We start from the raw sequence: 56273 nt of genomic DNA, 5'->3' as shown, positions 1-56273 counted from the left end.
CGACTGCGATGTCCCCGGCCTGAATCGGCAGGCCCGCATCGCCACCTTCACCGATGCGAACGGGCTGGCGAGCGCGCTGGACAATCAGGCGAATCACCAGAGCGGCAACGGCACCTGCTCCGACGGCGGTTTCTACACCGGCACCTGGCGCGACGGCAACAACGTCGTGCGCGGCAACACCGTCTGCATCCGGATCGACCGCGACTTCTATATCGCGACGGGTTTCGACGCGACCCGGCGGTTCGTACTGATCGGCGATACCAGCGTGTCGGCCGTCTACGACTGGTGGGCGAAGAAGGTGCACCTGGTGTTCACCGATCAGTGAGCGCTCAGCGCAGCCAACCTTTCCGCTTCAGGTAGACCAGCGGGATCACCGCGGCGAGCAACATCAGAATGGTTGCGGAAAAGCCGTATTCCCAATGTGTTTCGGGGATGTGGGTGAAGTTCATACCGCATACGGTCGCGATGAGCGTCGGCGGCAGGAACACCGCGGTGACGATGGTGAACACCTTGAGGATCTGGTTCTGCTCGATATCCAGCCAGGTGGTCACCGTATGTTGCAGGTAGCGCAGCTTTTCGTGCGCGGCGGCCGCGAGCTGTCGCACGCCGTCGATATCGGCGACGAGTACCGCGATCGGATCGGCCAATTCCCTGGTGTGGAACGGGAGTTCGGCGGCCAGGTGCCGGGCGGCGCGGGCCAGGTGCAGTTGGGTCTGCTGGGTGTGCGCGACGGTCTGTTCGGCCGCGTTCATCCGGCCCATGATCGTCCGCAGCTCCGAACCCTTTGTCGCCGTATCGATTTCGACATCGACGGCGGCCAGTGCGGCGCCCGCGTGCTGGACGGCGCGCTCGGCGGCCGCGTTGAGCGACCAGAGCAGCGCGTACATCACCCCGTGCGGGGAATCGGTGAGCGTCCGGTTGCGCCGCATCTTCGCGACGGCCTTGTCGAACGGGGCGAAATGGTCGGTGGGTTGCAGGGTGACCAGGAATTCGCCGCCGAGCGCGAAAACGATGGTCTCGCGTTCGACGCCGTCGGCGCGCCGATAGTTCGCGACCACCGGGAAGTAGAGGAAATCGTCGGTCTCCCAGAGCCGGTTGCCCGCGGCGACGAAATCGACGCCGAGGCGTTCGCGCAGTACGGCGGCGGTCTCCTCGTCGTCGCGGGCGAGCGGAATCCAATGCCGGTGCAGCACTTCGGTATCGAAGCGTCCGTTGGTGGCGGGCAGGACGTCGGTGGTGGGGAAGATCGGCGCGGTCATCGGGCTACCGCGGCCTCGGTGCGTGGTGGACCATGGCGAAACTCCAATACATGGGTGCCGGGCGGCGGTGTACCGCCCCGTTTGTGCGCGCAGTGTGTACGGCCGGAATCTATTGGGACACCGACCATTCAGATCGGGAAATGATGGAACTAGGTGCCGTGACGGCGATCCGTAGGCGCCGATCGCCGCGTACGGATCAACAACGCACCGGCGCAACCAGTTTCGCGAGGGCGGACCGATCGTGGACGTCGATAGTGTCATCCGGCATCTGCCGCTCACCCCGCTTCGTAGTGGTTGCTGCTCGGTAGACCAGACTGCTACCGCGGCACGAAATGCGCCATCCATCATTAGAGACCGCCGGCTACCGTCGCGTCAATCGCCCGGCGCAATCGTTCGCACTCCGGTCATCCGACCGTCAAGTACGGGTCACGAAACAAACCGCCCGGGCAGTGGAAAACGGGGCGCTTCAACACTTTCGGTCGCTATTGGTCGAACACGATATGCACCCGTTGCGTCTCCGGCAGGGTCTGGCAGGCGAGGGTGAGCCCGGCGGCGATCTCCGTGTCGAGCAGTGCCTCGTGCCGGACCATTCGGGTGCGCCCGCGCCGGACCGAACAGACGCAGGTGCCGCAGGCGGACTCCCGGCAGATATACGGCGCGTCGATTCCGCTGTCCAGCAGTACATCCAGCAGGCGACGGTGTTTGGGCCAGTCCAGCGTATGCGTCGCACCGTCGATCTCGATATCCACCGTGGCGGTGGTGCCGACCGGCGCGTCGAAGCCACCGGCAGGAACAGTCGGCAGGGCAGCCGTGGCCGGAACCATCCCCTGGAAGGGGTTGCCGTCCAGCGACCGGAACTCCTCGCGGTACACCCGCCGCACCCGCAGACGCAGCGCCGCGGCATCGAGCACGCTCAGGAAACCCGTTGGGCCGCAGGCATACCAGTTGAGCGCGGTGTACGGCCGTAGCAGGTGGGCCAGACCGGACACGGTCGGCAGTCCCCGCTCGGACTCGAGCCAGTGCAGTATCCGCAGCCGCCGTGGGTGCCGGTTTTCCAGATCGGCGAGCTGCCGCGCGAAGATGACAGACGGCCGGTCCCGGTTCGCGTAGAGCAGTACGATCCGGCCGCGGCCGACGGCGAGCATGGATTTGACGATCGAGAAGACGGGTGTGATGCCGCTGCCGCCTGCGCACAGCAGCACGTCGGCCGCGAGATCGCGCGGGCCGAAGACGCCGCCCGGTTCGAGCACCGTGATGGTGTCGCCCGCGGATACGGTGTCGCACAACAGGTTCGACGCGTAGCCGCCGGGCGTTCGCTTGACCGTCACCGCGGGCCGCGGGTCCAGGTGCGGGCTGCTGCACAGCGAATAGCAGCGCGCCACCGACCCGGTCCGCGTGCTCGGCACCCGCAGCGTGAGGAATTGTCCTGGGCGGTAAGCGAAATGCTCGGTGAGGCCGCTGGGGACCGCGAAAACGAACGTCTTCGCCTCGGCTGTCTCCGCGATCACCTCGGCGACCCGCACCGCGTGTGCGCGCGGGTTCATGGCTCGATCGGAACCCGCGAATCATCCGGTGCGGCAATGCGATCGGCGAGTCGCCGATCGAGCAGCCGCAGCCCGGCCTCGGCCAGCCAGGCGAACCGCTCGACCGAGAAGGGCTGGGCGATGCGCCGGTTCACGCCCGGTGCGATCCGCCCGAGGAAGTACCCCAACCAGGCTTCGGCGCGCACCGGAACCACCGCCAGATCGAACCGCACCGCCCGCTCGACCGCCCGCGCCACCAGGTCGGCGCTGAGCGGGGCGAACGGCAGCCGCTCCGCGAACTCCTGCGCCAGGCGTGCGAATTCCTTTCCGCGCCGGACCAATTCGGGATCGACGCCGACCGTGATCGCGTGCTCGCCGATATTGGTGTTGATCACGCCGGGGCAGATGGCGCTGACGCCGATGCCCTTGGGCCCGAGTTCGAGCCGCAGGCATTCGGTGAGCATTTTCACCCCGGCCTTGGACACCGCGTACGCGGACCCGAGCGGTATCGGCGTGAAGGCGGCGGCGGACGCGATATTGACGATCTGCCCCCGCTTGCCGTAATCGACCATCTGCCTGCCGAATACGCGACAGCCGTGCACGACGCCGAGCAGGTTCACACCGAGCTGTTTATCCCAGTCGGCGGGGGAGAGATCGAGGAACGCGCCGCCGACCAGCATCCCGGCATTGTTCACCAGCACATCCGGCACGCCGAATTCGGTACGGACGCGCTGCGCGAACGTTTCCCACGCGTCCGGATCCGTCACATCCAACCATTCGGCCGTCGCGCCGTCACCGGCGATCGCCACCGTCTCCTTGGCCGCGGCCAGGTCGATATCCGCGACGATAACGTGGGAGCCGTTGCGCGCGAACCGAATAGCGATGGCCCGCCCGATCCCGCTGCCCGCGCCGGTGACGACGACGAGGCCCGGTCGTATACCGTTGAATTTCATCGGTGCCTCACCGCACTCGATCGGCGAGGGCACCTTCGGCGCCGAAAAGCTCATCCTGCCAACGCCGCAGCAGCGCGACGGTATCGACATCGTCGGGATGGAATCCGGGGCGCAGATACACCCGGATCTCGCGCATCAGCCCGCGCACGATCGGTCCGCGATACAGGTGATAGGACTCGCGGGCGACCGTGACCGGTTGCCACGCGGCGGGATCCAGCAGTATCGATGCCGCGACCGCCACCGATACGCCGGGAATGGTGAAGAGGTAGAGGAATGTCATCACCAGGATGCGCAGCCACTCCGGATTGCCGGTCGCGCGGTACACGTCGAAGGCCACCGACTTGTGCTCCAACTCCTCCAACGCGTGCCAGTTCAACAGGTTTCGCACCTCGTCGTCGCCGGCCAGCGCCTGGATCTCCGGACTGGACAGCACCCGTTGCGCCAGCACGGCCGTGTAGTGCTCGGCCGCGGCCACCGCGGCGAGATGCGCGGCGGCGGGTGCGTACCGGTCGAGCCTGGGCAGGATCCATTCGTAGCGGGCGATGAGCCGGGGCAGCCGGTATCCGAGGGCGTAGAGCTGCTCGTTGAGGCGGCCGTGCTGCTGGCCGTGCACCGCCTCCTGCCCGATGAACGACGCCATCCGCTTCTTGAGCACCGGATCGGTGACCTGGTCGGTGCAGCGGCGCACGGCTCTGATGAACGACTCCTCGCCGGGCGGGAACGCGGCCGAGAGCAGTGCGACGAAATGGCTCAGGACGATATCGTCGTCGGCGAAGTATTTCGTCATCGGTTCGGGTTCGCCGAACCGGAAACGCATCCGGCGCACGCGCGGATAGGCTGTTGCCACGCCTGTCATGTGATTCTCCGTTGATCCGAACTCATCCGAGATGGCCGACGAGCATGCCTTCGCTGCCGAAGAGCTCGGTTTGCCAGCGCCGCAACAGGTCTCGGGTGTCCACGTCGTCGGGGTGGAAACCCGGCCGCAGGTACACCACGAGTTCGCGGCCCATACCGCGGAAGATGGGTCCGCGGAAGAGCTCATAGGATTCGCGCAGCAGTGCGAACGGATGCCTGCGCGCATAACTGTCCCTGGCCAGCGAGACCGTGAGGGCGAGCACGGTGAACGGCACGGTGAGCGCGACCATCGCGGCCATGGTCGCGATGCGCATGGTCTCGGTGCCGCCGACGGACCGGTAGACATCGAAGGCCACCGACTTGTGCTCGAGCTCCTCGAAAGCGTGCCAGTTCAACAGGTTTCGCACCTCTTCGTCCCCGGCGAGCGCCTGGATCTCGGGGCTTTCGAGCGTGCGCCGGGCCAGCACCGCGGTGTAGTGCTCGGCCGCGGCGGTGGCCGCCAGGTGCAGATGGGCGGGCAGCCGCTGTTCCAGCCGCAGGGCGCGCCGCTCGGCCTCGGGCGTGTCCAGCCACGCGATGGGATAGCCCATATCGATGAGCTTGTCGTTGAGCAGCCGGTGCTGCCGACCGTGTGTGGCCTCCTGGCCGATGAATCCGGCGACCCGTTTCTTGAGCACCGGATCGGTAATGCGGTCCGCGAAGCGGCGCACGGATCTGATGAACGACTCCTCGCCGGGCGGGAATCCGGCGGACAGCCCGGCGATGAAATGGCTGAAGACCATATCCCCGCCCGCGTAGTACTTCGTCATCGGTTCGGGTTCGCCGAACCGGAAGGTGATGCGTCGCGCCTTCGGATATCCGTTCGTCGCGCGCACATGCTGTTCGGTCATGATGCACCTCATTGGGCTGGTACCGCAGGTATCGGGTACCTAGTAGTACGGTAGCGTCTCAGACGGATAATTCCTAGGCCTTCGCCGCCGATATCGGGCAGCGATTCGGATCGGCGACCGGCAATCGGAGGTGATGGAGTCCGTCGTCCAGTTATTTGTCCCAGACGCGCCATTGCGCCCACGGCGAACGAGATGGGCAAGCGGGCGCACCCGGCGCATCCTGGTGAGGTACGGATGTAATCATGTAAGCAAGGGGGCCGCCGTGGACGACGACTCGGTCCTGTCGAAAAACGATGCGGAACAGGCGGATCGCGATGCGGCCGCACTGGATGCGTACTCGCGCACCGTGATAGCGGTGGCCGCCTCGGTGACGCCGCATGTGGCCAGCGTGCGCACCCGGCGCGGCAGCGGTTCCGCCGTGGTCTTCACCGATGACGGATTCCTGCTCACCAATGCGCACGTGGTCGGCGCGGCCGGCGGCGGCGAGGTGACCTTCGCCGACGGCGTCGAATCGAGATTCGATGTGATCGGCGTCGATCCGCTCTCGGATCTGGCGGTGCTGCGGGCCCGCGGCGGCGGGCCGGGCGCGGTGCGGTTGGGGGATGCGGACCGGCTGGTGGTCGGGCAACTCGTTGTGGCCGTTGGCAGCCCGCTAGGGTTGGCCGGATCGGTGACGGCGGGCGTGGTGAGCGCGCTCGGGCGGGCGGTGCCGGTCGCCTCGAATCGTGCCGGACGGGTGATCGAGGACGTCATCCAGACCGATGCGGCGCTGAACCCGGGGAATTCCGGTGGTGCGCTGGCGGATTCGGCCGGGCGGGTGGTCGGCATCAATACCGCCGTCGCGGGAATCGGCCTGGGCCTTGCCATTCCGATGAACGCCACCACGCAGCGCATCGTGAGCACCCTGCTGCGCGACGGCCGGGTCCGCCGCGCCTACCTCGGGTTGGTCGGGGTGCCCGCGCCGTTGCCGGAAGCGCTGGCCGCGCGCACCGGTCAGGCGGCGGGGGTGCGGATCATGGAGGTGGTGCGCGGCGGCCCCGCCGATCGCGCCGGAATCCGCCGCGGCGACCTGGTACTCAGCGTCGCCCGCGCGGAAGTCCGTGACGCGCAGGGCATTCAGCGACAGCTCTTCGCCGAGGCCATCGGCAGATCACTGCCGGTCACCGTGCTGCGCAACGGCGCGATGGTCGACGTGATCGCCGTGCCGACCGAACTCACCGTCGACTGAGCGATCGGATTCCGGTACGCGCCAGCGCATATCGACGAGCAATCCGATCAGTCCGACGGCGAGGCAGGTCACGGTGACGACGACGGAGGTGGTGCTCACGTGGCCGGTGAGCCCGTCGCCGAGCAGGACGGTGCCGACGGTGCCGGGCAGGATGCCGACGACGGTGGCCACCAGATACGGCGTGAACCGGACCGCCGAAAGGGCGCTGCAGTAGTTCACCACCGAGAACGGCGCGAAGCTGATGAGCCGCAGCGAACCCACCGCGAGCCAACCCCGCGTCGCCAGCCGCCGGTTGACGGCGTGCACCGCGGGATGGGTGAGCCGCCCGCGCACGCGGTCCCGGTCGAGGGCGCGGACCAGCAGCAGCGTCAGCACCGCGCTGACCGTGGTCGCGCCGACCGCGATGAGGATGCCGAGCCACGGCCCGAAGAGCAGTCCGGCGCTGAGGGTGAATACGGTGCGCGGGAACGGTGCCATGGTGACCAGCACATGCGCGATGAAGAACAGCAGCACGAACGAGGGGCCGACCGTGTGCGCCCACTCCTGCATCCGGTGCGAGCTCGGCAGCGGAACCAGCAGCGCCACGACGAACAGCGCGACACCGCCCGCGAGCAGCGCGACGGCACGTGGGTTCCGGAACAGCCTTTGCACCCGACAAGGTTACCGGCCGTCGCCGGGCGGGCCGTGCCACGGCTGGTGAGTTCGCAGCTAGCATCGGAATTGGCGCCGACCCGCCGGCGTGCCCGGTGAGCTGGGGGAACGAACTTCCGATCGCGATGCGAACGGGTCACACAGCGCCGTGTGAATATCGTGCGAAGGCTTGGGCGCACGCCCGGGTATCCAGTAATCCTGAAGTGAGCAAGTGTTTACAAGGCCCGCCGCGCGCGGTCACCGGAGTGCGTGATCCCATCCGGAAGCGGTAGCTTGCCTACCGCCGGAGGTTCGCGCATGCCGGGCCGGGCGACGATTCGAATGGAACAGGAAGCAGCAGCGATGCCAAAAGGTTCAGCGCCGGGCATTGATCCGGTGCCCGATTACGCCGCGTGGCGTAAGGGGGTGGCCGGTGTGCTCGCCAAGGCGCGCCGGGTCGATATCGGCGAACTCCCGGACGATCCGGAACGGCTGCTCGGCGAGACCACCTACGACGGCCTGACCATCGCACCGCTGTACACCAGCCGCGACGAGCGGCCCGAACAGCCGCTGCCCGGCGTTTATCCCTTCGTCCGCGGTCGCGACGCGACCCGCGATGTGCACCGCGGCTGGTTCGTCTGCGCGCGGATAGCCGAATCCGACGCGGCGGCGGCGAATCGGGCGATCCTGTCCGGGCTGGAGAACGGCGTCGGCGCGATCTGGCTGCCGGTGGGCGCGGACGGTATCCCGGTGGCCGGGCTCGGCGCGGCGCTCTCGGGCCTGCTGTTCGAACTCGCGCCGCTGACCATCGATGCCGGGACCGCGACCGATGCGGCCGCGGCACAGATCTTCTCGATCCTCGACGGCTATTCCGCCCAGCGGCCCGCCGATATCCGGCTCACCCTCGGCGCCGCGCCGCTCACCGGCGCATTCGGCGGCGCTGCCGACATCGGCCTGGACGCGACCGTCGAATTGGCGCGACGGGCGATCGCCCGGCCGGAGACGGTGCGCACGATCGTGGTGTGCGGGAACAGCTTTCACAATGCGGGCGCGTCGGACGCGCAGGAGCTCGGCGCGGCCGTCGCCGCCGGCCTGGAATATCTGCGCGCGCTCACCGACGCCGGCGTCGATCTCGCGGACGCGCTCGGCCAGCTGACCTTCCGACTGGCCGCCACCGATGACCAATTCGCCACGATCGCGAAATTCCGTGCCGCACGCCAACTCTGGGCCCGGGTGGCGCATGTGTGCGGGGCGCCCGGCTTCGGCGACGCGCCGCAGCACGCGGTCACCTCGGCGGCCATGCTGAGCCAGCGCGATCCGTGGGTGAATATGCTGCGCACCACGCTGGCCGCCTTCGGGGCGGGCGTCGGCGGCGCGGACACCGTCACCGTGCTGCCGTTCGATTCCGCGCTGCCGCCAGGCGAATTGGGGGTTTCGCGGGCGTTCGCCGAGCGGATGGCCCGCAACATCCAGCTGCTGCTGCTGGAGGAATCGCATCTCGGTCATGTCCAGGACCCGGCCGCCGGATCCTGGTATGTCGAGGACTACACCGCCGAATTGGCCGCCAAGGCATGGGAATTCATGCAGGAGCTGGAGGCGGCGGGTGGTTACCGCGCCGCGCTGGACTCCGGCCTGCTCGCCGAGCGCATCGCGGCGACCAGGGCGCGGCGGGATGCCGATGTCGCGCACCGGAAGACGTCGGTCACCGGCGTCAACGAATTCCCGAACCTGGCCGAGCCCGCGCTGTCCGAGGCGGCGCGGCAGCCCGGTTCGGTAGCCCGCTACGGCGCGGCCTTCGAGGCGCTGCGCGACCGTTCGGATATCTACCTCGCGGCACACGGCGCGCGACCGAAAGCGCTGCTGGTGCCGCTCGGTTCGGTGGCCGAGCACAATGCGCGGGTCACCTGGATCGCGAATCTGCTGGCCTCCGGCGGTATCGAGACGATCAACCCGGGTCCGCTCACCGTCGACGGGATCGCCGCGGCGGCAAGCGAATCCGGTGCGCCGATCGCGGTGCTGTGCGGTTCGGACGCGCGCTACGGCGCGGAGGCGGGCGCGGCGGTCGAGCGGCTGCGCGCGGCCGGTGTCGGGACGGTGCTGCTCGCCGGTTCGGCGAAAGCGGTTTCGGCGCTGGATGATTCGCAGCGCCCGGACGGATATCTGGCCGCGCGGATCGACGCGGTCGCCGCACTCTCCGAGCTGTTGGAAAAGGTGGGAGCCTGATGACCACTGGGGAGATGAAACATCTCATCGGCAATTTCGCCGAGGTGCCGCTCGCCGATCGGGCGCCCGAACCCGCCGAGGTGGACGCCGCACAGGTCGACGCGTTCGTCGCGGGCGCGGCCGCCGCCAACAACTACACACCTGAGCAACTGGTGTGGGCGACGCCCGAAGGTATCGACGTGCCACCGGTTTTCACCAAGGCGGACCGGGACGCCGTCGCGGCCGAAGGGTATCCGCTCGACAGCGTGCCGGGTATCGCGCCGTTCGTACGCGGTCCCTACCCGACCATGTACGTCAACCAGCCGTGGACGATCCGCCAGTACGCGGGCTTCTCGACGGCCGCCGATTCGAACGCCTTCTACCGCCGCAATCTCGCCGCCGGGCAGAAGGGGCTTTCGGTGGCCTTCGACCTGGCCACCCATCGCGGCTACGACTCCGATCATCCGCGCGTGCAGGGCGATGTCGGAATGGCCGGTGTCGCCATCGATTCCATCCTCGACATGCGTCAGCTCTTCGACCACATCCCGCTGGATCAGGTGAGCGTGTCGATGACGATGAACGGTGCGGTGCTGCCCATCCTGGCGCTGTACGTCGTCGCGGCGGAGGAGCAGGGCGTCACGCCCGAACAGCTGGCCGGAACCATTCAGAACGACATTCTGAAGGAGTTCATGGTCCGCAACACCTACATCTATCCGCCGAAGCCATCGATGCGGATCATCTCCGATATCTTCGCCTACACCAGCGCGAAGATGCCGAAGTTCAACTCGATCTCCATCTCCGGCTATCACATCCAAGAGGCCGGCGCGACAGCCGATCTGGAGTTGGCGTACACCCTCGCCGACGGCGTCGAATATATTCGCGCGGGCATCGACGCCGGGATGGAAGTGGACAAATTCGCGCCGCGGCTGTCGTTCTTCTGGGCCATCGGCATGAACTTCTTCATGGAGGTCGCCAAACTGCGGGCCGGGCGGCTGCTGTGGAGCGAACTGGTCGCGAAATTCGACCCGAAAAGCCCGAAATCGCTGTCGCTGCGCACCCATTCGCAGACCTCCGGCTGGTCGCTCACCGCGCAGGACGCCTACAACAACGTCGCGCGCACCTGCATCGAGGCGATGGCCGCGACCCAGGGGCACACCCAGTCGCTGCACACCAACGCGCTGGACGAGGCGCTCGCGCTGCCCACCGACTTCTCGGCCCGCATCGCGCGCAACACCCAGCTGCTGATCCAGCAGGAGTCCAACACCACCCGGCCGATCGACCCGTGGGGCGGCTCGTACTACGTCGAATGGCTCACCCACCAGCTGGCGAACCGGGCCAGGGCGCATATCGCCGAGGTGGAGGCGCACGGCGGCATGGCACAGGCGATTTCGGAGGGCATCCCGAAGCTGCGGATCGAGGAGGCGGCCGCGCGCACCCAGGCGCGCATCGACACCGGCCAGCAGCCGGTGATCGGCGTCAACAAATACCAGGTCGACGAGGATCAGCAGGTGGAGGTCCTCAAGGTCGAGAACTCCAGGGTGCGCGCCGAACAGCTGGAGAAGCTGGAAAGGCTGCGCGCGCAACGGGATCCGGCGGCGGTGGAACGCGCCCTCGCCGAATTGACCAGGGCCGCGGGCTCTTCCGAGGGCGGTATGGCGAACAACCTACTGGCCCTGGCGATCGACGCGGCGCGGGCGAAGGCCACCGTCGGCGAGATCTCCGATGCGCTGGAAAAGGTGTACGGACGGCATCAGGCCGAAATTCGGACGCTCTCGGGCGTTTACCGCGACGAGGCAGGAAAGGTCACCAATATCAGCAGGGCGAGCGAGCTGGTCGAGGAATTCGCCGAGGCCGAGGGGCGCAGGCCGCGCATCCTCGTCGCCAAGATGGGCCAGGACGGACACGATCGCGGGCAGAAGGTGATCGCCACCGCCTTCGCCGACCTCGGCTTCGACGTCGACGTGGGCCCGCTGTTTCAGACACCGGAGGAGGTGGCGCAGCAGGCGGCCGACAACGACGTGCACGTCGTCGGCGTATCCTCGCTTGCCGCAGGCCATCTCACGCTGGTGCCCGCGCTGCGGCGGGCGCTGGCCGAGGTCGGGCGGCCCGACATCATGGTGATCGTCGGCGGTGTCATCCCACCCGGTGATTTCGACGAGCTGTACGCGGCGGGCGCGGCCGCGATCTTCCCGCCCGGCACGGTGATCGCCGACGCGGCCATCGACCTGCTGAAAAAGCTGGCCGCCGAGCTGGGGCACGAGATCGGCTCCGCCGCCGAATGATTGAGCATCGCGTAGCGATCCGATGGGGGGCGGTGGTCGGGTGACGGGCGGGCACCCACGCGTGATCGATGTGGAGGCGCTCGCGGAGGCGGTGCGCTCCGGTGAGCGGGCCGCCCTGGCGCGGGCGATCACCCTGGTCGAATCCGCCAGGGCCGATCATCGGCGCCAGGCTCAGCAGCTGCTGCTGCGGGTGACGCCTGCGGCGGATGCCATTGTGTCGAATCGCGTCGGCATCACCGGTGTTCCGGGCGTCGGCAAGTCGACGTTCATCGATGCGCTCGGCATGGACCTGATCGGCAAGGGGCACCGGGTCGCGGTGCTGGCGGTGGATCCGTCGTCCACCAGAACCGGCGGCTCGATCCTCGGCGACAAAACCCGGATGGCGCGACTCGCGGTGGAACGCAACGCCTTCATCCGCCCGTCGCCCACCGCGGGCACGCTCGGCGGCGTCGCGAAGGCGACGCGGGAGACCATCGTGCTGCTGGAGGCGGCCGGATACGATGTGATCCTGGTGGAGACCGTGGGCGTCGGCCAATCCGAGGTGACCGTCGCGAATATGGTCGACGTGTTCTGCTTCCTGACCCTGGCCCGCACCGGAGATCAGTTGCAGGGCATCAAGAAGGGCGTGCTGGAGCTCGCCGACCTGGTCGCGGTCAACAAGGCCGACGGCAAGCACGAGGTGGAGGCGAAGGCGGCGGCCCGCGAGCTGGCGGGTGCGCTGCGCCTGATCCATCCGCACGACGCCCTCTGGCGGCCACCGGTGCTCACCATGAGCGGCCTGGAAGGCGTTGGCCTCGAAAAGTTCTGGGATACCGTGCTGGAACATCGCCGGGTGCTCACCGAGGCGGGCGAATTCGCCGAGAAGCGCCGCCGTCAACAGGTCGACTGGATGTGGACCATGGTGCACGACCAGTTGCTGCGGCGGCTGTCGGAGCATCCGGGCGTGAAAGCCGTTCGCGCACAGGTGGAAAAGCAGGTGCGAGCGGGCACGTTGACGGCCGCGCTGGCCGCCGAGGAGATTCTGGACGCCTTCGACGGCTGACGATTTCGGCCGGGCGCGTCACGCGGTCATCGCACGGGCTGGAATGCTGTGCGGCATGAGCACACCTTCGCTGCGCCTACGGTTCGATCGCTTCTTCCACCGGCTGGTCAACCCGAGCGCGATTCGCAAACCGGAGCAGACGCTGCTCGAGACCATCGGCCGCAAATCCGGGCAACCCCGGATCACCCCGATCGGCGGCGCCCGGGTCGGCGACGAGTTCTGGCTGGTGTCCGAGCACGGCACCGACTCCGATTACGTGCGGAACCTGATGGCGAATCCCGCTGTGCGCGTGCGCATCGCGGGGGAGTGGCACACCGGGACGGCGCATCCGCTGCCCGACGACGATCCGCGGGCGCGGCTGGCGACGCTGCCCCGCTTCAACAGCACGGTGGTGCGTGCCCTCGGCACGAACCTGCTGACGATCCGGATCGATCTGAGCTGACGGGTATGTCATACTTCGGGCGCAAGTAACAAGTTCGTCAGCGCCAGGTCGGTCGGTGGAGCGCGTTGGCGTGCTCGCGTGATCGCGGGCACGGCCGACCACGCCCGTCGGGTTGTCGCGGCTGTGTTTTCGGGATCGGCGAGCCTTCCCGAAAGGAAACAGCATGAACACCGACCCCTTCGGCATCTCCGGCGCGCAGTACACGCCGGATCCGGAACGTGACACCGCGCTGCTCATCGACGGCTTCTTCGCGCAGATCGCCGTGACGTTGCGGGAAAATGACCTTCCCGCAACACTTCTCGATGAGATGCGGGCCAGGCATGCCGAATTGACGGCGGCCAACGCACATCTCGTGATCGACGAGCCGTCCCGATGGAACGCGGCGATGACGCTGGCGCTCGTCGCCGCGCACGAATATCTCGCGCCGCGGCTCGGGCGGGCGGAATCCGTTGCGGCGGTTCAGATCGCGTTCGTCGAACCGTTCGGCGATCAGGTGCGCGCCGCCACCAGGCAACTGCTCGACGCCGCACCCGACCCGTTCACCGCCATGGTCGAGTTGACCAGGGCCAGGGAGCGGGACGCCTTCGGGCCGGCCTTCACGTTCGAGCATCCGGCCGACGACGAGCGCGGCTACCACTGCGATGTCGTGCGCTGCTTCTACCACGAAGTGCTGGTTGCTAATTCGGCTCCAGAGCTCACCACCGTGATGTGTGAGTTCGACGCCAACTGGATCGGCGCGATCGATCCGGCGGTCGACGGGTTCCGCTTCGAGCGGGCGACCACCATCGGCCGTGGCGGGACGCACTGCCCGTTCCACTTCGACCGCATCTGAGATCGGGGCCGAAACGGTGGTCGTCCGCCGTCTCGGCCTTGCCGATTCAGTCCGACGCGCAACGCTGGATGCGCAACTGGCCGATCTCGGCGGCGTTCTTCATGAGCTCGGCATTGACCCAGGCGAGCATGTGGCCGACGGTCCGCTCCGGGTTGTCGCGCCATGGGAACGTCGCGGGCGCGTCGAGTGTTGCTTCCGTGCAATCACCAAGTGCCGCAACCCATTCGGAACGCAACCCGCGCAACCATGCGACCGCCTCATCCGGGCCCGGCCAACGCACGTCCGTGCGCTCGCGTGGCGTGCGTCCCCGCAGGTGATCCGTCGCGACCGACCACCACCAGCCGATATGCCAGGTGAGCCAGGCGATGGTCGGCGCGGGCAGCGGATCCGGCTCGGTATCGGCCCAGTCGGGTACCCAGGAACCGTCCGGATCGCGCCGGACGGTCCACACCCGCGGCGCGGGCTCCCAGAGGTGGTCGCCGGGCCGCAACGCGCCCAGGTGCAGTTCGAACAGCGACCAGGTGAGGTCGAATTGCCAGCGCAGCAGGCCGAGTCGCGATCCGGGCATCGCGCGATGATGTCACGGATGCGCGGGTCGGGCACCGCATTTTGCGCCGGACCGGACCGTGTCGCCGTCGAATCCGGCGGTGACGCCGAACGATTCGTACCGAGGCCGAGCCATCCCCGCCGCGCCGTCGCCTCGGTCTAGGTGGAATCCACGAGGATCCGCCAGGTGCGGTCGGCCTGACGGCGCAGCACGAGCGTCGCGACGCCCTCGAACGAATCGCCGCCGTCCATCGTGCCGTTGCGCAGCCGGGTGGACCACACGTCGGTGACGAGCGCGATATCGCCCGCCTCGATGATTTTCGCTGCGCGCGTGGTGATCTCGGGCCGGAGCGCGAGCCGCTGCCGGTACATCGCCAGCAGCTGCGCGTGCCCGCGCACGAGCGTGCCGTCGGGCATGGCGAAACATGCCTCGTCGTCGAAGAACCGAACCACTTCGCCTGGATCGCCGCCGTTGATGGCGGCGGTGATCCCGGGTAGCAGCTCGGCGGGTGTCCGCGCGGTCATCCTGTTACCGCGCGGGCCAAGGCGCCATGCCGCCCTCGACGAACAGTAGGCGCACGTCGATCGCGCCCTCTCGGGCTCGCTTGGCCTTCTGGTACTCCTCGGAGTGGTACCACCGCCGGACGTGCGCCATATCCGGGAATTCGGTCACGGTGAGCATCCGATCCGCGGGCCAGGCGCCCTCGACGGATTCCGGTGTGGCGCCTTGGATTCGGTACCGGCCGCCGAATTGCTCGATGGTGGGTTCGGCGAGTTTGCGGTACTCCAGGGCGCGCTCGGCGTCGATGACGGTCGCGTCGACGACCACGTAGACAGACATTGATTCCCCTCCGGCTCCCACTGTCCACGGCAACGCCGTGACAATCGGAAACGCCGTGTAGTTTTGGTACACCGAATCATACGGAAGCGGCGTAGGGTGTCAACCGTGCCAGCGATATCCGAACAGCCGACGAGGCGGGAGCGCCTGCGGGAGCAGACATCCCGCGAGATCATGTCGATCGCCCTGCGACAACTGGTGGCCGACGGCGCGGGCGGTATCTCGCTGCGGGGTATCGCGCGGGAGATGGGTATGACGGCGCGCGCGATCTACACCTATTTCGCTACCCGCGACGAGCTGATCACCGCGCTGACCGACGAGATGACCACCTCGCTGGCCGACTCCCTGGAGCGCGCCCGCGACACCGCACCCGACGATCCGGGAGCCCGATTGATCGCCTGGGGCAGCGCCCTTCGCGAATGGGCGCTGGCCAATCCGGAAGGTTTCCGGCTCATCTACGGCGATCCGATCCCGGGCTATGAGCAGCCCGTCGACGGGCCGACCGACCGTGCCGCGCGCCGCATCTGCGGTGGGCTGAATAGCCTTGTGGCGGAGGTGAATCCGGCAGGTAGGCCGGGCGCCGAATGGTCCGATTTCCCGGTCGACTACGTGACGAAGATCCGCACCGAAGCGCCCGATATCACGCCGGAGACAGCGGGGCTGGCGCTGTGCGTGTGGGGCCGCATCCACGGTCTGGTGACGCTCGAGATCTACGGCCACCTGCGCTCGGTCTCCAACGATCCGGCGGCCCTACAGCGCGCCGACCTGCTCGAACTCGTCCAACAGCTCCGCGCTAGCTGAGGTCGAACAGCTCGGAAGCGTTCTGGTGGAACACCTTTCGCAGCCAGTCGGCCCCGAGTTCCAAACGCTCCAGCGCCCGCACCGCATGACTGTAGCTGTACGGGATATTGGGGAAATCGCTGCCGAAGAGGATGCGGTCGCCGAAGTCGGCGAGGCGGCCGCGCTCGCCGTCCGGGAAGGGATCGGCCGCCTCGAAGAAATCGGTGAAGGTCATGGTGGTGTCCAGGCGCAGCAGCGGATACCGCTCGACCAGATCGAAGAACTCACGGTATTCCGGCGCGCCCAGATGCGCGATGATCAGGCGCAGCCGCGGAAACCGTCGCAGCAGCGCGGCAATCGGCTCGGGTCCGGTGAATTCGGTGGCGACCGGACCGGATCCGCAGTGGATGAGCACCGGTACCTCGGCGTCCTGGATCATGCCCCACACCTGGTTCAGCAGCGGGTCGCCGGGGTGGAATCGCCCGACCTGGATGTGCACCTTGAAGATTCGGGCGCCGCGTTCGATCGCGGTCTCCACGTAACCGGCGGCATGGTGTTCCGGATAGAAGGTCGCGGTGTGCAGGCAATCCGGTGTGCGGGCGGCGAATTCGGCGGTCCACCCGTTGAGCCAGGCCGCCATATCCGGTTTGTGTGGGTAGACCAGCGAGGTGAAGGCGCGAACGCCGAAGCCGCGCAGGGTTTTCAGCCGCACCTGCTCATCGTCGCGGTAGGCGATCGGCTACTGCCGCGCCACCAGCGGACCGGCCGCGTCGAAGTACTCCCACACCTTGCGCAGCAGCCGCTCGGGCATGAAATGCGTGTGCACATCGACGATTCCGGGTAGGCCGAGCCGCCGCCGGAATTCCGTCAGGTAGGTGACATCGTCGTCCACCGAACCTCCTGATCTGGGCTCGAGACCGTCGAGTCCCATTGCGAGACAATGGACTAGAAACCTTCGGGTGGATATACCGCTCGAGCGAAATCGCCGACCCGGCTGATCAGTCGTTCGAAGAATTCGGCCGGATCGGTGCCGATCACGATGTCCGCGTTGGGTTCACGGCCCCACATACCCGACCAGTCGGCCACCGTCGTCGCGCGGGTGATGGTGCCCGCCAGCTCGACATCCACCGTCGCCGGGCGCAGCACCGCGAGTCCGTGGTCGAGCGCGACGGCCGCGGCGAACGGGTCGTGCATATGCGCGAGGTAGCCGAGGTCGTAGGAGGCGTGGAAGTCGAAGTAGAAGCGGACCGCGTCGGTGACGTACCGCACGATCGGATTGCTCGCGGCCGAACGGGCTTGTGGGGGATCGAGCGGTGAAACCGTCTCCACCGGAAGGCTGCCCGCGCGCTCGGCGAGCAATTCCAGGTGCTTGGGCTGCATTTCGATGGTCTCGGTGATATCGAGCGCGCAGATGATCGGCCGGGCGGGCGCGGCGCAGAAGGCGTCGTAGACCTCCTTCGTCGCCTCCGGGTCCACGTGCACATTCCACTCGTTGGTCGGCGTGGTATTGCCGGGGTGATTGAAGGCGCCACCCATGATCACCAAGCGCCGCAACAACTTCGGCAGTTCGGGTTCGAGCCGCAGCGCCAGCGCCAGATTGGTCAGCGGCCCGGTGCACAGGCCGACGATCTCGCCGGGATGTGCGCGCACCCGATCCACCCAGAGCTCGGCGGCGGTGCGCGGGGAAAGGGTCCGGCTCGACGCGGGCAGTTCGGCGTAGCCGATGCCCTGCGGTCCGTGCGTATCCTCGGTGGTGCGCAGCGGGACCGCGAGCGGTTCGGCCGCGCCGAGCGCGACCTCGATATCCGGCGCCCGGCACAGGTCCAGCAGCGCGAGATTGTTGGCCGCCACCCGGGGTGCGGGCACATTGCCCGCGGTGGAGGCGATTCCGACGATCTCGGCCTCGGGGGAGGCGAGCAGGTAGAGCAGTTCCAGTGAGTCATCGATGCCGGTGTCGATGTCCATCATGATCTTCTGCCGCACGATCCCGAGAGTAGGCCCACCCGCCGCCCGGCCACCACCCGCCCACCGAATCGTCGCGCGCCCATGGCCGCGAACCATTCGCGGCCATCGGGATTCGCGGATCAGTAGGTGGGCAGCTGGTACTCCTCGTGGTGGCCGAAGAAGATCTTCTTGGTGATCGGGCGCATCGGACGGGAGAACATGATCCGGTTGCTCGTCTTCATCAACGCGGTGCTGACCTTGGAGTTCGGCACCATCATCTTGATGCCGCCGCCCGGGATCTCCTGTGCCTGGTCCAGGAACGGCCGCACCTTCTGCTCGTATCGCGCCAGCGCGCCGGGCAGATCCGCCGGAGTCGAGGCGATCTCCGCCGCAAGGACATACGCGCCGACGACGGCCATCGCGGTGCCCATGCCGGTCAGCGGCGAGCCGCAATAACCCGCGTCGCCGACCAGTGTTACCCGGCCCGCCGCCAGCGTCGGCATATCGATGCGCTCGAGCACGTCGAAGTAGAAGTCGGGCGCGGTGGTCATCGCGGCGAGAATCTCGGGTGCGCGCCAGCCACCGTCGACGATATGCCGGTGGATGAGCCGCTGCTGCGCGGTGACATCGCGGCGCAGCGCCGGATCCTCGTCGGTGCGAATCATGATGATGGCCTTGGACGTCGCCGGTTCGCGGTCGGCCCGGATGCCGAAGGACGCGCCGGGCACGAACCGCATGGTGAACCAGCCGGGGCGACTGTCGGCCGGGGTCGGCATGGTGAAGTACGAGACGTAACCACCCAGGTAGCTGCTGAACTGCTCCTCCGGTCCGAAGGCGAGCCGCCGCGTCGCCGAATGCACGCCGTCGGCCCCGACCACCAGGTCGTAGCGCTCGACCTTGCCGGAGGCGAAGGTCACGGTGACGCCGCTGTCGTCCTGGGCAAGTGCCTCGATCCAGTCGCCGTAGCGGTAGTCGAGGTTGCCGCCGTCCGCGGCCTCGACCTCGTCCAGCAGCACCTGGTTCAGGTCGCCGCGGGTGATCTCGATCTCGGCGATCAGCGCCTTGCCGTCGAAATCCTCCATCGCGGCGGTCGCGTACGCGCTGCCGTCCGCGTTGACGAAGGACATGCCGCGCTCGTCGAGCTGAACCTTGCGAATACCGGGCATGAGGCCCATCCGCTCGGCCGCGTCCCGGCTGGGGCCGCGCAGGTCGACGGCCTGGCCGCCGGGGCGCGGGGCGGCGGCCCGCTCGACGACGGTGGTCCGGATACCGGACCGAAGTAGTTGCAGCGCAACGGCATTGCCCGCGATGCCGCCGCCGGAAACCAGGATGTTGGGGGTGGTGCTCATTGGAGTGCCCTTGTCGTTTGATCGGATGTCTTAGACAAATGTGTCACACGACTGGCACGTTTGTCTAGCACGAATGTCTAAGACGTTGTAACCTGGGCTTATGGGAAATCGAGAGGATCTACTTGCGGGGGCGCGCAAGGTCATCGTCGAACGCGGCGTCGCGAAGGCGACTGCCCGCGATATCGCCTCCGCCGCCGGGGTGAGCCTGGCCGCGATCGGCTACCACTTCGGGTCGAAGGAGGCGCTGATCACCGAGGCGCTCGCGGAATCGCTCGGCAATGCGATCGGTGACGGCATGGAGGCGCTCATCCGGGATGCGTCCGGGATGTCGCTGCTGCGCGCGTTCGCGCATCTGTGGAACGAGATCCCCAAGATCTTCCGCGACAACCGCGACTACATGACGGCGAGCATGGAGAACATGGTGCGCGTCATCCGGTCGCCGAAGGAGCAGCAGTACTACACCGACGCGATGCCCGGCATCTACCGCGAAATGGTTGTCGCGCTGCGGGATACGCATCCGCAGCTGAGCGAGGACAACGCATACGCGATCGCCCAGCTGTACTGGGTGCTGGTGCAGGGACTCGGTGTGCTGTCGGTGGTGATGCCGGACGCGGAAATGCCGGACGGCGACCGATTGGCCGAGGCGGTCGCCGCCCTCGCGGGAGACGCTGGGGCGCAGCCGAATTCGTCCGGCGGCTAGGCGCTGCTACCGAATCGGCACCGGCCAGGCGGGGCTGTCCGAACCGTACGGCGGTGCGGGCCAGGCATAGTCGGGATATTCGGCGAGTGCGGGCGCGGCGGTGACGGTGCTGCCGTGGGCAACCGCGGCGGACGGATCGGGCAGTGCCGCGCGCGGATGCCTGGCCGACCGATGCGGCGCGTTCAGCAGCCAGGATGCGGTGCGCGCCAAGGAGACTCGCACATCGCGTCCGTGGCCGTCGCGCGCCCGCGCGACGAGCGCGTCGAGTACGCCCGCCGCGAGCAGATATCCGGTGGCGTGGTCGAGCGCCTGTGCGGGCAGGGTGCCGGGTACCGCGGGCGCGCCCTCGACGATCGAAATGCCGGTCGCTGCCTGCACGATGCTGTCGAACCCACGCCGCCCACCCCACGGCCCGACCTCACCCCATGCGCTCACCCTGGCGTGGATGAGACCCGGATGCGCCGAGGCGCTGATACCCGCCAGCGCACCGGGCCGATAGCCGGTGACCAGCACATCCGCCGCGGCAAGCAGTTCGTTGAAGGCGGGCCACTGCGCGTAGACGTCCAGCAGCGTCGACCGCTTGCCCTGGCAGGTGTCGAGATAATGCCACGGAATCTCCGGCAGCCGTGGCGGATCCACCCGCAGCACATCGGCGCCGAGCAGCGCGAGCGTTCTGGTGGCCACCGGTCCCGAGATCACCCGGGTCAGATCGAGCACCCGGATCCGGCGCAGCGGCTGCAAAGGCGATGCGTCCAAGGACAATCCGGCGGTGGTGCGGTCGGCGCGCGGATGAATGGCGACGATGGGACCGGATGCGGCCGCCTGCCCCTCCGGGCTGAGCGCCCACTCCTGCTCGGTGCGCACCCGGACCGCGATGGCGCCGTTGGCCGCCGCGCTGTCCTCGATGTCGGCGGCCCGGCGCATGGCCATCTCCGCCTCGGCGTGCTCCATCGGTGCGTCGGCCGAAAGGCCCAGTGAGGCAAGGAGTCTGGCGCGGTGGTGCGGATAGTTGGCATGGGTGCGGACCCAGCCGTCGAAGGTGGGGAAGAAGCCGGACAGATCGGCGAACGTCGCGGGCGGCCTGCCGTCGGCGCGCAGCAGTTTCTCGCTGGAGAAGGCCGCCGTGATGCGGGCCGGGTCGATGCGATGTTCCACCGGATGCAGCCCGCGCGCGGTACGCAGCCGGTTGCTCGCCGCCGTCACCGCCGCGACCGACCCGGAGGCCAACGCCCAAACAGGCAGCGTCGCAGCCAAATTGGCACCCGGGTCCGTCCAACTCGCCGGATCCGCGTCCGGGCCCTCCCGAAGAGCGGAGGTAATACTCGATGAGCCGATACCGATTCCCGCTTCGTAGTCGTGGACCAGCCACTGGTGGGTGTTCACTCGAACGAGCGTAGTTGCTCATGCGGAAAGGAGTCGTCTATGACCGTCATCGGGAGCACCGACTGGCTGCGGGTGTTGCGGGAGGCTGCGGCGCCGCGGCATCAGCTGGTGTGTTTTCCGCCGGGCGGCGGTTCGGTGACGGCATATCGGGCACTCGCGACGCGCTTCGACGCCGGGACGGCCGTTGCGGCGGTGCAATATCCGGGGCGGCAGGACCGCCTCGGTGAGGCGCCGCTGCGCGACCTGGAGGGTATGGCCGAACATATCGCGGCGGAAATTCTGCGCCGGCGCGGCGTGGAGCGGCTCGCGCTGTTCGGCCACAGCATGGGCGCGACGGTGGCCTTCGAAACGGCGCGGCTGCTGGAGTTGGCCGGACAGCCGGTGACGGTGCTGTTCGCATCGGGCCGGGTGTCGCCGCTGGTGCGCAACACCGGACGGCTCCACCTGGGCTCCGACGCCGGTCTGATCGACGAATTGGCCAGGCTGGCAACCGATCCCGCATCGGTGCAGGTGCTTCGCGATGAGCCGAGCCTGGCCGAACTGGTGCTGCCCGCCCTGCGCGCGGACTACCAGGCGGTGGAAACCTATGTCTACCAACCGGGTAAGCCGCTGGATTGCCCGATCGCGGTGCTGGCCGGTACGGATGATCCGACCATGTCGGTCGCCGATATCGAACAGTGGCGCCCGCTCACCTCGGGCGGCTTCGACTCGCGGATCTTCGCGGGCGGGCATTTCTTCCTCGACGAAAAACCGGACGAGGTGGTCGATTTCGTCGAGCGGAAGCTCGACGAGGTCTAGCGCTGGGCGGGAACAACTTTCGCCGCACGGCGATGCCGCAACCACAGATACCCCACCCAGGATGCCGCGACGACCAGCGCCACCAGTACTCGGATCAGCCCGAGCGCCCGCTCCGGATAGAGCACCCCGGTGATGTAGTGCGCGATGAATCCGCTGGGTGGCAGCCCGGCCGCACCGGCTCGGCGCCGCGCCCAGCTCTCGAGGTAGGTGAGCGGACAGTCCAGCCCGAACAGCACCGTGCTGAACCCCCACCCGAAGGCGAGCAGGTGCAGCCAGATAGTGCGCGGCCAGCGCCACGCCACGAATCCGCCGACGACAACGTATGCCACGAAGGCGAAGTGCACCGCGGCGACCGCGTCGGCCAGCAGCCGGAAGTACACACTACGAGGGTAGGCCCGCCGTCGTGGCCCGCGCGAATATCCGGCGCAGCAGATGGCGGAACAGCACGACGGTGTCGCTCGCGAATTCGCGGCGGCGCACACCGAGGAAACGCAGCGCGGCGCGCTGTTCGACGGCCGTGACCGTGAGCGCGCGGCACAGCTGCGCCCAGCACAATGCGCGCGCCGCCGTCCGGCGCAGCGGGCCGGGGTGGGCGTATTCGGTGCGCAGCTGGGATTTATGGAATTCCAGGTGGCGCATCTGGTCGGCGTGGATGCGCCGGGCCACCTCGGTGAGCACCGGATCGATGGTGCCGTCGCGCAGCGCCCGGAAGTAGCGCGCCGCGATCACGCCGGTTACCAGTTGCGCCCGCAGCTCTGCGGACAGGCCACGGCCGTGCCGCGCTCGCCGGACTTCGGCGTCTGCCGCAGCAATCTGGTCGATCAGCCGAGCATGCTCCGCCTTCTCCGCGAGGTAGAGCCGAACGGCCGCAACATAATCCGGATCCCCGGAGCCGGTGCTGGACGCGAGCAGCGTGCTGTCGCGCCAGCGGGCCGGGAAACGGGCCAAACCCGTGCCGAGCTCGGATGGCAACGGCCGCAACCGATTCCACTCCGGCGGCGGCTGCCGGGCGCGATGCGCGGCCGCCAGCAGGAAATCGGTCAGCCAGTCCGTCTGCGCTTGCCCGCCCCGTTTCCTGCCATCCCCGAATGCTCGCATGGTCGATAATCTCGGCGGCGGGCCGGAACGCAACACTCACCAGGGGGCGGGTTCGTAGTCCTTGAGGAAGCAGCCGTACAGGTCGGTTCCGTTCTCGCCCTGGACAATTGGGTCGTACACCCGGGCCGCGCCGTCCACCAGGTCCAGCGGGGCGTGGAAGCCCTCCTCGGCGAGCCGGATCTTCGTGTAGTGCGGGCGCTCGTCGGTGATCCACCCGGTGTCGACCGCCGTCATCAGGATGCCGTCGGCCTCGAACATCTCCCTGGCGCTGGTGCGCGTCAACATATTCAGCGCTGCCTTGGCCATATTCGTATGCGGATGGCCGGGACCCTTGTAGGCGCGGGAGAACTGGCCCTCCATCGCCGAGACGTTGACGATGTACTTGCGCCGGGCGTTCGCCGCCGCCATGACCGGTCGCAACCGTGAAACCAGGATGAACGGCGCCACCGAATTGCACAGCTGCACCTCGAGCAGTTCGGTCGGATCCACCTCGGCCACCGTCTGCACCCAGCTGTTGGTGTGCGCCAGATCCGGCACCAGGCCGCCGGCGTCGATCGCGATGCCGCGCGAAATCCGTTCCGGCGTGGCGGATCCCGCGACCAGCGCGAGTTCGGCGACATCCGCGGCGGACAGCGTCGGGGCCAGCGACGCGGTGAGCGCGGTCGGATGCGCCTGCATGGTCTTGCCGAACGTGACCACCTCGGGCAGCGCACCCGCGGGCAGCGGACCCGATTCCGCGTCGACCAGCGCGCTGTACGCGCCGGGGGAGCGGCGCACGGTCTGCGCCGCGTTGTTGATCAGGATGTCCAGCGGCCCCTGCGCCGCGATATCGTCGGCGAGCGCGACCACCTGCGCCGGATCGCGCAGATCGATGCCGACGACGCGCAGCCGGTGCAACCAGTCGGCGCTGTCGTCCATGGCGGCGAAGCGCCGGATGGCGTCGTTGGGGAAGCGGGTGGTGATGGTGGTGTGCGCGCCGTCGCGCAGCAGCCGCAGCGCGATGTACATGCCGATCTTGGCGCGGCCGCCGGTGAGCAGCGCCCGCTTCCCGGTCAGATCGGTCCGCGCGTCCCGTTTCGCGTGGCTGCGCGCCGCGCAGTCCGGGCACAGCTGGTGATAGAACGCGTCCACCTGGGTGTAGCGCTGCTTGCAGATGTAGCAGGGCCGCGGCCGGATCAGCGTGCCCGCGCTCGCGCCCACGGTATTCGAGGTGAGCGGGATGCCCGCCGTCTCGTCATCGATCCGGTTGGGCGAACCGGTGGCGGTGGCCGCGACTACGGCACGGTCCGCCTCCGACACCCGGTCCCTGGCCTCGGTGCGCTTGCGCTGCTTGAGCTTCTTGAACATGTGGCCGACGGCGCGCTGCACGGTGACCGAGTCGGGATGATCCTTCTCGAGCCGTGCGGCCTGGTCGAGCACGCGCAGACAGGTGGCGAGCTCGTCGGGATCAATGGTGCTTTCGGCCATCGGAACGGGGGTCATCCTTTGCTGAACTGGGCGATCGACCCGTTCATTGTGTCAAACCCGCCGCCGCGGTTGCCCGGTGGTTACCCGCGCAGCTTCGGCATCGACGCGGCCGCCGCCTTCTTCAGCAGATCCTTGATATCGGATTCGCTCGGATACTGGCCCGAATTCTTGTTGCCGTAGTCGGATTGATACCAGCTGAGGCCGTAGGTGAACCAGCCGTCGCGCACCGAGAGCGAGACGTCGACACCGCTCGAACCCGATGACGGCTTCTTGAGCGTCAGATACGCGGCGTCGCCGATGCCGGAGACCTTCTCGATCGTCGAATCCTTACCGAATTCGGTATCGGTGAACGTATCGCGGTAGGCGTCGAATTCCGGTCCCGGATCGGTCTGCTTGTGCACGTTCGCGTTGACATACAGCGAGGCGTAGCTGTATTTGTCCGTCGATCCGGGTGGCGCGAAATGGAACCCGCAGGACATCGAGTCGAGCGCGGCATGCTGGTGACCCTCATGCGTCGGAAATGCCTTACCGCTGCTGTCGGTGCTCTGGGATTTCAGGTTGCGGCCGGTGAACAGCGAGGTGTCGGTGGCGTCGCACAGATTGCCGACGAAGTGGTAGCCGCGCAGATCGGCATCCTTGCTGATCTGCGGTCCGTCGCTGAAGCCGCCGGCGGCGAATACGCCGCCCGCCCAGATCGCCGAGGTCACCACGACCGCGCCCAGCGCCCACAGCCAGCCCTTGCCGGGGCCGCCCGAAGCCGGTGGGTGGTTGAGCGGGGGCTGCCCCGGTGTGAACGGCTGTCCTGGAATCTGTTGGTAGCCGGGTGGATACGCGGGTTGCTGCGGAATCTGTTGCGCGGAAGCCGGATACCCGGGCTGCTGCGGAACCTGTTGCGCCGGAGCGGAATACGCGGGTTGCTGCGGGAACTGTTGCGCAGGAACCGGGTACCCCGGCTGTTGCGGAACCTGTTGCGCCGGATCCGGATGCGCGGACTGTGGGATCGACGGCTGACTCTGTTGGAACTGGGTCGGCGCGCCCTGCGGATATCCCGCCTGCTGCGGGATGGACGGCTGACTCTGCTGCAACTGAGTCGGCGCGGCCTGTGGATACGGTTGCTGCGGAGCGGCAGGATAACCCGCCTGCTGCGGATCGACGGGCGGATATCCCGGCTGCTGCGGGATCGCCGGACTGCTCGGCTGGCGCAGGATCGTCGGATCGGCCTGCTGGACGCCATACGGCTGGGCAGGCGGCTGTGGCTGGCCGACCGCATGCTGCTCGGATCCGGTCGAGTACTGCGGCCCTGGACCGCTCGGCGCGCGTACCATGGTTGGATCCGCTACCGCCTGCGGCTGGCCCGGTTGTTGCAGCTCGGTCCACCACTCGTCGTCCGGCTTGCGGTGTTTCGCATCCCCCGATTCGGTCATGCGCGCAGGCTACTCGACCCGCAACCGGCCGGCGACTTCGGTCCGGTCGCAGGACGCGGCGCGGTCGGCGATGGCCGCCAGCAGGTTGCCCGGAATTTCGGCACGCACCTCGATCAGGCCGTGCCAGACGGAATCGGGCGTTTCGGTGCTCAGCGCGGCGAGGAAATCGTCGAGTCCGTCCATACCGTCGACGAGCTCGAGTATCCGCGCCCGCCCGGCCGCGTCCTGGGCGAGCGCGATCTCGACGAGGGTGTCGACCGTTTCGCCGCGTGCGGCCGCGTGTACCGCCGCGAGCAGCTGTTCGCGAGTGAGTTCCGCGATATGGGTGGCCAGCCGGGTTTTCGCCGTCTCGGGCAGTGCGTCCACCAAAGGCAGTGCCTCCGGCCACAATTCGTGCTCGGCGGTGGTTTCGATGATCCGTCGCAGCACCGCGGGCTCCGCCATGACCGGCAGCGCGGCCATCCGCCTGCGGTCGGCCGCGGTCATGGCCAGCGCGATCGGCAGCATGGCCGCCCAGTGTCCGGCCGAATCCGCTTGGCGGACAAGCTCGCCCAGCTCGTCGTCGGGTTTCTGCGCCACCAGGCCCGCGAGAAATCCGAGCTGTTCCGGCGCGAGCTGTCTGGCCAGCGGCAGCAGCTCCAGCCAGAGATCATGATCCAGCGCGACGGCCAAAATCCTTGCCAGTACCGCCTCGTCGCGCATCGCGGGGCGAACGACGAAGGCGCGCAGGCTTTCCTCGCTCATCGCGCCGGTGACCGGCAGCAGCATGGCCCAGGCGTCCAGCTCGTGCACCGCGGCGATCAGGCCGTCGAGCAGCTCGCCGTCGAGTCCGGCGGCCAGGTCGCCGAGCCGCGCCCGGTTCGCGGCGCCGACGCCGCCGAGCAGATCGATGCCCTCGGCCCACATTTCCTGTTCGGCGGCCGCTCTGATCACCCCGGCGAGCCGGTCCTCGACCAGTCCGATCAGCCGGTCGACCGAATCCTTGTTCTCCATCACGAAACCGATGCGCAGCAGATCCGCGTCGTCCATCATCGCCGCGACGGCGAGCATGATCTCGTCGGGCACCGCGCCGACGAATCGGCCCATGGTCAAATGATCACCGCGGGAAAGCAATTCGCGCGCCACCGGCACCACCAGCTGCTGCGGCACCTCGGCGAGCAATGCCGCGGTGCGGCGCGGGTCGAGCTGGGTCGCGGCCTCGGCCAGGAACTTCGGCGGCAGCGCCCGCGCGATCTCCACCGCCCGCGCGGGTTCCACCGATCCGGCGACGGCGGCGCACAGCAGCGGCCCGAAGGCGTGCTCGGCGGCCTTGGCGCTGATCGCGGTCGGCACGATACGGGCAGCCGCGGCAATGCGTTTCATGCGCGCGGCCTCGCCGTCGAACAGCAGATCGGTGGCTCGCTCGCGGAAGACGCGGATCGCCTCCGGTGGCAGCGCGGTGAGGAATTCGACTGCGGCGGGATCGGAAAGTTCCAGCAGCCGAGCGAGTTTGGTGGTCTCGGCGCGGGCGAGCAAGGTTGTCACAGGCCGAGCGCCCGCTTCACCGCGGGACGCATGAGGCGCGGGATCAGCCGAAGTCCGGAATCGATGGCTGCGCCCAGGCGGTCAGCCCGCCGCTGCTCGGCGGCCCGCAACAGTCGATCCAGTTGCGCCAGTTCGGCTTCGGAGAGCCGATCGAATTCGGCGGGCAGCGGCGCCGAGAGGGTTCTGCTCAGCAGTTCGGCGGCATCGGACATCGATAATCTCCTGTAAGTACCCGGTCAGGCGCGGCGGCGCGGGGAGATCGCGGCCCGGTCGGCGCGCAGATCGTCGATGAAATTCGCCAGCGCCTCGGCCACCAGCAGCGGTTCGGTCACCGGCAGCCAGTGGTCGGCCGGAACCGCGTTGCGCCACAGCCGATCCACCCAGCGATCCGAGCAGTCGTACGCGGCGGGCGGTACGAGGATGTCGGTGGTGTTCACCAGCAGCTGGACCGGAACCGCGGTGCGCCGCAACCGCGGCCGCCCCAGATGGTGGGTGAGGTTGGCGTGCGCGATCCTGGCGCCCGCGACGGCATCGGCACACCAGGTCGGGGCGATGCGCGCCGGCACCGGGGAGATGCCGCCCAGCCGCTCGACCAGCCAGGTACGCACCCGAGGCGTGTAGAAGCGCCGCAGCACAACGGGTTTCGGAGTCAACGCCCATCTCGCCAGGCCGAGCCAGGCGGCCGGATCGCCGACGACGCGGCGCGCCCGCGGCAGCGCGGCGCGCAGCCACAGCCCGAGGTGATCGAGGTTCGGCCCGGAAATCGCGGTGTACGAGGCGATTCGGGTATTGGCGCGCGGATCGCACACCGCCTCCCACAGCTGCACCGCGCCCCAGCCGTGGCCGCAGGCGTGGACCGGGCGGCGCGGGCTGGCCGCATCGATGACGGTGAAGAAATCGGTGGCCAGATGGTCGAGCCGATACGCCGCCGGATCCGGCGACCCGGCCGAACGCCCGTGCCCGCGCACGTCATAGGTGATCACCCGGAATCCGTCGGACAGCAGCGCCGCGACGGTGGCCCAGACCCGGTGGGTGTCGGTGAGCCCGTGCACCAGCACCAGCGGTTCGGCGGCGGCCTCGCCCCATTCGAAGACGGCCAGCTCACCGCCCGCGCCCTGAACCGTCCAGCGCCGGTCCGGGCGCGGCGTCTCACGGGCCGGATCGTGCGGTGCGGTGCTCGCGCCGGGCGGCCGGTCACCGCCGGTCGGGGAATCACTGTGCGATGCTGCGTTCATCGGATGCCTCGGTCGTGCGGATGCGGCCGCGCTGCGTACCGCCGGTACGTTTTCCGATACTGACAGTACGATCATCCGGGCGCAATGGCGGCGGTCGCCACGAAAATATGGCGTAGCTCACGCCATTCGCCGCGATCCGACCGTACCGGCGGTACGTGTAAGCTGCGGACGTGTCCCGCGTCAATGCCAGATCCGCGACGATCACCCGTGCGGAGATCGTCGACGCGGCGATCCGTGTGATCGACCGCGACGGCCCGCGGCCGAGCATGGACGATATCGCCCGCGAGGCGCGCATCACCAAGCCGCGCCTCTACCGGCAGTTCACCGACAAGGCCGATCTCTACACCGAAATCGGCCACCGCATGGGCGAACTGGTGACCGCCGCCGCCGATCTCACGCTCGTGCTGCAGCCGCCGCGCGCCGCGCTGCGCCGGGTGCTCAGCGGGTACGCGGATAGTATTCTGCTGCATCCCAACGTTTTCCGCTTCCTGGCCCAGGCGCAGATGACGCCGAGGGCGGATGGCTCGCTGCCGCAGTTCGATGTGGGCCGCGCGGCCGCGGGCCGTTTCGCGAAGCAGGCGCGCGAGGTGGCCGCCGCCGTCGCCATCGACAGCGACGGCATCGATTACCTGTCCAGGGCGGTGGTCGGCGTGGTCGTCTCGATCACCGACCTGTGGCTCGGTGAGCCGGATCATCGGCGCAGCGCGGACGAATTCGTAGACCGCGCAACGGAATTCGTTTGGGGGCTGGTCGACGGTTTCCTGCGCGGGCAGGGCATAGCCGCCGACCCGGACACCCCGATCCTCACCTCGCTGGCCGCGGTGAACCGAGCCGAATCCGCGAGCTGACCCACCGAGAATCGGCTATGGCACCGACGTGTCGCGCGGTTGTTGACATGTTGCCAATAGTGCGCGAATCTGATGACGGAACCGGCGTCGATGCCGGGCGTCGAACAGAAGGAACGGGCAGATGGCACGCGCCGCGTGGAGTGACGACGAGGTCGAGGCAGTACGCAAGCTGGCGCGGACGTTCTTCGAAAAGGAAGTCGTCCCGCACGAGGAGAAATTCGTCGCACAGGGTCATCCGGATCGCGCACTGTACAACCGCGCGGGCGAACTCGGCCTGCTGTGCGCCGCGATCCCGGCCGAATACGGCGGCGGTGGCGGCACTTTCGCGCACGAGGCGGCCATCATCGAGGAACAGACCCTGGCCGGCGACGGTTCGCTCGGCATGCCCGTGCACAGCGCGATCATCGCGCCCTACCTCAACGAGTTCGGCTCCGAGGAACTCAAGCGGCGGGTGCTGCCGAAGGCGGCCAGCGGCGAGATGGTGCTATCGATCGGGATGACCGAGCCGGGCACCGGATCCGATCTGCAGAACATCAAAACCCGCGCGGTGCGTGAAGGCGACGAGTACGTGATCACCGGCTCGAAGATCTTCATCACCAACGGCTGGCTCTGCGACGGCATCATCATCGCCGCCAAGACCGATCCGACGAAGGGCGCGGCGGGCGTCTCGCTCATCTTCGCCGAAGTCGGCGACGACACACCGGGTTTCACCCGCGGCCGGATCCTGAACAAGATCGGCGGCAAGGCGCAGGACACCGCCGAACTGTTCTTCGACGGCCTGCGCGTGCCCGCGAGCAACCTGCTCGGCGCGGCGGAGGGCCAGGGCTTCTATCAGATGATGCAGCTGCTGGCGCAGGAGCGGCTGGTCACCGCGATCATCGCGGTGGCGATGACCGAGCAGGCGGTGCGGCTCACCGTCGAATACACCAAAGGCCGCGAGGCATTCGGCAAACCGCTGTTCGCCATGCAGAACACCAAATTCGAACTCGCCGAATGCGCGACGATCGCGAAGGTCGGCCGCACCTTCCTCGACGATTGCATCGGCAAACACCTGCGCGGCGAGCTCGATATCCCCACGGCCGCGATGTCGAAGTACTGGCTCACCGATCAACTGGGTATCGTTGTCGATCGCTGCCTGCAACTGTTCGGCGGCTACGGCTACATGACGGAGTACCCGATTTCTCAGCTCTACACCGGCGCCCGCGTCCTGCGCATCCTGGCGGGCAGCAACGAGGTGATGAAGGATCTCATTGCCCGCTCCCTCTGAAACCAACGGCGCGCGCAGGCGCAGGCTCGAACCCGACGAGCGCCGCGCGCAGATCCTCGCCTGCGCCATCGACATGTTCGGCGAACGACCGTATGCCGCGGTCTCGACCGCCGAACTCGCCCAGCGGGCGGGTGTCGCACGCGGCCTGATCAACCACTACTTCGGCAATAAGCGCGACCTCTACCTAGCGGTGGTGCGCCGCATGGTGACGCTGCCCAGGGTCGACGACATGATCGTGCCGACCGGCACCGATCGCGAACGAGTCGACGCGAGTGTGCACTGGCTGCTGGACACCATCGCCGAACACGGCAGCACCTGGGTGAAGGTGACCAGTCACGAGGGCGTCGGCGACGATCCTGAGGTGCAGCAGATCCTGGACGCGGCCGATGACGCGGCCGCCGAGCGTCTGCTGCTGATGGTCGGCCGGGCCGATTCGGCACACGGCGCGCAATTGCGCGCGCTGGTCCGCGCATACGGCGGACTGGTGAAAGTGGCCGGGCGGGAATGGATCACCCGCCGCACCCTGACCAGGGAACAGGTGCACGAACTGCTCGCCGACATGTTGATGACGCTGGTGACCCAATCGCTGCCGAAGGTCGACCGCAGGCGCTGAACGCCCGCGGTCGATGCCTTCGGTGTGGAATCAGATCAGTTCGCGGGCATGCTTTCCGGGCGGTTCGGCGCTGTAGCGCACCGGCTGCAAATGTCCGGGCGCATGCCCCTGCCTGCCGTACCGGCGCTCGATCAGCTCCTCGCGGCGATGCTCGACGAGCAGCGCGCCGATGCCCGCGATCCACAGCGCCGCGGTGAGGATGGCGCCGACCTGGGTCCAGCCGTCGAATCCGTATCCGGCGGCGGTGAGCGTGCACGCCATGCCGACGACGCCGAGCGCGCACAGCACGAGCCCTGGGACGTTGTAATTGTCATTGAGCAGGTCGCCGGCTTGGGCGTGCCAGGCGTCGGACTCCGCGGCCGAATTGGTGTTACCGAGCATGGAACCTCCTGTATCGGATTCGCGGCGCTCCGGCTTACCGCTCCGGCGCACCCGCGGCACATGATCAGTTATTCCTCTTCGACATCAGAATGGCTCGTCGGCGAGAAATTCGCGAGCAATTGTTCAGGGTTCGTTATTTTCACCGCTGATTCGCGCGATTCGCCCCTATTGTGGGTCGGGAAGCGGGGCGGGGTTCGGGTGAGTCCGAGGTTCCTGCGTGTGTTGGTGATGTGAGAGGGACCTGGCATGACACGGACCGAACGCTGGGACAGTGACCGCTGGCCGGAGGTCGAGCGCGAATCCCGGCGCCGTGGCCGCGCCCGCGATGACGAGGACGGCGCGCCGATCGTGAACCCCTACGCGATCGTCGCGCTGGTCGCGGCCCTGCTGGGCCTGTTCCCGGTGGCGATCGTCTTCGGCATGATCGCCTTCGGTCATCCGCGCGGGCGCGCGATGGCGTCCTTCGCACTGCTGATCGGGTTGATGGAGGTGGGCGCGATCGTCTCGTTCGTCATGTTCGGTGGCACGGCGCTACGCGATTTCCTGCATCGCGCCGACAGCTCGTCCGCGGTTTCGGAGACCGTCCAGCCGACGGTGCGCGCCACCCCGGCCACGACGACGACGGCGTCGGCCGCCGCCACCACGACCCCGGCGACGACGACGGCCGCGGCCACCGGAACGCCGGTGAAGGGCCAGACCTGCACCGAGGCGCAGGTCGGCCTGATCGGCACCGCCGCCGACGGCTCGACCCTGCTATGCCTGTTCAGCTCCGGGGTGAACGGCGGCTACAAGTGGGCGGGCCCGTACGCCGTGGCCAGCGGCGTGCAGCAGACCGGGACCAGCTGCGATCCCTCCGCGCAGAAATCGGCCCGCACCACCGACGGCCGCGCCCTGGTCTGCGAGGGGCAGGGCCGCAACGCCATGTGGGTGCCGTGGACCGAATAAGCCCACCCGCCCGCTAGCCCTTCTTCGCCCGGCTCGGCTGCACCCGCGGCGGCTCGTTCGGCATTTTCGGATATTGCGGCGGCCACGGTGCGTCCATGAGTCCGGCGGCCATATCGCGTTCGGACATTTCCAGTAGCGGCGCGATCGATTGCGGCGGACGGTCGGCCCACGGGTCGCCGAGTTCGGCCAGCCGCGCCGGAACCGTCGCGATGGTCAAATCCTCCGGAACAATGGTGTCCAAATCGTCCCAGGAAATGGGTGTCGACACCTGCGCACCGACCTTCGGCCGCACACACCACGCGCCGAAAACCGTTTTGTGCGGGGCATTCTGGTTGAAATCGATGAAGACGCGGGCGCCGCGCTCCTCTTTCCACCATTGCGCGGTGATCCGCTCCGGATGTCTGCGCTCCAGCTCCCTGGCCAATGCCACCGCCGCCGCGCGGACCTGATAACCGTCCCAATTCGGCTCCAGCGCGACATAAATGTGCAGGCCACGGGATCCGGAGGTTTTGATCCGCGAATCGATGCCCAACTCCGCGAACAATTCCCGGGTGAGCACCGCCGCGTGTTTCAGATCGTCGAAGGAGATGCCGGGGGAGGGGTCCAGGTCTATGCGCAGTTCGTCGGCGATCTTCAGATCCTGAATTCGATTGGGCCACACGTGAAATCCCAGACAGCCCTGATTGACCGCCCACAGGATGTGCGCGAGGTCGTGCGCGACGAGCGCATCGCTGGTGGTGCCGTTGGGGGTGGCCACCTCGACGGTGTGCAACCACTCCGGCGCCGATTTCGGCACCCGTTTCTGGAACCACGATTTACCGGACGCGCCATCGGGATAACGCTCCAGCAGCAGCGGCCGGTCCCGAACCACGCCGAGGAACGGTTCCGCGACCGCTTGGTAATAGCGCACCAAATCGAGTTTGGTTTCGCCGCGCTTGGTGAAATAAATCTTGTCCGGATTGCTGATCGAGACGACGCGGCCGTCGGTCTCGATATCGATCGATTCGGTCATCGCCGGGCCACCGCATCGGCGCGCGCCTCGGCGAAGATGGTGGCCAGCTCGGCGGGCGCGACCTCATCCAGTTGCGCGTAGGTGCAGGACTCCGGCGTGCGGTCGGTGCGGAAGCGGACCAGCCTGCCGCCGTGGCGCAGCCGCCCCGACTGCACATGTTCGTAGCGGACCTCGACCACGAGCTCCGGGCGCAGCGCCTCCCAGGACAGATCCTTGCCGCCGGTCCACCGGCTGACCCCGCCCGGCATCTTGCCGTCGGCCTTCGCCTGCGCGGCCGCGTCGGCCCAGTCGCGCCACGGATGATTGTCGAGTGCGTTCTCCCGCAACGGTTTCAGCTCCTCGACCAACTCCTTGCGGCGGGCCGCCGTGAAACTGCTCGCCACCCCGACGTGATGCAGATTGCCCTCGTCGTCGAACAGGCCGAGCAACAGCGAACCGACACCCTCGCCGTCCTTGTGCCAGCGGAAACCGGCGACGACGCAGTCGGCGGTCCGCTCGTGTTTGACCTTCAGCATCACCCGCTTGTCCTGCAGGTACTCCAGGTCGTTCGCCTTGACCATCACACCGTCGAACCCCGCGCCCTCGAAGCGGGTGAACCAGTCCTCGGCCACATCGGGGTCCTGCGTGATGGGTGTCAGATGCACGCGGGCCAGTGCGGTGTCGAGGATGGTCTCGAGCAGCCGCCTGCGCTCGCTGAACGGCGCACCGGTGAGGTCCTGGTCGCCGAGGGCGAGCAGATCGAAGGCGACGAAGCTGGCCGGCGTCTCCTTGGCCAGCTTGTTCACCCTGGACGCGGCCGGATGCAGCCGATTCTGCAGTGTGTCGAAATCCAGGCCCTGTTCGGTGACGACGACGATCTCCCCGTCGACAACGCATTTCTCCGGCAGCGCCTGTTTCAGCAGCTCCGCGACCTCCGGGAAATACCTGGTGAGCGGGCGATCATTGCGGGAACCGAGTTCGACCTCGTCGCCGTCGCGGAAGACGACACAGCGGAAACCATCCCACTTCGGCTCATAGCTCAGCCCCGGCTCCCGCGGCACCGCGGGCGCGGATTTGGCCAGCATGGGCCGGACGGGCGGCTGCACCGGTAGATCCACGCGATCCCTCCTTCGGATTCGGTCCTCACCTGGAAAGACGGCGTGCGTGCTGCCGATTCATCGGTGTGGCTCCGAGCTGGTCCGCCTCTCCGCGGTTTCAGGCCAGGCTCGTGTGCCGCGAGAATATCGCGGGCGGCCGACAGATTCGCGGTGGTCGGGTTGGCCCGTCCCCGATGAGTTACCCATGTGCTCACGAAATCAGTTGTCGACTCGGCATGCACGTGGCTGGTCGAGTTGGTCGGTTGCGAACTACCCTTCGAGCCAGCCGTGCTGGTCGGCGAAGGCGGTGAGCCGGTCGCGGATGGTGAGGATCTCGCCGGCCGTCAGGGCCGGGCTGGCATCCAGTAGGAGTTCGGTGATGAGCCGCTTGTGCTCGGTCGCCGAGAGCTGACCGGAATTCTTGTCCTTCTTGTGGCGCGCAAGGGGGATGGCCGGTTGACCGCCGACAATGCTGAGGTTGATCGCCTTCGGCCCGCGATCGCCCTCGGTGACATCGAATTCGAACACTCTGCCCTGGCGTAGTTCGTCCTCGTCCAACCCGATGTCGTTGACGTGTACGAATACATCGGGCCCGCCATCCTCGGGCCGAATGAATCCGAATCCCCGAGAGCTGTCGAACGACACCAATTTCCCGATGGACACCAACACCCGCTCCTCGTCGCCGTCGCGCTACTGGGTCACTTTAACCCTCGTTATCGCATCCGTTGCGGGAAAACGTCTTTTGCCGGGCGACCGCGGCGGCGGTATCACCGTCCGCGCGTCGAAATCGCAACGGCCCGAATGGAACCGGCTCGAAATCGCGACGATCCCCGGTTCAAGACGCCCACTTGCCGCGCACCGCCTCGAACACATTCGCGGCGGGATCGGCGGTGATCTGATCGGAATCGGTGTCGTAGTCGTACAACTCGGCGTAGCGGCCCCAGTCGATGGCCAGGTCGAGCTGGCGGCGCGCGTCGTCGGGCGAGAAGCCGCGGCGCAGCAGGTCCAGGAAGAAGGAGGCGCGCAGCGAGCCGTCGCGGGATCCGGTGAGCCCCTTGCAGATGGTGCGGACCAGGGGCGCGCGGTGGCGGGCCTGCTCGGCGAAGATCTGCTTGGATTCCTGGATATCGGCGGTGACGAAGCGGGCGCCGATATCGGTGAGGATCAGGTCGCCGGATTCGACGGTGATGAAATCGAGCATGGCGGCGGCGTCGACCAGCGGCAGCAGATCGTCGATCTCGAAATTCAGCTCGTCGGCGATATCCGGCAGATCGGCGCGACCGCCCTTGGCGTACACCAGTTCGACCAGACCCGCCAGCCCGCCGACCGAGGCCTCCGGCAGCGGCTGCGCGGTGGGGGTGGCCTTATCCGGTTCCGGCACAACGGGTTCGGTATCGCGACCGGTGAGCAGTCCGTATATCTGATCGACCAGCGATTCGAACCAGGGCGCCCGCCGGTCGCGCGGACGCGCGTGCGGCACCGGCACTTCGGCGATGATGCGGCCCGGATTCGAGCCGAGCACCAGCACTCGGTCGGCGAGCAGCACGGCCTCCTCGATATTGTGCGTGACGATGCACACCGATTTGGTCGGGAAATCGTCGGTGGCCCACAGGTTCACCAGCTCGGTGCGCAGATTCTCGGCGGTGAGCACATCGAGCGCGGAGAACGGCTCGTCCATCAGCAGCAGATCCGGCTCGAGCACCAGCGCCCGCGCGAATCCGACCCGCTGCCGCATACCGCCGGAAAGCTCCTTGGGATAAGCGGTTTCGAAGCCGTCGAGGCCGATCATATCGATCGCGGCCAGCGCCCGCCTGCGCCGCTCGGCGGGCGGCACGTTGCGGGCGGCCAGCCCGAGCTCCACATTGTCCTGGACGGTCAGCCACGGCATCAGCGCGAAGGACTGGAATACCAGCGCCGCACCGGGATTGGCGCCGTTGAGCAGTCCGCCGCGGTAGCGCACCTGCCCGTCGGAGGGTGCGATGAGCCCGGCGATGATGCGCAGCAGGGTCGACTTGCCGGAGCCGGAACGTCCGAGCAGCGCAACGATTTCACCGCTGCGCAGCTGCAGGTCGATACCGTCGAGCACGCGCAGCTCATCGCCCGCCGCGCCGGTGAACCGCTTGCCGACGCCCGCGATATCGAGCAACACCTCGCCGGTGGTGGTCGTTGCGGTCATGGGAGCCCTCCTGTCGAACGAAAATCCTTGGCGATCAACCCGATTCGCGCGGTCACAGCGAGTACCGCCGCTGTGCGAGCGCGTAGAGCCTGCGCCAGAAGACCCGGTTGATGACGACGACGAAGATGCTCATGACGAGCACCCCGATGAGGATGCGCGGCGAATCACCGGCCGTGGTGGCCTGTTTGATGTAGGAGCCGAGTCCGGCGGCGACCAGCGTGGTCGACCCGTACTCCACCACCTCGGCCACGATGGACGCATTCCACGCCCCACCGGCGGCGGTGATGCCGCCGGTGACGTAGCTGGGGAAGATGGCGGGCAGAATCAGCCTGCGCCACCACAGTTTTCGTGGCAGCTGCAGGTTCGCGGCGGCCTCGCGCAGATCGTTGGGCACCGCGCTGGCGCCGGCGATGACGTTGAACAGGATGTACCACTGCGCGCCGAGCGCCATGAGCAGCACACAGGCCCAGTTCAAACTCGCGCCGCTCCACACCAGGACGGCCGCGACGAGTGGGAACAGGAAGTTGGCCGGGAAACTGGCCAGCACCTGAACCACGGGCTGCGCGAGCCGGGACACCTTGGGATTCAACCCGATCCACACGCCGATCGGCACCCAGACCGCGGTCGCGAAGATCAACAGCACCACCACCCGCAGCAGGGTGATGAAGCCGAGCCCGAAGGCGTGCAGCACCTCGCCGAAGCCCGCGGTCGACGCGATATAGGTGACGACCCGGTATGCGCCCCAAACGATTCCGGCCGCGATCACCGCCGCGAACACCATATCGCCCGCCCTGCGGCGCGCCGGCGAGGTGCGCAGCGGATGTTCGGCCAGGCCGAAGACGCTCATCACCCGGTCCACCGGCGCGACGACCGGGCCGAGCACCCGGCCGAGCAGCGCCGGAATGGTGGAGCGGCGCAACAGGTTCAGCACCAGGCTGCGCGGCGCCTCGGCCGCCTCCGACTCCTCGACCCGGAACCGCTCGGCCCATGCGGTGAGCGGGCGCCAGAAGAAGAAGTTCACCCCGACGACCATGACGATCATCACGCCGATCGCGATGAACACCTTGCCGAGATCCTTGTCGGCGCTGGCCGTCGCGACGAAGGAGCCGATGCCCGGCAGCGCGAAATTATTGTTGTTCACGCTGATCGCCTCGGAGGCGACGAGGAAGAACCAGCCGCCGCCGAAGCTCATCATGCCGTTCCAGACCAGCGGGATCATCCCGCTCGGCGCGTCCACCCGCCAGAATCGTTGCCAGCGCGACAATCTCAGGTTGCGCGCGGCCTCGTCGAGTTCGCGCGGCTGGGCGATGAGGCTGTAGTAGAAGGCGAAGGTCATATTCCACGCCTGCGCGGTGAAGATCGCGAAGGTCGACGCGCATTCCAGACCCAGCTGCGATCCGGGGAACAGCGCGATGAACCCGGAGACGGTGATGGACAGGAAGCCGAGCACCGGCACCGACTGCAGAATGTCCAAGGCGGGCAACATGATCAGCCGCGCCCGCCGCAGCCGGGCCGCGGCCGTCGCGTAGACGAAGGTGAATACGATCGAGAGCGCGAGCGCCGCGAACATCCGCAGCAACGAGCGCGCCGCATAGTAGGGCAGCTCCGAGATATCGGTGGAAACCGTTGCGGGAGCGGTATTCGCGTCGAACGGCACGGCGGCGCCCGCGGACAGTCGCACGATCACATAGACCAGCACCGCGGCGCCGGTGAACACCACGGCATCGGCGATCCTGGCGCGCGGGCGGTCGAGCGCGTCGCGGGAGGGGTAGGAGCGCAGCAGCGTCATGCCTGGGACCCGCCCGCCTTCTCGTTCACCGAGGTGTGCCAGCCGACGCTGGTCACCGACGGTTCCAGGCTGAGCCTGCTCACCGCGGATTCCATCTGCCGGTCGTCGCGCTGATCGCCGACCAGTTCGGCGCGCACCTCCACCCGGCCGGGTCTATCGGTATTCGCGCTCGACACCGAGACCAGGCGGAAATCGGTGCGGGTCAACGCCTGTACCAGCAGGGCGCGCACATGCGCCTCGTTGTCGTCGTTGGTCACCGCGACGAATACGTAGCCGGCGGCCTGCTCTTCGGTGGATTCCGGATGGCGGTCGACGGCCCGGCCCGCGGCCCGCAACGCGATATTCACCGCGACCACCGCGACGGTGCCCGCGAGCGCGGTGCTGTACATGCCCGCACCGGCCAATGCGCCGACCGCAGCCGAACACCACAGTGTGGCAGCGGTATTCAGCCCGCGCACGTTGAGCCCGTCGCGGATGATCACACCGGCGCCGAGAAAGCCGATGCCGGAGACGATTTGGGCGGCCACCCGGGTGGGGTCCGCATCGTTGCCCTGGAAACCGTTGGCGGACAACAACACGAACAGGGTGGCACCGGCGGCCACCAGGGCATTGGTGCGCAGTCCGGCGCCGCGGGCGCGGTACTGGCGCTCGAAACCGATCGCGGTACCGAGGCCGACGCCGGTGAGCAGCCGCAGCACCATTTCGACTGTTGACATGACGCTTTCTCCCGAATGATGTGCGCACCGTCGAAACAGCAGATTACGGGCCGGTATGCGCCCCGTCGCGAGCTACGAAGGTGTCGCCAGGTGAATTGTTGGCAAACAGGGATCTGGGACTATCACCGCCGGTCATCCGGCCCACCTCCTCAAAACTTCCGATCGCGCCGCGCGCTTGTCGATCATGGTGGTCGCGTGCGCCTACCGTATCCGAGGAACGGGAAATCTCGACGAACGCTTAACGGCTTCCTCGTAAGACCTTTGACACTGCACGGCGTGAACCCGGGGACGGGAGCCAATCGGAGTCACCCCTTAGGCCGGGGAGACCTGTCCTGACCCGGGGCGTCTCTCGACGTTCGGGGTCGCTGGCCTGTATCCGTGCAGGAGCCTCAGCGAACGATGAGCACCTTGCGTCAGCGAGTAAACACGCCGCCGCGTGTCATGGCAAATCGAGCACACCCGTCGCCCGACCACCACCCCCGATCGAATCGCTGCGCGATGCAGGTCAATCCTTGTACAGAGCGCGATAGATGGTGAGCGTCGCGACGCAGTGGTCGACGATCTGATCCCTGCTCGCCCGCAGCGAGCCGTTCAGCCAGGCCGAGAACATGCCGGCATTGCCGCTTGCCATGGTGACCGCGGCCAGCCTGCGCCGCACCGGATCCTGGATATGCGCGAACAGGTGGTCCTGCATCAACCGGGTGAATACCGGCATCACCGCGATGGTCGTCTGCCCGAGCCCGGTGCTGGAGTAGGGCTCGACCAGGAACAGCCGCGATTTGCGCGGGTCGGCCAGCACCTTGTCGACCAGGATCTCCGACAGCTGCCGGTCCCGCGCCGGATCGTCGGTGGCGGCGAAGGCCGTCATCGGCGCCAGGAATTCGTCGGCGACCTGCCGGTACAGCACGTCGAGCAGTTCGTCGCGGCTGGCGAAGCTCTCGTAGAAATAGCGGTCGGTGAGGTTGGATCTGCGGCAGACCGCGCGCATGGTGACCCCGCTCGCGCCGGATTCCCCGATCAGGTCGAGCGCGGCCTCCAGCAGCGCGGCCCGGCGGGCCTCCCTGCGCTCGGTGAGCGTGGTCCCACCCCAGATGCGGGGACCCCCGTCGGCTGAATCCTGACCTGTCTGCACTCGCCTACATTAAGGCCCTGCGTCTTAGGGTCCGGTGTCGGCCGGACTTCGAGACAGGGCCTGGCGAGTCGACGAACCCTTCGTCAGGACGGCACCACGCAGGCGGGGCCGAGGTTGATGCCGGTGCCGACGGTGGCGCTGGTCTGTACGTATTCGCCGGTGCTGCGGACCGCGTAGAGGGTGTGATTGCCGGGGACGGCGGGCCGCCAGATGGCGGTGACCGAACCGGAGTCGGGGACGGTGACCCAGCCGGACGGGTCGAAACTGCCGGTGGGGTCGAAGAATCCGATGACATCACCCGGTGTCGCGTTGGCGGTGGCGGTGTAGCTGCAGCCGGTGCCGTACTGCGATGAGCTGCCGAAGCTCATCCCGGGGGTGACGGTGATCGAGGTGACGGCGGCGGGCGCGGCGGGCGCGGTGCACACCAGCGCGGCGCCGACCGCGCCCACGGTGGTCAGGGTGGCGGCGACGGTCTTCTTCGACGGAAGCAGCATGGTGCATCATCTCTTTCGAATCCGATGGAGCGAATACCCGCGCATGACATCCTGCGCTAGTGCGCCAGTCTGCGCGAGCCGTGGCCGGGACACGCGCGGAATGGCATTTCCCGTACCGGCTCGCTCATGTCCCGCTCTCCATCGGCAAACCGGCGTCGCGCCAGGCGACGACGCCGCCGGACAGGCTCGCCGCGTCGTAGCCCGCCCGCCGGGCGAGTGCGGCGTAACGCGTCGAGACCTCGCCCACCGGGCAGACGAAGACCACCGGCCGCGATTTCGGGAACGGGATGCCCTGGACGAACATTTCGTCGAGCTGATCGTCGCGGATGTTCACCGCGCCGGGCACATGTGCGATCCGGTAGGCCATGGCGCCGCGGGTGTCCACGATCGTCGGCCTGCCGATGCGGTCCAGCTCGGCCAGTTCGACGGGCGAAAGCGCCGGTGTCGCGGCCAGTTCCGCGGTGGTGGGCACCGCGCGGCGGTCGGCCCGGCCGAACAGTTCCGGCCTGCGCTTCTTGATATAGGACAGGTACGGTTCCAGCCGGTCGCACACGATGAACACCGCGACCACCGGATCGTCGGCGGGGCGTCCCGAAAGATCCAGTGCGCCAAGGTAATCCAATGCGGCGGCGTAGCTGGCGCCGCTGGTGGGCCCGGCCAGGACGCCGTAGCCGGTGGCGAGCGCGAGCGTCGCGTCGATGGCGCGGCCCGCCTCCACCGTGACGATCCGGTCGTAGAAATCGGGCTGGAAGAGCCCGACCTCCCACATCTCGTTCTCCGTCCGGATGCCGGGTATGAAGTCGGCCCGCTCGGAAACCACCGCGACGGTGCGCAATTCGGGATTGTGCTTGCGCAGGTAGGTGGCGGCGCCGCGGGTGGACCCGGTGGTGCCCAGACCGCCGATCAGATAGTCGACCCTGGTGATGCCGTCGGCGGACAGATCATCGTGAATCTCGCGGCCGGTGCCGTGATAGTGCGCCTCGACATTCTTCTCGTTGGTGTACTGCGACGGATGATGGTACGCGCCCGGCTCTTTCGCCATCGTCGCCTCGATCACCGAATACACGTCGTTGGGTGTCGTCGGGTCGGGACATTCGGAAAGCCCTGGCAGTTCGACGATTTCGGTGCCGAACAGCTGTAACAGATCGCGTACCTCGGCCACCTTGATCCGGTTGGTCACCGCGCGCAACCGGATCCCGTGCACGGCGCCGAGGATGCGCAGCGCCTTGGCGGTATTGCCGCTGGACGCCTCGATCAGCGTTTGTCCGCAGGCCCGGATCGCCTCGACCTCGTCGCGGATCATCCCCCAGGCCACCCGGTCCTTGACCGAGCCGAAGGGGTTGTGCGACTCCAGTTTCGCGTAGAGCCGCACGCCGTCGAGCTGATGCACGCCCGGATCCAGGTGCAGCAGGGGAGTGTTGCCGATCAGGTCGGTGATGTCGTCGTAGCGCGTCACGGTGCCTCGGTGGGTCGGCGGGGCAGCGGCGGGCGCCGCGGTGGCAGCCGGCGCGGTGGCGGGACGCCGACCGGAATCAGCGGCTCGTAATCGTAATCGCGGTATACCTGGAAGCTGCCCGCACGGTGCGCGACAGCGAGTTTCAGCGGGACCGGATGCATGGACGCGGTCGCCGCCGACAAATCCATGTGGTAGGCGGCGGTATTCGGGAACACCACCACATCGCCGGGACTCGGGCATTCCGGCAGCCAGACCTTGTGATTGGTGATGAGGTCGCGCTCCAGGCACAGGCGGCCCGCGAAATACACACCGACGGAACGGGTTTCGGGTACCGGGCGCAGGGCGGGGTAGGTGTCGCCCGCCTGTGCGGGCCGAACGCCGTCGCGGCCCGCGACCACCGGCACATGCGCGCCGCGGGTCAGCACCAGCGGATCCACCATCACCTCCTGATCGGCCGGGGTCACCGCATCCCGGCTGAGGTCGACGTTGACGAGCACGCTGCCGTCGGGGAGCTCCTTGGTGCACTCCACCCGCGCCACCGTCAGCCCGGCATGATCGACCAGCGACTTGCCCGGCTCCAGCCAGACCTCCAGCATGTTGTCCGCGGCCACCTGGGCGACGGTGCGTCCCCCGTGCCGCTCCAACGGCGCGGTGAGCAACTCCTCCAGCATCCGGTTGGCCGGGACGGTATTGGCGTACTTGTGGAACACCGGCGTGCCGCGCACGACGCCGCCGTCGATGTGATAGCCGAAGGTGTTGTCGCCCCAGCTCATTCGCTCGCCGCGGCCCAGCAGCGATTCGCGCAGCGCGTGCACGTAGCCGTCGAAGCGGGCGCCGTCGGCGGTGAACACCTGGCGTAGCCCGCCGCCGATATCGAGCACCGATGGCGTCAACCCGTGCCCGTACGCCTCCTCGACCAGGTCCAGGCAGATCTCCAGCGCGCGGATCCGCTCGGCCTGCTCACCGGAATCGATATGAAAGGCGAAGCCGAGGAAGTTGATTCGGCGGCGATGTGCCGAAAGCAGATCGAATGCGCGATCCAGATGCGCGACCGGCACGCCGAACCGGCTCACCTGCGCCTCCGGGAATCCGGAAACCCGAAGCAGCACCGGCACTTTCGCACGGTCGCCGGCCAACTCGGTGATCCGGCGCAGCTCCCACAGATTGTCCACGTTGATGGTCGCGCCGCAGTCGACCAGATCCCGCAGGAACGATTCGCCCTTGGGTCCGGTCACCTCGATGCGCATCGGGCCGAATCCGGCGCCGACCGCGCTGGCCAGCTCCTGCGGCGAGGCCACATCGATGGCGATACCGGCGTGCTCGGCGGTGCGGACGAAGGATCTGGCCTGATTCACCTTGTGCGCGTAGCAGATTCGGTGGCGCGGCAGGTGCCGGTCCAGGACCGTGCGCAGTTGTTTGAGGTTCTCGGCGTACACCTGCGGGAAGATCAGATGCACCGGTGAGCCGAAGCGGATGAGGGTCTCCTCGACGGCGCCCCTGGTATCGAGGAACGCCCGCACCAGCGGATGGATCTTCGCGGGTAGGGCGGGTAGCGGTGCCGTCATACCGCGGTTTCCGTTTGCTGATGCGGCTTTTCGGCGACCGGGTTGTAGCCGCCGTCACGGATGGCCTCGAAGGCCCGTGCGCGGTTGCGCGGGCTGCGGAATTCGGCGACCACCCGCTTGCTGAGCAGATCGATCTCGGCCACCCGGATGCCCATGGACTCCAGCACGCCGCTGATGGTGCGCACGCAATGTTTACAGTTCATGTCCGGTACGTAGAACACCCGGTCCTCGGCGGTCGCCGCATCGTCCGGCAGTGCGTCGAGATCTGTTCGTATCTGCGTGATTTCGCATTTTTCCGCGATCTCGCTGAACAGCGGAACGAAGACATCGACCACCACGGGCAGGATGCTGTAGTGCCTGCCGCCGAGATGGTGCGGCATGGCGGCCAGGCAGGCGGGACGGGTGCCGGGGGGCAGCAGCGCGTATTGGCGGGAGATCAGATCCAATTCGTCGTGGTACTTGGCGATCGCCTCGGCGACGCTGAGCTTTTCGGACTTGAGCGCGCGGCGCATGACGTTGTGCGCGTCCTCGATCGTGTTGTCCTTCATGGCCCGCAGCGTCGCGACGGTTTCTGCGGTGTAGCGCACGGTGCCGTCGGGCTGCGCGGCGAGCCGCACCGGGATCATCCCGCGCCGGTAGGTGGAGGCCTGCAACTCCCAGTACCAGCGGGTGGCGACGGCGGCAAAGATGCCGGATTCCTGCATGCCCCTGCCGAATTCGACCGCGGACCGGTACGGCGTCTGCCTGGCCAGCAGGGCGTGCTGGGCCAGTGCGCGGCCGGTGGCCTCGATGCCGACGCGGAAGATCTCCAGCGGGTCGTGATCGGTGGTCGTGCCGTCGAGCACCGCGTGCTCGCGCGGTCCGAGTGCGGAAATACGTTCCGACAGGGCGGTATTGGCGGTGATGGCGTGCCAGAGCACCAGCACGGTCTCGCGCGTGGCGATCGGCACCAGCGGGCCGAGGCCGTCGGCGCGGTAGTGGCCGGTGTTGGGCACACCGTCGCTGTCGGTCCAGGTGATCCGGTGGGTGGCGCTGGTGATCTGATCGGGGCGGCACGGCCGCATGAAGCGTTCCAGGTACAGCCGCTGGGAGAGGGTGAGGTGGCTGTTCGGCTCGGAATGCAGTGCGGCGCTTGTATATTCGATCCGCCGCTGGCCACCCGCCACGAGCGGCGTCGCGAAGAGTCCCGGTTCGGCGAGTCCGGCCAGCACCCGGGACGCGGCACGCCGGTCGTAACGCGGTGGGGCGTCCAGTCGCCCGCCACCCTTCCCCGAATCATTGCGCGATGCTGGCCCACCCGTCACCCGACCACCGCCCCTCCCGGGATCGCTGCGCGATGCTGTATTCACTGGACCTCCTGCGCGATCGTGGAAACGCACGCGACGAAACGATCGATCTCGTCGGATGTGTTGTAGATATGCGTGCTGACCCGCACCGCATCGATACCGGGTTCGTGCGGCCGGTGCGGCAGGCACTGGGCTCCGGTGCGCACCAGGAAGCCGAATTCGCCGAGGACGAAACCGAGATCGGTCGCGGAGATGCCGTCGAGGGTGAACGACACGATGCCGTAGCCGGTGGCGCAGGACGCGTATCCGGGCCCGGGCAGGAACTCCAGGCCCGGTATCGGGCGCAGCCCCTCGATGAGTGCGAGCGTGAGATCCCGGTTGTGCCGGGCGATTTCGGCCAAACCGAACTCGTCGAGTACGTCCAGCGCCGCACCGAGGGCGAGGATGCCGGGTATGTTCTGGGTGCCGCCCTCGAGCAGTCCGGGCATGCCCGACGGGATCAGCCCCGAATCGGCAACGACCACACCGGAATTCCCGCCGGGCAGGAACGGGTCCAGCCGGTCGTGGACCCGCCGGTGGCAGTAGAGCACGCCGGTGCCGGGCGCGCCGAACATCTTGTGCGCCGCGAAAACCGCGAAATCGGCCCGTAATTCGATGACGTCCACCGGAAGATGACCGCCGCTCTGACTACAGTCGAAGCAGAGCAGCACCTCGGGGTCGAGCCTTCCACGCAGCTCTTCCAGGGTGCTGAGCCCGCCGAAGACATGATGCAGATGGCTGACCGTGATGAGCCGGGTACGGGGCGTTACCTTGGCGAGGATATCGGCGGTATCGGCCTCGCCGAGGCCGTCGACCCGGTAGGGCACCAGCGTGATCCGCCGCCCGAACCGGCCGAGCAGCGTGCGCAGATACAGCCACGGATGCACGTTCGACGCGTGATCGGTTGGGCTGTAGAGGATTTCGTCGCCTTCGGCGAGATTCGCCAGCCCCCAGGAGAGTGCGACGGCATTGAGCGCCGCGGTGGCGCCGCCGGTGAAGACGATCTCGTCGGAGTGGGCGGCGCCGACGAATCGTGCGGTGTGCGCCCGGATTCCGGCGATGCGCTCGGTGAGCGCGGTGGCCCACGGATAGGTGCCGCGCCCGGCATTGGCCGTGCGTGAGCCGTGGTATTGCCGCACGGCCTCGATGACCGGCAGCGGTTTCTGGGTGGTGGCGGCGCTGTCGAGATATACCTCGGTGCCCTCGGCGAGCGCGGGGAACAGGGCACGCATCGCCGAAACCGAGGGCGCCGGTGGCCGGGTGACCGCACAAGACCGCAAGGTAACGCTCCCCTCAGAGGATGCGCTGGACCTCACCAACGATACGCACATTCCGTTTGACGTTCGAACATTTCACGCCCGCAACATCTTTCGCGCGTCCCGCGGGGATCGGCGGGGGCGGCGCGGGCGAACACCGTTCAGTACTGGCCCTGGACGTATTCGACCAGGTGCTGGCGCTCGAAGGTCAGCTCGGAGATGGCGCTCTTCACCACGTCGCCGATGCTGACGATGCCGACCAGCCGGTTGTCCCGCACCACCGGCAGATGCCGGATTCGATGCTCGGTCATGATGTTGCGCAGCCCGTCGACGCGGTCGTCGGGATCGCAGGTGTGCACGGCGGCCGTCATGATCTCGGCGACCGGCCGATCGAGTAGTGCCGCACCGCGCCGATGGAGGTTGCGCACCACATCGCGCTCCGAGACGATGCCGGCGATCCGGCTGCCGTCCGGTGAGACCACCACCGCGCCGATATTGTGCTCGGCGAGCTTGCCGAGCAGGCTCTGTACCGTTGTCTCGGGCGTGACCGTCGCGACGGCGCTGCCTTTTCTCCGTAAGATCTCCGCGATTCGCATATTCATCACCAATCCGCACGGCCCCCGGCAGATTCAGGATCGCAAAGTTCACCCGGGCGTGACCAGCACGAATCCGTTACGGGCTGGTCGACCGCCGCGATCACCACCGGAAATGGGGCGGACGCCGTCTAGGGGACTCGGTGGATCCGGCCCAGCAAAAGGCATTTCACATCTATGACACGCCCGGTGTAACGGAAACGAACCCGAATTGTGCGCGGCGCTATACGAAATTGCGACCCGATGGGTTACTCTCCACGAGATCCGTTGTGTGCCTGCGTTTTATCGGAGTGACCCGATCGTGACCGACTATTCGTCGTCCAAACCGGCCGACAGGTACGCGGCGGCGGCGAGCCATTGCCTGCATTGCGGACCGTGTACTTCATGGGTGCGCAGAATCTCGCGAGCCTGCCGGTAAGTGAGTACCGGAGGTTCGCTGGCGCAGTCCGAAACGGGTAAATCAGGCACCGCGCGCAGGCGCACAGGGTCGGCGCCGGTGCCGTCGATGATGACGGACCGACTGGGAGTTCGAAATGCTTGGCTCATCCGACCGCCCTCGCTGGTACCTGCCCTGGGGTGCGATGTCGGCTCGAACTCCCTTTGCATCGCCCCTGATTTCGATTCCGAGTTTAGGCGTTTGTCGCTTACAGATGCAAGTACATTTGCACGAACGACCAACAGGTATGTAATTGGACGGGCAACCATTCAGTCATCGAGCGACACTGTGTCGCTTCATTTTTGAAAATAGACCCTACGGTTTGCGAGCAATCGCGCCGAATGCCGCCAATGGCCGAATCGCATCGGCCCGCGCGGACTCGGCACGCCATTGATCGATCGGCACGAATCCCGGTTCGGCGAGTTCCAGTCCGTCGAATGCGGCGCGGATCTCGGCGCGCTCGCGCGGGATATAGGGGACGCCGCCGGTTTCGGCGTAGCGGTCGCACATCATTACGTACGTTTCGTTATCGGTGGTGCCGTCCCATAGCGCGAGGTAACTCCCGGACTGGACCGCGTCCAGCACGGTATGAACGACGCGCAGCGCGTCGCCGTAACTGTTGGCGTGGCCGAGCACGCCGAGCAGCAGAATTCCGACCGGTTGGTTGAAATCAAGGGTGCTACGCGCATCGGCGATGATCTGTTCCGGCATATGGAAATCCGTGTCGGCGAAGGTGATCGCGCCCGCGGGGCCGCCGTGTGCCAGCGCCCGCGCATGGGCGAGGACGAGCGGATCGTTATCCACGTAGACGATCTTGGATTCCGGCGCGACGGCCTGTGCGACCTCGTGCGTATTACGTCCGACCGGCAGGCCGGTGCCGATATCGAGGAACTGCCGGATACCCGCCTCGGCCGCGAGGTGGTGCACCACCCGGATCAGGAACTTCCTGGAATGGACGGCGGTGGTGCGGATATCGGGGTAGATGCCCGCGGCGACATCGCCGGCGATCTGGTCGATTTCGTAATAGTCCTTACCGCCCATCCAGTAGTTCCAGATGCGCGCGGAATGCGGGATGTCCGTCCGGATGAGGGGTCTGTCGTCGTCGCGCATCGGACGGCTCCTTGGCGAGTGCGGTTGGCCGGTCGCGCGAGGCCGGTGCGGCCGATCTGCGGTGTGACACTACAAGGTTCGGGTCGGGGCCGGGTGGCGGATTCCGGACTCGACCTCGGATTTTCGATGCTGTCCTGGACCGAATCCCGCTTCGTACCAACGGGTCTGAATTATCTGCCCCATGTGCCGCGCGTTCATGCTATCGTCCATCTGTCGGTGCAAATGCAAGAACATTTGAGTGTGCATCTGCAAAACCGACCCCTTCAAGAACTGGTCTGCCACATGGCGAAACCGAGGAGTGGGAAATGTCGGACAAAACGGCGAACGAAGTCCTGGGAACGTGGCGTAAGAGCACGTTCAGCAATCCGAGTGGTAACTGTGTAGAGGTCGCCGAGGCGACCAATGGCCTGGTGGCCGTGCGCAACTCGCGCGAGCCCGAAGCCGGCGTGCTGTTCTACACCCGTCCGGAAATCGATGCATTTGTTCGCGGCGCGAAGGCTGGAGAGTTCGACGACCTGACTAGCTGAGCGGTAACATAAGCGATCGGTGCGGTGTGTTTCGCGACAGGTGGTTGTGACACACTGTGGGCAACCCCAGAGTATCGGAGACGAACTCAATGATCGCTGAACCGGATGACGAAGGCCGTGTGCAGTCAGTTATCGCGGAACGTGGCCCGACGGTGCTACGTATCGCCCTTGGCGGGCAGCTGCGTAAGCTCCGCGAGAGTAAGGGCATAACCCGTGAAGCGGCCGGTGATGCCATCCGTGGTTCCCACGCGAAAATCAGCCGTCTGGAACTGGGCCGCACCGGATTCAAAGAACGCGATATCCGCGACCTGTTGACCCTGTACGGGGTCACCGAGCCCGAGGAACGCGAGTCGTTCCTCGAGCTCGCAAGGCAGGCGAACGAACCAGGCTGGTGGCATCGCTACAGCGATCTGTTGCCGTCCTGGTTCGGGACCTACCTCGGTTTGGAACAGGCGGCCAGCAAAATCCGCACCTATGAGGCCCACCTGATTCCCGGTCTGCTGCAGACGCCCGATTACGCACGGTCGGTCGTCTCGCTGGGCTACGAGGATGCCGATAACGACCGGCGCGTCGAGGTTCGTGCCAAGCGGCAGGAGATCCTGCACCGCGTCGATCCGCCGGTGGTGTGGGCGGTGATCGACGAGGCCGCGCTGCATCGCCACGTCGGCGGTCCCGGTGTGCACCGGGAGCAGCTCGAGCATCTGATCGAGCTGGCCAAGTTGCCTCACGTGACGATTCAGGTCCTGCCATATTCGGCGGGCGAACACGCCGCGGCGGGCAGCTCGTTCACCATTCTGCGGTTCGCCGAGACCGAGCTGCCGGACATCGTCTACCTCGAACACCTGACCAGCGCACTGTATTTGGATCGCAGGCAGGATCTCGCGCTGTACCTGTCGGTGATGGATCGGCTGAGCGTGCAGTCCGAGCGTCCTGACCGTTCGGTCGAGATTCTGGCCGAGTACGCCAAACAGCTCTGAGCGGTTGGCGTGTTCGCCGCCGTTCGGGCGCGCCGTGTGTTCGAGCCCGTCAAGTGTTCGAGCCGCGCAGCATTTCTGCTGCGCGGCTCGCGTATGCGCGCGGCGCCCGCAAGGGACGCTGCGGCAGTAGGGATTTGGCGACTACTGCCGAATGCAGCCGGACGCGATGCGCCAGAAGGTGGCGGGTTGCAAGGCGTGGAAATCCCAATCGTCCACGAATGCGTGCGCCGTGCTGACGATGCGGTCGATATCGAAGTCGTGGCGGGTGGCCGCGCCGGTGGATTCGACGGCATCGATGACGAAGGCGACCGCGGCTGCCCGGTCGTAGGCGGGCTCCCGGTGGTCGCGGGTCGACGGTGTGCTCATATCTGTACCGTTCACTGGATGGTCGGCCAGTGCGGCATCGGCATAGTCGAGCCGGCCGCCGGGAAGTGGTTGGTTCATGCGAACACCTCTGACGTCTGGCGACAGCAAACCCTTGGCTACAAAGGCCATTGGTTCGCCAGCGCGGCTTCCCCTGGTTGTCCCCTGTATGGCTCTGCCGGTTGAGTTTAGGTCTGAGCACCTTGCATTTGCAAGTACATCTGCACGATCGATTGCATTCGCGCAGACGAGGATTCGCATTCACCGAAATGCGCACGTACTATTCCGACTGGGCGGTTTGCCAATTGCCAGGTCAGCTGGCCGATAGGTGTTTCCGAGCCCGATGGGATATAAACCGGGGACCGGTTGGCATCTTTTCGCCTGTGCGGCACGGAAATTCGCCATCGGTGCGGCCGCGCTACGAAATCGCCCTCGATACAGGATAACGGGCGACCATTCAGCTAATAATTCGCATTTCGTCAGGGGAGTTCGGCGACCGCCTGGTCAACCGGAGTTTCGCCGGCGACGAGTTCCAGGGTGGCGCCGATGGTTCGGGGTGCGGTGAGGAGGTCGGCGACGATCACGGCAACATCCGCGCGGGCGATACTGCCCTGAAGCCGCTCGGTGCCGAGCCGGACATTGCCGCCCGGCGTATCGACGAGCCGCCCCGGCCGCAGGATCGTCCAGTCCAGATCACGGGCCCGAAGATCCGCCTCGGCTTGGGTTTTCGCATCGAGATAGGCGGCCCACACCTCGTCGCCGCCCGGGGCGACCGGCAGGCCCGCATTGATGGTGGAGATCTGCACGAAGCGCCGGACGCCGAGTTCCTCGGCGGCCGCGGCCAGCAGCACCGAACCGCCCTTGTCCACCGCGTACTTGCGGGCCGCGCCGCTGCCCGGGCCCGCGCCGGCGGCGAAGACGACCGCGTCGGCGCCCTTCAGCACCGCCTGCGCCTCGGCGGAGGTGCTGTGCTCGAGGTCGAACAGCACGGGAGTGGCTCCGGCCGCGGTGATTTCGGCCGAATGCGCGGGATTGCGGATGAGGCCGTCCACCCGGTGGCCGCGTTCGGCCAGCACCTCGGCGAGCAGCAGGGCGATCTTGCCGTGTCCGCCCGCGATGACGACGTGCATGTGGCACTCCTTTCTCGATCGGTTCGATTACCTTGGCGCGCAAAGGGGTTCAGCGGTCGCCGGGGTCCTGGCTGCCGCCCGGATTGCACTGCGCCGCGACGGTGGCTTCGTAGCCGACGGCGGGCCGCCACGGCTCGAGATTCCAACTCTCCTTGTTCGGCATGACCATCCGCGCCCAGACCCAGTGGCAGACGAATTGGTCGCGCATGCCGGGTGTGTCGGCGTCGGGCGCCATGGCGAGCACCTCCTGCCAGGCGCGCTCGTCCGCACCGGGCCAGGTGTCTTCGCGGCCCGCGATGGTGGGATAGACGCGCAAACGGCGTCCGTCGCTGTCCTGGGTCCACGTGGTGTGGTCGATCAGTGGACGGCCCGCGTACGGATCGGCGGCCGGGGGAGTGGAAACCGTTGTGCCGGTCGTCGATTCGGCGGGGGAATCGACCGTGGGCGGCTGGACTCCCGGATCTCCCGCACAGGAGATCGGTGTGAGCGCGGCGGCGAAGACGGACGCGGCGACCAATGCCGCGCGGGGCGCGCGCCTCGTCGGGGTCCGGCGGCCGCTCGGGCCGGACGCGGGATGCCGGTTCGCTGTGGTCAGTGCGGTGTCCTCCCTGTTCGTGTGGTCGAGCCTAGCTGGATATGTCACATGCGTACCAGACGGTCGACCCGGCGCGGGCCGAGGATGTGACCCGCCGGTAACCGACCGGTCGGCCGAAACTTGTGAGATTTCAAAAGAATCACGGCCGTCCCTGCCGCTCGATTCGGCGGTGCTCGAGGATTGTTCGCAACGTTGGACCGATCGAGAGGCTTTCGTCGATGAGTCAGGCCCCACGTTCGACGCGCAGGGCAATGCCCGGACTACTACGTACGGTCGGCGCGCTGGGCGCGGGTCTGGTGCTGGTGCTCGGGCCGGGGGGCGCCGCCGAGGCCGCCCCGATCTACCCGGCGCCGGATCCGGATCCGTTCTACGCGACGCCGCCGGATATCGCCGACAAGAAACCGGGGGAGGTGCTCGCGGTGCGCCCGATGCCGCCGCTGGCGATCTTCCCCGACACCACGGTCACCGTCGTCCGTTTCCGTTCGACCAATTCCACCGGCAAGCCGATCGCCGCGACGACGACCGTGCTCACCCCGCGCGACCACCGCAAGGACGGTCCGCTGCTGTCCTTCCAGCACATCATCAACGGGCTCGGCGCGGAATGCTCTGTCTCCCATGTGCTTTACACCAGTGATCCGAATCTGATCGTGCGGGAGGCTCCGGGCTGGAACGTGCTGCTGTCACGCGGCTGGTCGGTCGCGCTGCCGGATCACCTCGGGCCGGATTTCGCTTACGGCGCGGCGAAATTGGGCGGGCAGATCACCCTGGACGGCATCCGCGCCGTCAAGCAGGTAGCCGAATTACAGGTGGCGGACAGTCCGGTGGCCATGGCCGGCTACTCCGGCGGCGGTATGGCCACCGCGTGGGCGGCGGCGCTGCAGCCGACCTACGCGCCGGAACTGCGCATCGCGGGCGCGGCCATGGGCGGTGTGCCGATGAACCTGGTGAAGATGTTGCAGGCGCTCGGACTCGGCGCGCATCCGGCCTTCGGGCTCGCGCTGGCCGCCGGGCTCGGCCTGGAACGTGAATACCCGGACCGCTTTCCGCTCAGCGACCAACTGAATGCCGAGGGGTTGGCCGCCCGCGCGGCCATCGCCAACGGCTGCACCAACGACATACTCGCCGCCGGCGCCGGGCACGGCGCGGTCGACTTCGCCAAGACCACCAGTATGATCAACAATCCGGACGCGCGGGCCGTCGTCGAGGAGAACAGCCTCGAACTGTATCCCGGCGTGCCGAAAATTCCGGTGTACGAATGGCATTCGCCGATCGACGGACTCATCCCGGTGGACGCGATCGTCAACACCGACCGCCGCTGGTGCGCGGCGGGCGACCGGGTCGAGGCCGAAACCGTGCCGGTGCCAGACCATCTCACCGCCGCGGTGCTCGGGATACCGGCCGCGCTGGACTGGCTGGACGCGCGCTTGCGCGGCGATCCGGCCCCGAGCAACTGCGGGGGTTGATTCGAAAAGAGATCATTGCGATTCGGACTCGCGCGGTGCCGCACCGCGCGAGTCGGGCGTAGCCTGACCTTCTGGCCTCGGTTGACGGGGACATTCGGGGGTCGAAGGCCGCAGCTCTCCGGGCGCCAGGCGAACTGACAGCGTCACCCGAAGATGTGTGCCATGAGATGCTTGCCTGCCGTCGCGGCCGTTGTGCTGTTACTGTCCGTCGCCGTGACCGGCCGGGCCGCGGCCGAACCGGACCCCGTTCCGCCGTTCGCGCTGCCGCAGATCTCGCTGCCGAGCCTGCCCGGCCTGATCGACAGCGTGATCCCGCCGCCGCCGATTTCGCCTGCGCCGCAAGAACCTTGGTCGGTCGCCGCGGCGAGCGGCCTGTCGCCCTCGCTGGCCGCGCTGCGCCAGGCGGTGCTGCCCGGCGAGGTGGGCGATCCGATATTCGACGAGTGGCCCGCGAACCTGGCCGACGCCGCGCCGGGTGACGTGCTCGCCACCAGGGATGTGACGGCGTCGGCGGCGCCGCTGCTGCTGGTGCCGATCCGGCAGGCGTTGCTGCTGAAGTTCCGCACCACCGACTCGCACGGCCGGCCCTCGTACGGCACAGCGACATTGGTGATCCCGGCGGCCGCGTGGCCGGGCCCCGGCGACCGGCCCGTCGTGGTGAACAATCTGCCGATCGATGCGCTGGGCCGGGCCTGCGATCCGAGTTACACCCTCGCACACGGCTTTTCGTTCAGCTCGACCAACCTGTCCGATTTCGTCCCGCCGACGACGCAGCTGGCGGCGCTGCGCGGATACGCGGTGCTGATCCCGGATCACGAGGGTCCGTGGATGGCGTACGCCGAGCCGATCGTCGCCGGACACATTGTGCTCGACGCCATCCGCGCGATGCGCGGCACGTGGCCCGCGGAGTTCGGGGCGAGCCGATTCGGGATGACCGGCTATTCCGGCGGCGCGATCGCGACGCACGGCGCGGTGAAGCTGATCGACGGCTACGCACCGGAATTGGCGGATGTCATCGTCGGCGCCGCGCTCGGCGGCGTGCCTGCCGACTTCGAGCTGCTGTCCCGCAGTATGAACGCCAATCTCGCCTCCGCGGTGTTCATGGCCGCGGTATTCGGAATCGGCCGGGAGCGCCCGGAGATCCTGGCGCATATGAACAATCTGGCGCAGTGGGTGGCCACCTCGCCGATGAAGGACACCTGCGCCGGGCTGTTCGCGCTGCCCGGCGTGCTGATGCTGCCCATCGACGTCGCCGCGAATATGCCGGACCCGCTGCATTCGGAGCTGGCCGCGGATATCTATGCGACCACGAAGATGGCCGGGATGAAATCCGCTGTGCCGCTGTACATTTACAACGGCGAGCAGGAGTTCTGGATTCCGGCCGAAGGCGCGCGCAACCTCTACCGCGAGCAGTGCGCGCTCGGTGTGCCCGCGGTGTACCGGAGCGTATTCGGCGAGCACATCATCGCCGCCGCCGTCGGCTATCCGGAGGCGATCGGCTGGCTGGACCAACGGCTACAGGGGGCGCCCGCGCCGGACGAATGCTGACGCGGCGTCTACCCGCCTTGCCGGTGTATCGAGTTCTGTTCCGCCGAAAGGTCATTCGACCATAGAAACTGGACATGTTCGCATGGCAGACTCGGTGGATGCGGCCCTCCGAGGTACGACATTCCGTTGACTCGCCTTTCACCGAATCGATCGATCCGGCGCTCGACGGCGGCCCTACCGTGCTGCGGATGGTACTCGGCGCCCGCTTACGCCGGTTGCGCGAGGGCTGCGGGATCAGCAGGGAGGCCGCGGGCGA

57 protein-coding genes, 1 pseudogene and 1 riboswitch (2 of these 59 cut by a window edge) are annotated in these 56273 nt (G+C 67.5%); of the genes and pseudogenes, 19 read left to right on the top strand and 39 right to left on the bottom strand.

All coding sequences use genetic code 11. From position 1 onward, the window contains the following. A protein-coding gene (locus tag LGY53_RS30460) for a serine/threonine-protein kinase (RefSeq protein WP_225730126.1) crosses the window boundary here: on the top strand, positions 1–325 show its final stretch. Its footprint begins 1286 nt before the window's first position; only the last 325 of its 1611 coding nucleotides appear in the window; its start codon lies off the left edge, out of view; its stop codon occupies positions 323–325. Positions 326–329: 4 nt separating this feature from the next. Here LGY53_RS30460 and LGY53_RS30455 read toward each other — a convergent pair whose 3' ends face one another. The 5 genes from LGY53_RS30455 to LGY53_RS30435 all read right to left on the bottom strand — a co-directional run bounded on the left by LGY53_RS30455 (position 330) and on the right by LGY53_RS30435 (position 5480). Continuing rightward, a complete protein-coding gene (locus LGY53_RS30455) occupies positions 330–1259 on the bottom strand; it encodes a magnesium transporter CorA family protein (protein ID WP_225730125.1) in 930 nt (309 codons plus the stop codon). 482 nt (positions 1260–1741) lie between these two features. After that, positions 1742–2803 carry a ferredoxin--NADP reductase gene (locus LGY53_RS30450; RefSeq protein WP_225730124.1) on the bottom strand — a complete coding sequence of 354 codons (1062 nt, stop codon included), beginning with the start codon at positions 2801–2803 and terminating at the stop codon, positions 1742–1744. Beyond that, a complete protein-coding gene (locus LGY53_RS30445) occupies positions 2800–3735 on the bottom strand; it encodes an SDR family NAD(P)-dependent oxidoreductase (RefSeq protein ID WP_225730123.1) in 936 nt (311 codons plus the stop codon). The genes LGY53_RS30450 and LGY53_RS30445 overlap by 4 nt, the downstream gene beginning before the upstream one ends. Before the next feature lie 7 nt (positions 3736–3742). Further along, on the bottom strand, positions 3743–4591 hold the full coding sequence (locus LGY53_RS30440) for a metal-dependent hydrolase (protein WP_225730122.1): 849 nt from the start codon (positions 4589–4591) through the stop codon (positions 3743–3745). A gap of 22 nt (positions 4592–4613) precedes the next feature. Beyond that, positions 4614–5480, bottom strand: a complete 867-nt coding sequence (locus LGY53_RS30435; protein ID WP_225730121.1) for a metal-dependent hydrolase — start codon at positions 5478–5480, stop codon at positions 4614–4616. 280 nt (positions 5481–5760) lie between these two features. On the opposite strand from LGY53_RS30435, the gene LGY53_RS30430 reads away from it, so the two are divergent. Continuing rightward, positions 5761–6708: a S1C family serine protease gene (locus LGY53_RS30430; protein WP_225730172.1), complete on the top strand. Its 948-nt coding sequence runs from the start codon at positions 5761–5763 to the stop codon at positions 6706–6708. On the opposite strand, the gene LGY53_RS30425 is transcribed toward LGY53_RS30430, so the two are convergent. Beyond that, positions 6631–7359, bottom strand: a complete 729-nt coding sequence (locus LGY53_RS30425; RefSeq protein ID WP_225730120.1) for a TVP38/TMEM64 family protein — start codon at positions 7357–7359, stop codon at positions 6631–6633. The two genes, LGY53_RS30430 and LGY53_RS30425, sit on opposite strands and share 78 nt — an antisense overlap. Before the next feature lie 342 nt (positions 7360–7701). Here LGY53_RS30425 and LGY53_RS30420 point away from each other — a divergent pair, with 342 nt between their 5' ends. From LGY53_RS30420 to LGY53_RS30400, 5 genes are all read left to right on the top strand, one after another. Further along, positions 7702–9561, top strand: coding sequence for a methylmalonyl-CoA mutase family protein (locus LGY53_RS30420; RefSeq protein WP_225730119.1), 1860 nt, complete (start codon positions 7702–7704; stop codon positions 9559–9561). Then, a complete protein-coding gene (gene scpA, locus LGY53_RS30415) occupies positions 9561–11822 on the top strand; it encodes a methylmalonyl-CoA mutase (RefSeq protein WP_225730118.1) in 2262 nt (753 codons plus the stop codon). The genes LGY53_RS30420 and scpA overlap by 1 nt, the downstream gene beginning before the upstream one ends. A gap of 40 nt (positions 11823–11862) precedes the next feature. Beyond that, the gene (meaB, locus tag LGY53_RS30410; protein ID WP_225730117.1) at positions 11863–12864 is read left to right on the top strand and encodes a methylmalonyl Co-A mutase-associated GTPase MeaB; all 1002 of its coding nucleotides are present in this window, start codon (positions 11863–11865) and stop codon (positions 12862–12864) included. Positions 12865–12919: 55 nt separating this feature from the next. Further along, a complete protein-coding gene (locus LGY53_RS30405) occupies positions 12920–13306 on the top strand; it encodes a nitroreductase/quinone reductase family protein (protein WP_225730116.1) in 387 nt (128 codons plus the stop codon). 163 nt (positions 13307–13469) lie between these two features. Continuing rightward, positions 13470–14138 carry an L-2-amino-thiazoline-4-carboxylic acid hydrolase gene (locus LGY53_RS30400; RefSeq protein WP_225730115.1) on the top strand — a complete coding sequence of 223 codons (669 nt, stop codon included), beginning with the start codon at positions 13470–13472 and terminating at the stop codon, positions 14136–14138. A 46-nt stretch (positions 14139–14184) separates the two neighbouring features. On the opposite strand, the gene LGY53_RS30395 is transcribed toward LGY53_RS30400, so the two are convergent. The 3 genes from LGY53_RS30395 to LGY53_RS30385 all read right to left on the bottom strand — a co-directional run bounded on the left by LGY53_RS30395 (position 14185) and on the right by LGY53_RS30385 (position 15525). Continuing rightward, complete coding sequence (locus LGY53_RS30395) at positions 14185–14706, bottom strand: DinB family protein (protein ID WP_225730114.1); 522 nt, start codon at positions 14704–14706, stop codon at positions 14185–14187. A 137-nt stretch (positions 14707–14843) separates the two neighbouring features. Beyond that, the gene (locus tag LGY53_RS30390) at positions 14844–15209 is read right to left on the bottom strand and encodes a nuclear transport factor 2 family protein (protein ID WP_225730113.1); all 366 of its coding nucleotides are present in this window, start codon (positions 15207–15209) and stop codon (positions 14844–14846) included. Positions 15210–15213: 4 nt separating this feature from the next. Further along, complete coding sequence (locus tag LGY53_RS30385; RefSeq protein WP_225730112.1) at positions 15214–15525, bottom strand: DUF1330 domain-containing protein; 312 nt, start codon at positions 15523–15525, stop codon at positions 15214–15216. A gap of 105 nt (positions 15526–15630) precedes the next feature. Here LGY53_RS30385 and LGY53_RS30380 point away from each other — a divergent pair, with 105 nt between their 5' ends. Continuing rightward, positions 15631–16323, top strand: a complete 693-nt coding sequence (locus tag LGY53_RS30380) for a TetR/AcrR family transcriptional regulator (protein WP_225730111.1) — start codon at positions 15631–15633, stop codon at positions 16321–16323. On the opposite strand, the pseudogene LGY53_RS30375 reads toward LGY53_RS30380, so the two are convergent. The 3 genes and pseudogenes from LGY53_RS30375 to LGY53_RS30365 all read right to left on the bottom strand — a co-directional run bounded on the left by LGY53_RS30375 (position 16316) and on the right by LGY53_RS30365 (position 19595). Further along, positions 16316–17233: pseudogene (locus LGY53_RS30375) on the bottom strand (amidohydrolase family protein). The gene LGY53_RS30380 and the pseudogene LGY53_RS30375 overlap by 8 nt on opposite strands. A 14-nt stretch (positions 17234–17247) precedes the next feature. Further along, complete coding sequence (locus LGY53_RS30370; protein ID WP_308103015.1) at positions 17248–18285, bottom strand: nucleoside hydrolase; 1038 nt, start codon at positions 18283–18285, stop codon at positions 17248–17250. A 101-nt stretch (positions 18286–18386) separates the two neighbouring features. After that, positions 18387–19595, bottom strand: a complete 1209-nt coding sequence (locus LGY53_RS30365; RefSeq protein WP_225730110.1) for an FAD-dependent monooxygenase — start codon at positions 19593–19595, stop codon at positions 18387–18389. Positions 19596–19695: 100 nt separating this feature from the next. On the opposite strand from LGY53_RS30365, the gene LGY53_RS30360 reads away from it, so the two are divergent. Continuing rightward, positions 19696–20295, top strand: a complete 600-nt coding sequence (locus LGY53_RS30360; protein ID WP_225730109.1) for a TetR/AcrR family transcriptional regulator — start codon at positions 19696–19698, stop codon at positions 20293–20295. 6 nt (positions 20296–20301) lie between these two features. On the opposite strand, the gene LGY53_RS30355 is transcribed toward LGY53_RS30360, so the two are convergent. Next, the gene (locus LGY53_RS30355; protein ID WP_225730108.1) at positions 20302–21678 is read right to left on the bottom strand and encodes a CoA transferase; all 1377 of its coding nucleotides are present in this window, start codon (positions 21676–21678) and stop codon (positions 20302–20304) included. 39 nt (positions 21679–21717) lie between these two features. Here LGY53_RS30355 and LGY53_RS30350 point away from each other — a divergent pair, with 39 nt between their 5' ends. Then, on the top strand, positions 21718–22476 hold the full coding sequence (locus tag LGY53_RS30350) for a thioesterase II family protein (RefSeq protein ID WP_225730107.1): 759 nt from the start codon (positions 21718–21720) through the stop codon (positions 22474–22476). Here LGY53_RS30350 and LGY53_RS30345 read toward each other — a convergent pair. The 7 genes from LGY53_RS30345 to LGY53_RS30315 form a co-directional block, all read right to left on the bottom strand. Further along, the gene (locus LGY53_RS30345; protein WP_225730106.1) at positions 22473–22856 is read right to left on the bottom strand and encodes a DUF2784 domain-containing protein; all 384 of its coding nucleotides are present in this window, start codon (positions 22854–22856) and stop codon (positions 22473–22475) included. The genes LGY53_RS30350 and LGY53_RS30345 overlap by 4 nt on opposite strands. A 1-nt stretch (position 22857) precedes the next feature. After that, positions 22858–23574, bottom strand: coding sequence for a hypothetical protein (locus LGY53_RS30340; protein WP_225730105.1), 717 nt, complete (start codon positions 23572–23574; stop codon positions 22858–22860). A gap of 36 nt (positions 23575–23610) precedes the next feature. Further along, positions 23611–25041 carry an SDR family NAD(P)-dependent oxidoreductase gene (locus tag LGY53_RS30335; protein WP_225730104.1) on the bottom strand — a complete coding sequence of 477 codons (1431 nt, stop codon included), beginning with the start codon at positions 25039–25041 and terminating at the stop codon, positions 23611–23613. An 80-nt stretch (positions 25042–25121) separates the two neighbouring features. Then, positions 25122–26465, bottom strand: a complete 1344-nt coding sequence (locus LGY53_RS30330; RefSeq protein WP_225730103.1) for a hypothetical protein — start codon at positions 26463–26465, stop codon at positions 25122–25124. 9 nt (positions 26466–26474) lie between these two features. Continuing rightward, positions 26475–27989, bottom strand: a complete 1515-nt coding sequence (locus LGY53_RS30325; RefSeq protein ID WP_225730102.1) for a hypothetical protein — start codon at positions 27987–27989, stop codon at positions 26475–26477. Beyond that, entirely contained in the window at positions 27986–28201 is a 216-nt protein-coding gene (locus LGY53_RS30320; RefSeq protein ID WP_225730101.1) for a hypothetical protein, read from the bottom strand. Before LGY53_RS30320 ends, LGY53_RS30325 begins: the two co-directional genes overlap by 4 nt. Positions 28202–28225: 24 nt before the next feature. Then, entirely contained in the window at positions 28226–29224 is a 999-nt protein-coding gene (locus LGY53_RS30315) for an alpha/beta fold hydrolase (RefSeq protein WP_225730100.1), read from the bottom strand. A gap of 170 nt (positions 29225–29394) precedes the next feature. Between LGY53_RS30315 and LGY53_RS30310 the strand changes: the two genes are divergently transcribed. The 3 genes from LGY53_RS30310 (at position 29395) to LGY53_RS30300 (ending at position 31952) form a co-directional block, all read left to right on the top strand. After that, positions 29395–30072, top strand: a complete 678-nt coding sequence (locus tag LGY53_RS30310) for a TetR/AcrR family transcriptional regulator (RefSeq protein ID WP_225730099.1) — start codon at positions 29395–29397, stop codon at positions 30070–30072. A 121-nt stretch (positions 30073–30193) separates the two neighbouring features. Continuing rightward, positions 30194–31339 (top strand): acyl-CoA dehydrogenase family protein, encoded by a 1146-nt coding sequence (locus LGY53_RS30305; protein ID WP_225730098.1) that lies wholly within the window; start codon positions 30194–30196, stop codon positions 31337–31339. Beyond that, complete coding sequence (locus LGY53_RS30300; protein ID WP_225730097.1) at positions 31323–31952, top strand: TetR/AcrR family transcriptional regulator; 630 nt, start codon at positions 31323–31325, stop codon at positions 31950–31952. Before LGY53_RS30305 ends, LGY53_RS30300 begins: the two co-directional genes overlap by 17 nt. A gap of 30 nt (positions 31953–31982) precedes the next feature. Here the strand turns inward: LGY53_RS30300 and LGY53_RS30295 are convergent, their stop codons facing one another. Beyond that, positions 31983–32333: a hypothetical protein gene (locus LGY53_RS30295; protein WP_167474801.1), complete on the bottom strand. Its 351-nt coding sequence runs from the start codon at positions 32331–32333 to the stop codon at positions 31983–31985. A gap of 246 nt (positions 32334–32579) precedes the next feature. Between LGY53_RS30295 and LGY53_RS30290 the strand changes: the two genes are divergently transcribed. Further along, positions 32580–33278: a hypothetical protein gene (locus tag LGY53_RS30290; RefSeq protein ID WP_225730096.1), complete on the top strand. Its 699-nt coding sequence runs from the start codon at positions 32580–32582 to the stop codon at positions 33276–33278. A gap of 13 nt (positions 33279–33291) precedes the next feature. Here the strand turns inward: LGY53_RS30290 and ligD are convergent, their stop codons facing one another. From ligD to LGY53_RS30215, 15 genes are all read right to left on the bottom strand, one after another. Then, positions 33292–34290, bottom strand: coding sequence for a non-homologous end-joining DNA ligase (gene ligD / locus LGY53_RS30285; RefSeq protein ID WP_225730095.1), 999 nt, complete (start codon positions 34288–34290; stop codon positions 33292–33294). Continuing rightward, on the bottom strand, positions 34287–35387 hold the full coding sequence (locus LGY53_RS30280; protein ID WP_225730094.1) for an ATP-dependent DNA ligase: 1101 nt from the start codon (positions 35385–35387) through the stop codon (positions 34287–34289). The genes ligD and LGY53_RS30280 overlap by 4 nt, the downstream gene beginning before the upstream one ends. 249 nt (positions 35388–35636) lie before the next feature. After that, positions 35637–36035, bottom strand: coding sequence for a cold shock domain-containing protein (locus LGY53_RS30275; protein ID WP_225730093.1), 399 nt, complete (start codon positions 36033–36035; stop codon positions 35637–35639). 166 nt (positions 36036–36201) lie between these two features. Continuing rightward, a complete protein-coding gene (locus LGY53_RS30270; protein ID WP_167474806.1) occupies positions 36202–37542 on the bottom strand; it encodes an AAA-associated domain-containing protein in 1341 nt (446 codons plus the stop codon). 52 nt (positions 37543–37594) lie between these two features. Next, on the bottom strand, positions 37595–39331 hold the full coding sequence (locus LGY53_RS30265; RefSeq protein WP_225730092.1) for an ABC transporter permease subunit: 1737 nt from the start codon (positions 39329–39331) through the stop codon (positions 37595–37597). Then, complete coding sequence (locus tag LGY53_RS30260) at positions 39328–40047, bottom strand: MgtC/SapB family protein (protein ID WP_225730091.1); 720 nt, start codon at positions 40045–40047, stop codon at positions 39328–39330. Before LGY53_RS30260 ends, LGY53_RS30265 begins: the two co-directional genes overlap by 4 nt. 239 nt (positions 40048–40286) lie before the next feature. Further along, a riboswitch (M-box (ykoK) riboswitch) is annotated at positions 40287–40455 on the bottom strand. A gap of 97 nt (positions 40456–40552) precedes the next feature. Continuing rightward, entirely contained in the window at positions 40553–41179 is a 627-nt protein-coding gene (locus LGY53_RS30255) for a TetR/AcrR family transcriptional regulator (protein WP_225730090.1), read from the bottom strand. 83 nt (positions 41180–41262) lie between these two features. Next, on the bottom strand, positions 41263–41673 hold the full coding sequence (locus LGY53_RS30250) for a hypothetical protein (protein ID WP_225730089.1): 411 nt from the start codon (positions 41671–41673) through the stop codon (positions 41263–41265). Positions 41674–41797: 124 nt separating this feature from the next. Next, positions 41798–43129 (bottom strand): pyridoxal-phosphate dependent enzyme, encoded by a 1332-nt coding sequence (locus LGY53_RS30245; RefSeq protein ID WP_225730088.1) that lies wholly within the window; start codon positions 43127–43129, stop codon positions 41798–41800. After that, entirely contained in the window at positions 43126–44694 is a 1569-nt protein-coding gene (locus LGY53_RS30240; RefSeq protein WP_225730087.1) for a decarboxylase, read from the bottom strand. The genes LGY53_RS30245 and LGY53_RS30240 overlap by 4 nt, the downstream gene beginning before the upstream one ends. Beyond that, positions 44691–45998, bottom strand: a complete 1308-nt coding sequence (locus LGY53_RS30235; RefSeq protein ID WP_225730086.1) for a heavy-metal-associated domain-containing protein — start codon at positions 45996–45998, stop codon at positions 44691–44693. The genes LGY53_RS30240 and LGY53_RS30235 overlap by 4 nt, the downstream gene beginning before the upstream one ends. Positions 45999–46039: 41 nt before the next feature. Further along, on the bottom strand, positions 46040–47251 hold the full coding sequence (locus LGY53_RS30230) for an aminotransferase class V-fold PLP-dependent enzyme (protein ID WP_225730085.1): 1212 nt from the start codon (positions 47249–47251) through the stop codon (positions 46040–46042). A 185-nt stretch (positions 47252–47436) separates the two neighbouring features. After that, positions 47437–47871, bottom strand: a complete 435-nt coding sequence (locus LGY53_RS30225) for a CBS domain-containing protein (RefSeq protein ID WP_225730170.1) — start codon at positions 47869–47871, stop codon at positions 47437–47439. Between the two features lie 306 nt (positions 47872–48177). Continuing rightward, entirely contained in the window at positions 48178–48414 is a 237-nt protein-coding gene (locus LGY53_RS30220; protein ID WP_225730084.1) for a hypothetical protein, read from the bottom strand. 205 nt (positions 48415–48619) lie between these two features. Continuing rightward, entirely contained in the window at positions 48620–49414 is a 795-nt protein-coding gene (locus LGY53_RS30215; RefSeq protein WP_225730083.1) for an SAM-dependent methyltransferase, read from the bottom strand. A gap of 305 nt (positions 49415–49719) precedes the next feature. Here LGY53_RS30215 and LGY53_RS30210 point away from each other — a divergent pair, with 305 nt between their 5' ends. Both LGY53_RS30210 and LGY53_RS30205 read left to right on the top strand, forming a co-directional pair. Further along, positions 49720–49941 carry a DUF397 domain-containing protein gene (locus LGY53_RS30210; protein ID WP_167474817.1) on the top strand — a complete coding sequence of 74 codons (222 nt, stop codon included), beginning with the start codon at positions 49720–49722 and terminating at the stop codon, positions 49939–49941. 89 nt (positions 49942–50030) lie between these two features. Continuing rightward, positions 50031–50918: a helix-turn-helix transcriptional regulator gene (locus LGY53_RS30205; RefSeq protein WP_225730082.1), complete on the top strand. Its 888-nt coding sequence runs from the start codon at positions 50031–50033 to the stop codon at positions 50916–50918. 141 nt (positions 50919–51059) lie between these two features. On the opposite strand, the gene LGY53_RS30200 is transcribed toward LGY53_RS30205, so the two are convergent. From LGY53_RS30200 to LGY53_RS30190, 3 genes are all read right to left on the bottom strand, one after another. Then, positions 51060–51362, bottom strand: a complete 303-nt coding sequence (locus tag LGY53_RS30200; protein WP_225730081.1) for a hypothetical protein — start codon at positions 51360–51362, stop codon at positions 51060–51062. A gap of 398 nt (positions 51363–51760) precedes the next feature. Further along, positions 51761–52411, bottom strand: coding sequence for an SDR family oxidoreductase (locus LGY53_RS30195; protein ID WP_225730080.1), 651 nt, complete (start codon positions 52409–52411; stop codon positions 51761–51763). 49 nt (positions 52412–52460) lie between these two features. Further along, positions 52461–53054, bottom strand: a complete 594-nt coding sequence (locus LGY53_RS30190; protein WP_225730079.1) for a DUF2599 domain-containing protein — start codon at positions 53052–53054, stop codon at positions 52461–52463. A 170-nt stretch (positions 53055–53224) separates the two neighbouring features. Here LGY53_RS30190 and LGY53_RS30185 point away from each other — a divergent pair, with 170 nt between their 5' ends. From LGY53_RS30185 to LGY53_RS30175, 3 genes are all read left to right on the top strand, one after another. Then, positions 53225–54469: a lipase family protein gene (locus LGY53_RS30185; RefSeq protein WP_225730078.1), complete on the top strand. Its 1245-nt coding sequence runs from the start codon at positions 53225–53227 to the stop codon at positions 54467–54469. A 162-nt stretch (positions 54470–54631) separates the two neighbouring features. Beyond that, a complete protein-coding gene (locus LGY53_RS30180; protein ID WP_225730077.1) occupies positions 54632–56017 on the top strand; it encodes a lipase family protein in 1386 nt (461 codons plus the stop codon). A 98-nt stretch (positions 56018–56115) separates the two neighbouring features. Continuing rightward, a protein-coding gene (locus LGY53_RS30175; protein ID WP_225730076.1) for a helix-turn-helix transcriptional regulator crosses the window boundary here: on the top strand, positions 56116–56273 show its 5' end (the start). Its footprint extends 790 nt past the window's final position; the window shows 158 of its 948 coding nt (coding positions 1–158); it begins with the start codon at positions 56116–56118; its stop codon lies off the right edge, out of view.

This window comes from Nocardia sp. JCM 34519.1, assembly GCF_020361265.1.
GTDB lineage: Bacteria > Actinomycetota > Actinomycetes > Mycobacteriales > Mycobacteriaceae > Nocardia > Nocardia arthritidis_A.
This window is presented reverse-complemented; position numbering and strand designations above follow the sequence as displayed.

Excerpts from the sequence above, each read along its gene's own strand:
- LGY53_RS30420 (WP_225730119.1), top strand. The coding sequence starts at position 7,702 with ATGCCAAAAGGTTCAGCGCCGGGCATTGATCCGGTGCCCGATTACGCC.
- LGY53_RS30180 (WP_225730077.1), top strand. The coding sequence starts at position 54,632 with ATGAGATGCTTGCCTGCCGTCGCGGCCGTTGTGCTGTTACTGTCCGTC.
- LGY53_RS30450 (WP_225730124.1), bottom strand. The coding sequence starts at position 2,803 with ATGAACCCGCGCGCACACGCGGTGCGGGTCGCCGAGGTGATCGCGGAG.
- LGY53_RS30195 (WP_225730080.1), bottom strand. The coding sequence starts at position 52,411 with ATGCACGTCGTCATCGCGGGCGGACACGGCAAGATCGCCCTGCTGCTC.
- LGY53_RS30365 (WP_225730110.1), bottom strand. The coding sequence starts at position 19,595 with ATGAGCACCACCCCCAACATCCTGGTTTCCGGCGGCGGCATCGCGGGC.
- LGY53_RS30200 (WP_225730081.1), bottom strand. The coding sequence starts at position 51,362 with ATGAACCAACCACTTCCCGGCGGCCGGCTCGACTATGCCGATGCCGCA.
- LGY53_RS30330 (WP_225730103.1), bottom strand. The coding sequence starts at position 26,465 with ATGACCGAATCGGGGGATGCGAAACACCGCAAGCCGGACGACGAGTGG.
- LGY53_RS30335 (WP_225730104.1), bottom strand. The coding sequence starts at position 25,041 with ATGGCCGAAAGCACCATTGATCCCGACGAGCTCGCCACCTGTCTGCGC.
- LGY53_RS30225 (WP_225730170.1), bottom strand. The coding sequence starts at position 47,871 with ATGCGAATCGCGGAGATCTTACGGAGAAAAGGCAGCGCCGTCGCGACG.
- LGY53_RS30320 (WP_225730101.1), bottom strand. The coding sequence starts at position 28,201 with ATGTCCGATGCCGCCGAACTGCTGAGCAGAACCCTCTCGGCGCCGCTG.
- LGY53_RS30295 (WP_167474801.1), bottom strand. The coding sequence starts at position 32,333 with ATGCTCGGTAACACCAATTCGGCCGCGGAGTCCGACGCCTGGCACGCC.
- LGY53_RS30385 (WP_225730112.1), bottom strand. The coding sequence starts at position 15,525 with ATGTCTGTCTACGTGGTCGTCGACGCGACCGTCATCGACGCCGAGCGC.
- LGY53_RS30440 (WP_225730122.1), bottom strand. The coding sequence starts at position 4,591 with ATGACAGGCGTGGCAACAGCCTATCCGCGCGTGCGCCGGATGCGTTTC.
- LGY53_RS30220 (WP_225730084.1), bottom strand. The coding sequence starts at position 48,414 with ATGAGCCAAGCATTTCGAACTCCCAGTCGGTCCGTCATCATCGACGGC.
- LGY53_RS30250 (WP_225730089.1), bottom strand. The coding sequence starts at position 41,673 with ATGCTGCTTCCGTCGAAGAAGACCGTCGCCGCCACCCTGACCACCGTG.
- LGY53_RS30290 (WP_225730096.1), top strand. The coding sequence starts at position 32,580 with ATGACACGGACCGAACGCTGGGACAGTGACCGCTGGCCGGAGGTCGAG.
- LGY53_RS30215 (WP_225730083.1), bottom strand. The coding sequence starts at position 49,414 with ATGCGCGACGACGACAGACCCCTCATCCGGACGGACATCCCGCATTCC.
- LGY53_RS30205 (WP_225730082.1), top strand. The coding sequence starts at position 50,031 with ATGATCGCTGAACCGGATGACGAAGGCCGTGTGCAGTCAGTTATCGCG.
- LGY53_RS30350 (WP_225730107.1), top strand. The coding sequence starts at position 21,718 with ATGACCGTCATCGGGAGCACCGACTGGCTGCGGGTGTTGCGGGAGGCT.
- LGY53_RS30340 (WP_225730105.1), bottom strand. The coding sequence starts at position 23,574 with ATGCGAGCATTCGGGGATGGCAGGAAACGGGGCGGGCAAGCGCAGACG.
- LGY53_RS30185 (WP_225730078.1), top strand. The coding sequence starts at position 53,225 with ATGAGTCAGGCCCCACGTTCGACGCGCAGGGCAATGCCCGGACTACTA.
- LGY53_RS30260 (WP_225730091.1), bottom strand. The coding sequence starts at position 40,047 with ATGTCAACAGTCGAAATGGTGCTGCGGCTGCTCACCGGCGTCGGCCTC.
- LGY53_RS30360 (WP_225730109.1), top strand. The coding sequence starts at position 19,696 with ATGGGAAATCGAGAGGATCTACTTGCGGGGGCGCGCAAGGTCATCGTC.
- LGY53_RS30445 (WP_225730123.1), bottom strand. The coding sequence starts at position 3,735 with ATGAAATTCAACGGTATACGACCGGGCCTCGTCGTCGTCACCGGCGCG.
- LGY53_RS30435 (WP_225730121.1), bottom strand. The coding sequence starts at position 5,480 with ATGACCGAACAGCATGTGCGCGCGACGAACGGATATCCGAAGGCGCGA.
- LGY53_RS30315 (WP_225730100.1), bottom strand. The coding sequence starts at position 29,224 with ATGAACGCAGCATCGCACAGTGATTCCCCGACCGGCGGTGACCGGCCG.
- LGY53_RS30395 (WP_225730114.1), bottom strand. The coding sequence starts at position 14,706 with ATGCCCGGATCGCGACTCGGCCTGCTGCGCTGGCAATTCGACCTCACC.
- LGY53_RS30230 (WP_225730085.1), bottom strand. The coding sequence starts at position 47,251 with ATGCGTGCCCTGTTCCCCGCGCTCGCCGAGGGCACCGAGGTATATCTC.
- LGY53_RS30400 (WP_225730115.1), top strand. The coding sequence starts at position 13,470 with ATGAACACCGACCCCTTCGGCATCTCCGGCGCGCAGTACACGCCGGAT.
- scpA (WP_225730118.1), top strand. The coding sequence starts at position 9,561 with ATGACCACTGGGGAGATGAAACATCTCATCGGCAATTTCGCCGAGGTG.
- LGY53_RS30240 (WP_225730087.1), bottom strand. The coding sequence starts at position 44,694 with ATGACGGCACCGCTACCCGCCCTACCCGCGAAGATCCATCCGCTGGTG.
- LGY53_RS30405 (WP_225730116.1), top strand. The coding sequence starts at position 12,920 with ATGAGCACACCTTCGCTGCGCCTACGGTTCGATCGCTTCTTCCACCGG.
- LGY53_RS30390 (WP_225730113.1), bottom strand. The coding sequence starts at position 15,209 with ATGACCGCGCGGACACCCGCCGAGCTGCTACCCGGGATCACCGCCGCC.
- LGY53_RS30210 (WP_167474817.1), top strand. The coding sequence starts at position 49,720 with ATGTCGGACAAAACGGCGAACGAAGTCCTGGGAACGTGGCGTAAGAGC.
- ligD (WP_225730095.1), bottom strand. The coding sequence starts at position 34,290 with ATGACCGAATCGATCGATATCGAGACCGACGGCCGCGTCGTCTCGATC.
- LGY53_RS30270 (WP_167474806.1), bottom strand. The coding sequence starts at position 37,542 with ATGACCGCAACGACCACCACCGGCGAGGTGTTGCTCGATATCGCGGGC.
- LGY53_RS30265 (WP_225730092.1), bottom strand. The coding sequence starts at position 39,331 with ATGACGCTGCTGCGCTCCTACCCCTCCCGCGACGCGCTCGACCGCCCG.
- LGY53_RS30305 (WP_225730098.1), top strand. The coding sequence starts at position 30,194 with ATGGCACGCGCCGCGTGGAGTGACGACGAGGTCGAGGCAGTACGCAAG.
- LGY53_RS30455 (WP_225730125.1), bottom strand. The coding sequence starts at position 1,259 with ATGACCGCGCCGATCTTCCCCACCACCGACGTCCTGCCCGCCACCAAC.